Here is a 55,040-nt window from a genome sequence, read left to right on the forward strand (position 1 = left end):
CGCGTCGGTCTACCGCGGCTGGCAGCGGGAGCTCGCCGCCCTCGGCTGGCGGGGCCGGGTGGTGCCGGTGCAGCTGCCGGGCCGCGGACTGCGCCTGCGCGAACGGCCGTACACCTCGATGCGGCAGCTGAGTGAGGCCGTCGCCGGAGCCGTGGCGGACCGCTTTCTGCCCTGCGACTACTCCCTGTTCGGACACAGCATGGGAGCGCTGCTCGCCTACGAGGTGGCCTGTGCGTTGCGCCGCGGGGGCGCGGCCGGGCCCCGGCACCTGTTCGTCTCCGGCAGCCGCGCCCCGCACCTGTACGGGAACCGCGCGGACCACGGTCTGAGCGACGACGAGCTGTTCCGGTTCGTCGCGGACCTCGGCGGCCTCGGCCCCGAACCGTCGGTCGGCGGCGCCTACTTCCGCCAGCGGCTGCCGACGCTCCGCGCGGATCTGCGCGCCTGCGACGGCTACCGCTGGCGGCCGCGCCCTCCCCTGCCGTGCCCGGTGACGGCCTTCTCCGGAGCGGAGGACCGGCTGGCCCCGGAGTCCGACGTGGAGGCCTGGCGCCCCTACACCTCCGGATCGTTCCTGCGCCACCACCTGCCGGGCGGTCACTTCTTCCTCAACGGTCCCGCGCGCTCCGTGCTGCTGCGCGAGGTGCGGGCCGAGCTCGGCAGATCCCCCTCAGGCCCCGGCCCCGGCGACACTGCGCGGCCCGTCACCCCGTCAAGGAACGCAGCATGGACATACTGAGCCTCGCCAAGAACGCCTACAAACGAGTGGGAGACCCACTCACCGACATCCTCACCGTCGCCCGGCTGCTCGGCAATCCGCGGCTGCCGCTGCTGCTCGCCCTGTCCAAGGGCGTCGTCGAGCCCATCTACCGGGTCTCCTTCCTCGCTTCCGCCGCCGGCTCCGGCGTGCTCGCCCGCCTCGCCCACCGCCCCTGCGACGTGGTGTCGCTCGCCGAGTGGCTGGGGGTGCCGCCGCAGGAGAGGGACCGCCTGCGGGCCTGGCTCGACCTGGGCGTCCGGCTCGGCGACCTGAGCACCACGGTCGACGGCTGCTACCAGCTCGGCAGCGTGCCGGCCCGCGCCCTGGCCAGGCCCGGGAACGACGCGACGGCCGCCATGCTGGAGGAGGTCACCCGCTTCCACGTGCCCGCGCTGCTCGACGGCCCCGTCATGCCGCGCGACGGCCGGCGCTTCAGCCTCGGCGACCAGGACGGCGCCGTCATCGCCCGCTCCACCCGGGTCGTGCAGCCCTTCGTGGAGGAGGCCGTCTCCAGGAACCTCGACCGTGCCCTGCCCGTGCGGCTGCTGGAGGTCGGCTGCGGCAGCGGCGTCTACGTACGTCACGCCGCGCGACTCAACCCGCGGCTGACCGCCCTCGCCGTCGACCTGCAGCAGAACGTCGCCGACCAGGCGGCCGCGAACATGGCCGAGTGGGGCCTCGCCGACCGTGTGGAGACCCGGCAGGCCGATCTGCGCACCCTCGAACTGGAGCCCCAGTTCGACCTCGTGACCCTGCACAACAACATCTACTACTTCCCGGTCGCCGAGCGGACCGCGGTACTGCGCCGGGTCCGTTCGCTGCTCGCCCCGAACGGCAAGCTGCTGCTCACGACGAGCTGCCAGGGCGGCAACATCGGCCTGGAGGTGCTGAACCTCTGGTTCGCCAACGCCGACTTCGGCGGCCCGCTTCCCGTCGAGCACGAACTCGTCGAGCAGATGGAGCAGGCCGGCTTCGTCGACGTGGAGGCCACCCGGCTCATCCCGGGCGAGCAGTTCCGGGCCTTCGTGGGCACCAGCGTCCGTCCCGTGCAGCCCTGACCGTCGTCCAGGAGATCTCACCATGACCGTTCACGCGCCCGACACGGATTCCGCGCCCTTGTCCGAGCGGATCGTGCTGCTCGGCTCCGAACCCACCGCCGCCCCCGATGTCCTCGGCGTCCTCGGCGGCAAAGCGGCCCGGCTCGCCGAACTGACGGCCGCCGGCCTTCCGGTGCCGCCTGCCTTCTGCCTCACCACGGAACTGTTCGACGCCTTCCTCGACGAGACGGGCCTGGCCCGCGCGCTGTCCGGCGTGGACAGCCGCACCGCCCGCGAACTGGTCCTCTCCACCCCGGTGCCCGCCCCGATCGCCGAAGCCGTGCTCGCCGCGTACGCCGCCCTGGGGCGGCCCCGGGTGGCGGTGCGCTCCTCCGCGCAGAAGGAGGACTCCACCGTCCAGTCCTTCGCGGGCCAGCACGACACGGTCCTCGACGTGGCGGGCGACGAGGACCTCCTGGACGCGGTCCGGCAGTGCTGGGCGTCCCTGTGGTCCGACCGGGCCGCCGCCTACCGGGAGGAGGGAGCACTGCCGGGCTCCATCGCCGTGGTGGTGCAGGAGATGGTGCACACCGACGTCAGTGGCGTCCTGTTCACTGTCGACCCGGTCAGCGCGCGAGAGCACCGGATCGTGATCGAGGCGTGCGTCGGCCTCGGGGAGGGGCTGGTCGCGGGCCGGGTCTCCAGCGACTACTTCGTCGTGGACGACCGCACCCTGGAGGTCGTCGAGGAGCGGGTGCGTCACAAGGTCACCAAGTGCGCCCCGATCGCCCCCGGCCGTATCGGCGTGACCAAGGTCGAGGGCAGCGCGCGCCACGCACCCTGCCTGACCCATGACCAGCTGGCCGAACTGACGCGCCTGGCCCTGCGGGTGCGCGAGCACTACGGCCACGAGCAGGACATCGAGTGGGGCATGCGCGACGGCGCCTTCCACGTCTTCCAGGCCCGCCCCGTCACCACCCGCAAGGAGGCGGGGCGGGCCGTGCCCGGCACGTACGTCACGCCGCAGCCGGACCCCATCGAGCAGGGCACCCTGTGGTCGCGCATGGACATCGGCGAGATCTTCGTCGGCCTGATGACACCGCTGGGAGTGAGTTTCGCCAAGTACTACCAGCAGCACGTCCACCTGGACTGCACGTCCGCGCTCGGCGTGCGCACCACCGGTGACCCCGATCTGCCCATGGGCTACGTCCAGGGGCATGTCTACCTCAACATCTCCTACAGCGCCTACGTGATGCAGCAGGCGCTGCCCACCCGCGACCAGAGCCGTTTCACCAACCGCTTCGTGAGCGAGGAACTCGACACCACGGGCTACGAGAACCCCTTCGGCAGCTTCCCGTCCGGCACGCAGGACCTCCTGTCGCTCGCCTTCTGGGTGCGCAGCACCGCCACCGAGATGGCCCGGGCACAGCCCCGGTCCAAGGAGATGGTCGCCTCCCGCCTGTACGAGTTCGACCGGGCCCGTGCCCTGGACCTGACCCGGATGACACGCCGAGAACTGCACATGGAACTGAACCGGCGGCTCGGCTACTTCCATGACATGCACGTGGGCTACATGCCGTACTACATCAACGCGTTCGCGTTCTACGGCGTGCTGACCGAGCTGTGCTCGCTCTGGCTGGGCACGGACGGCGCCAACCTCCAGAACCGCGTCAAGACGGACATGTCGAACCTGCGGACCGTCGGATGCGCCAAGGAGATCTGGTCCCTCGCCCAGGCCGCCAAGGAGTCCCCTCAGGTCCTGAAGATCATCGAGCAGGAGCCGCTGGGCACCCTTGAATCCACGCTGCGCGCCGACGAGGAGGGCCGGGCCTACTGGGACCGGCACATGGAGCCCTTCCTGCGTGCCAACGGCACCCGTGGCCCCCAGGAGATGGAGTTGTCCCACCCGCGCTGGGTGGACGACCCGTCGTACCTGTTCCAGATGATCCGCCGTTACGCCGCCGACGGCTTCTCCGCCGACGACCTCATGCAGCGCAGCAGCGGATACCACGACGACTCCCGCGACGTGCTGGACCGTCTGCCGTTCCTGAAGAGGAAGGTGCTGGAGGGCGTCATCTCCCTGTACGAGGGGACGAGCGAACTGCGCGAGGCGACCCGGATGTCCATGATCACGTCGATCTGGCTGGTCCGGAGCGTGGTCTACGAGGTCGGGCGCCGACTGGTGGAGGCCGGCGTGCTGACGTCACTGGACGAGGTCATGTACCTCGACTTCGAGGACGTGCGCGGCTATCTCGCCGGTGACGCCACGGAGACGGCGGCCTTCCCCCGTGCCCGGGTCCAGGAGGCACGCCGCGTGCACGAGTACCACAAGCGGCTCCCGGAACCGCCGCTCACCTTCATCGGCCACCACGACCCCGCGACGGCCGTGCGGCGGGCGCCGGACGGTGCGCGTCTGGAGGGCCTCGGCTCCAGCCCCGGACGCGTGGTGGGCCGGGCCCGGATCGTGGAGGACCTGGTCTGGCAGGCGGACGAGTTCGAGGCCGGGGAGATCCTCGTGACCGGCTTCACGGACGCGACCTGGACCCCGCTGTTCGCCATCGCCGGCGGTGTCGTCACCGACATCGGCTCGATGCTCTCGCACAGCTCGATCGTCGCGCGCGAGTTCAACGTTCCGTCGGTGGTCAACACCAAGCACGCGACTCAGATCATCCACACCGGCGACCTGATCGCCGTCGACGGCGACGCCGGAACGGTCGAGGTCGTCGAACCCGCGGGCCCCTGAGGGCAGTTCGGCACCGGAAGAGAACACACCCGAGACAGGAGAGACGGATGATCCCCGACCTGTGGTACCCGATCGCCATATCCACGGATGTCAACACCAAGAAGCCCACGAGCCTGCGGCGCCTCGGCATGCAGCTGGTGCTGTGGCGGGACATGGACGGCAACGTCGTCGTCCAGGACGCACGGTGCCCGCACAAGGGGGCCGACCTGGGTGACGGCCGTCTGAAGGGCAACGCGGTCGAATGCCCGTACCACGGCTTCCTGTTCAACCCCGAGGGCACGTGCACGCTGACCCCGGCGATGGGCAGGAACGCCCGTATACCCGGGTCGCTCAAGATCCGTTCGTACCCGGTCCAGGAGCGTCATGGCCTGATCTGGATGTGGTGGGGCGACGACCGCCCGGCGGACGAGCGTCCGGACATCATCGCGCCCCGTGAGATCAAGGAGCACGAGGGCCTCTACTCCACGATCTCGTGGGAGAAGCCGGTTCACTACACGCGGTACATCGAGAGCGTCCAGGAGTTCTACCACGTGACCTATGTGCACCGGGATCACTGGCTGAACTACCTGGACTTCAACTTCCTGTACGGGACGCTGCGCAAGTTCGGCCTGGACGGAAAGCAGAACTTTCTCAAGGCCACCATGATCCACAACCATCATGTGGAGACGGACGACGACGGAATGACGTTCCGGTACTCGTTCGACCACGGCCAGGAGGACGACCCGAGCAAGAGCATCCACTACGTCATCACGTTCTCGTTCCCCTGCATGGTGCACGTGCAGACCGAGGCGTTCGAGACGACGTCCTGGTTCATGCCGGTGGACGAGGAACACACCCAGCACATCTTCCGCGTCTACGAGTTCCCGCAGCTGAAGCCGATCCTGCGACTGCCGGCGCTGCGGCGCCTGATGTCCACGCTCCAGGTGTACCTGGAGAAGTTCGTCCAGGACCCGCAGGACTTCAAGATCATGGCGAAGCAGGAGCCCCGGATCAGCGGCGGCGGCGTCAACAAGTTCATCCCGGTGGACGAGATGAACGCCAAGTTCATCAAGACCCGCGCCCGGCTGCTGCGGGAGGCCAGGGAGCGCCGCCAGGAGACGGTCCACGACACCGGCGACGGCATGGTCGGCGGGATGGACATGGCCGAGGACCTGGACTTGCGGGACGCGCCGTCCCCTGCCCCTGCCTCCACCGGCAAACCGCGCGCGTCCGCGAACGGCAACGGCAACGGCAACGGCAACGGCAAGCTCAACGGCAACTCCGCCCCCACCGTGCCCCCGAGCGACGAGGTCGAGACCTGGTCCGGTGCCACGGCAGGGTGAGCCCACCCCACCCGCAACGGGTCGCCGCGGCGTGGCGGTCACGAGCACCGCGCCGCGGCGCCGCCTTCCGCGCACACAGACGAGGGGAACGGCGAGCGTGACAGAAGACGCAGTACCGATCGACGACATGCCGCAGGCGCGCGGCGCGGCCCGGCCCTTCTCGTACGGCTGCGGCGCGGCACGGCTGGGAGCAGCGTTGCAGGAGATTCTCCGCACCGGGCTCGGCCTCGCCGGCGGCGGATCCGGCACGCTGTCCTGGGCGGCATTGAGCTCCGGGTCTGATGCGGGCTCGATTCCCTGAGAGTCAAGGACGCCGGTCCTCACCTGGCCCCAAGAATGATCAAGGGCCGGTTTCGGATACCTCCGAAACCGGCCCTGACCTGCGACTGTCTCCAGTCGGGACGACAGGATTTGAACCTGCGACCCCTTGACCCCCAGTCAAGTGCGCTACCAAGCTGCGCCACGTCCCGGTGCGCTGTCCGCGGGGAACCGCGTGATCGCGCACTGAGAACTTTACCGTACGTCGGCCACTGCCCCGTGGCCGGTGAGCGGCGAGGGACAATCGGGGCATGAGCGGGACAGCGGAGGACGGGACGGCGCCGGAGCGGGACCGGGACGAGGAGGGGCGGGCGCGCAGCGCGCGGCCCCGGGACGGGCTGGGGCGCCCGTTGCCGTACGGGGCGCCGGGTGTGGAGCGGCAGCCCGAAGGAGTGGTGCGGGACCCCGAGCGGACGGTCACCGAGGCGCAGGCGCTGCTGGACGCGGGGAAGCCGTTCCATGCGCACGAGGTCTTCGAGGACGCCTGGAAGTCCGGCCCCGACGAGGAGCGGGCGCTGTGGCGTGGCCTCGCCCAGCTCGCGGTGGGACTCACGCACTCGGCGCGCGGGAACGTCAAGGGCGGGGCACGGCTGCTGCGGCGCGGCGCCGGTGCCGTGGAGGAATGGGGCGCCGGGAGCGGACGGTCGCATCCGCACGGCGTCGATCTCGCCGGGGTGGGCGCCTGGGCCCGACGGCTGGCCGACGTCGTGGAGCGGGAGGGGGCCGCGGTCGACGCGGAGGCGTGGGCGCCGCGATTGCGGGGCTGACCAAGCGGACCCCTGGACTCGGCGCCGTACGGGACGGAGGGCTCAGCGGAGCAGCAGTTGCAGGCCGCCCACGATCGTCGCCGCGATCACCAACTGCTCGAACAGCTTCTGGTTGATGCGGTTCACCGCCCACTTGCCGAGGAACGCGCCGGGGACGACGAACAGGGCGAGCGCGGCGTCCAGCAGCAGCGAGTGCGCGTCGATGAGTCCGAGACCGACGCTGAACGGGACCTTGGAGACGTTGACGATGAGGAAGAAGAACGCCGACGTACCGAGGAAGCCGAGCTTCCGGAAGCCCGCCGAGAGCAGGTACATCGACATCACGGGGCCGCCGGCATTGGCGACCATGGTGGTGAAACCGCCGAGTACGCCGTACGAACGGGCCTTGACACGGCCCGCGCGGGTGGTGATCGCGTCGGGTTCGTCGTCCTTGTCGACCGTACGGCGGCGCCAGATGGTGACGGCCGTCATCAGCAGCAGGATCGCGCCGATGGAGGTGCGGACGACCTGGTCGTCGGCCCAGACCAGGAACAGCGTGCCGAGGAGCACGCCGGCGCCGACCGCCGGGAAGAGCTTCCACAGGGTGGGCCAGTGGGCGTGCCTGCGATAGGTGAGCACCGCGAGGACGTCGCCGACGATCAGGATCGGCAGGAGGACGCCCGTCGAGGCGCGCGCGGGCAGCACGGCGGCGAAGATCGCGAGGCTGACCGTGTTGGCACCGCTCACGGCCGTCTTCGAGAAGCCGACGAGCAGGGCCGCGAAGGCGAGGGCCGCGAACTCGGCCGTGGACAGGTGCCAGAGAGTCATCGTGTTCATGCGGGGACCGATGCTATGCGCACCTATCGGCGCGCGGCAGAACCGTCTCGCCAGTCGGCCCTGCCGCCAGGCTCGGCGCTTTGGCCCCGGACGGCCCATGGACCATCGTCCGACGGGCTGGCAAGATCCCCCGGGTACCTTCACCGACGTAGTTGGAGGAGTCATGGCCGACTCGCGCGAGCACAGCTTCGCCGGTACGCGGGGCGGTGTCACCGCGCGGGAATGGCCGTGCGAGGGCGCGCGGTACGTGGTGCTCCTGGTGCACGGATACGGGGAGCACATCGGCCGGTACGAGCATGTGGCCGACGCCCTGGTGCGGCACGGCGCGGCGGTGTTCGGTCCCGATCACCTGGGGCACGGCAGGTCGGCGGGCGAGCGGGTGCTGATCGAGGACTTCGAGGACGTGGTCTCCGATGTGCACGCCGTGGAGGTGCTGGCGCGGGCCGCGTACCCGGGGCTGCCGGTGGTGCTGATCGGTCACTCCATGGGCGGTCTGATCGGCGCGCGGTACGCCCAGCGCTACGGCTCCGGGCTCGCGGCGCTCGTCCTGTCCGGGCCGCTGATCGGGATCTGGGGGCCCCTTCGGGCGCTGCTCGCGCCGCCCCGGGTGCCCGAGGTGCCGCTCGACCCGAAGCTGCTGTCGCGGGACATGGCGGTCGGCGCCGCGTACGCGAACGATCCGCTGGTGTGGCACGGCCCGTTCAAGCGGCCCACGCTGGAGGCGATCGACCGCACGTTGGAGACGATCTCGAAGGGCGGGCCCATCGGTCCGCTCCCGCTGCTGTGGCTGCACGGCGACGACGACCGGATCGTGCCGCTGCCCGGCAGCCGTACGGGGATCGAGGAGCTGCGCGGGACCGAGTGGACCGAGCGCGTCTACCCGGGCGCCCGGCACGAGGTGTTCAACGAGACGAACCGGAGCGAAGTGCTCGCGGACGTCACGGAGTTCGTGGACGGCGTACTGGGTCGCTGAACCCGCGTTTTCCGTCGTCCGCGCTGGGCACCCGGCCCCGCATGGAGTGGTTGCGGAGAGCGGCCTGCGTGGGAGAGGACCCCGAACTGTTCTTCCCCGTGGGCACCACAGGACCGGCGCTCGACGACGTCGCCGCCGCCAAACGTGTCTGCGGCCGCTGCCCGGTGCGCCGCGAGTGCCTCATGTGGGCGCTCGGCAACGGGCAGACGGCCGGCGTGTGGGGCGGCATGGGCGAGGAGGAACGCACCGACCTGCTCCGCAGAACCGGGAGCGCCGATGCCGCCCGGCACGAGGCTCTCGCCGGTACGAAGCGATGAGGAGTGACGCGTAGATGACGATGGTGAGGAGCACGCTGCCCGAGCCCGCCCGCCGGATCGCGGGCGACGCGCTGCAGGAGAGCCTGGTGGATCTGCTGGGGCTCTCGCTGATCGGGAAGCAGGCCCACTGGAACATCGTGGGGCCGAGGTTCCGTTCGATCCACCTGCAGCTCGACGAGGTGGTGTCCACGGCCCGGTCCTACGCCGATCAGGTCGCCGAACGCGCGGCCGCGCTCGGGGTCTCCCCCGACGGCCGGCCGGAGACGGTCGCGGCACGGTTCGATCTGCAGGGGCCGAAGGAGGGCTGGCTGCGGGACACCGAGGTCGTACGGCTGCTGGTGGGGGCGCTGGAAGAGGCGATCGGGCGGCTGCGGAAGCGGATCGACGCGACCGAGGAGGCCGACAAGGTCACCCAGGACCTGCTGATCTCGCTCACCTACGAGTTGGAGAAGCAGCGCTGGATGTTCGAGGCCGAGAACTGGCCGCGCGAGGACTGACCGTCAGGACGTGCCCCGTCGAGGACCACGGGCCGCCGGAGCCCCCGACCGCCTTGCAGCGGTCGGGGGCTCCGGCGGCCCGGCGTGTCCCGTGCTGTTTCATGGTGTCGCGTGGCTGTTCGTCAGGTGGTGCTCTTCCTGGCCGCCACGGCCGCGAGCAGCCGGTCGCGTGACTCCTCGACCAGGCGACGGGCCCGGCCGACGTCGGCGAGCAGCCTGCCGTCCCGCTTGTGGATCACGCCGTCGACGATGACCGTGTCGACGTTGGAGACGTCCGCGCTGAGCGTCACGGCGGCGGTCGCGTCGTGCACGGGCGCCATGTTGAGGGCGGTGGCGTCGAGGGCGACGACATCGGCGCGCTTGCCGGGGGCGAGGGAGCCGGTGCGGTCCTCGAGCCCGGCCACATGGGCGCCGTTGACCGTGGCGATCTCCAGCATCTGACGTGCCGTCAACATGGTGCTCGGGACAGGCAGGTTGGCCTGCCAGCAGTCGGCGTTGACCCGGGCCCGTTCGGCGCCGAAGGCCGCGCGGATCTGGGTGAACATGTCGCCGGGCACGGTGGTGACGACGTCGATGCTCAGGGACGGCCGCAGCCCGTGTTCGATCGCCTGCATGACCGGCGGCCAGCCGTGTCCCATCTGGGTCTCCACCTGGGCGGCGATGGAGACCGTCCCGCCGCTGTCGGCCACCATCCGCCACTCGTCCTCACCGAGGTGGCAGCAGTGGACGTAGGTGGTGTCGGGGCCGAGCAGGCCCATCTGGTGCAGCCGCCTGACCATGCCGAAGCGTCCGGCCAGGCGGCCCATGGCGACGTGCACGGTGATCGGGATGCCCAGCTCGCGGGCGAGTCCCCACTCCCGCTGGACCACGTCGTCGGTGCAGAAGCCGGGGCCCCGGGTGGCCAGGGCCATGGTGAGGAGACCGCCGTCGGAGGCGAAGTGCTCGGCGCGGACGCGCCGCACGTCGTCGCCGGGCACCGCGATCTTGCTGTCGAACCAGTAGTCGGCGAGGGAGGTGTTGGCGCTGCCGTACGCGTACTGGGCCCGGATGCCGGTCTCCGTCAGCGCCTGGATCGCGGCGTCCGGGTGCTCGGGCGTGTTGTTGATGTGGGACCAGTCGACGAGGGTGGTGATGCCCGCGTTGAGGCACTCCAGGCTGCCCGCCAGGTTGCCCGCGTACACGTCCTCGGGGGTGTAGACGGGCGCGAAGGTGTCGAGGACGTCGACGAAGTAGTCGTCGAGGGTGGCGTCGGGGGCGCAGCCGCGGATCGGCGCCTCCCAGGTGTGGCGGTGGGTGTCGACGAAGCCGGGGATGACGATACGGCCGGTCATGTCGAGCACCTCGGCGTCGACGTCCGCGTCGATGTGCGGCTCGACCGCCGTGATCGTGCCGTCCTCGATGAGGATGTCGCCCCGTGGCAGGTCACCGACGGCCGGGTCCATGGTGACGACATGGCCCGAGCGCAGGAGCATCCGTGGCATCCGTGTGGTCATCGCCGTTCCTCCCAGAGGTGGGTCCCGTCGAAAAATGACGGACTGTCAGTATGCGGCGAAGTCGTGAACCGTGCGCACGACCCTGCCGACGGTGGGGACGACCCGCTCCTGGGAGGTGCCGGCGAACGGCGGCGACACGCACTCCCCCGCCGCCGGGGCCGGCGCTACCCCACCGGTGGCCGGTCCAGGTTCAAGTGGTCGCGGAGGGTCGTGCCCTCGTAGTCCGTACGGAAGACTCCCCGTTCCTGGAGGAGGGGGACGACCTTGTCGGCGAAGGGGTCGAGGCCGGTGGGGGTGATGTGCGGGACGAGGATGAAGCCGTCGGCCGCGTCGGACTGGACGTAGTCATCGATGGTCCGCGCGACAGTCTCCGGCGAGCCGACGAAGCTCTGGCGGTTGCCGGTCTCGATGACGAGGTCACGGATGGACCAGCCGTTGGCGGCGGCGAGCTCCCGCCACTCCCGTGCCGTGGCCAACGGATCGCGGTACATGCGCACTTGGGCCCGTCCCTTGGAGATGTGCGCGTCGCCGGTGTCCGGATCGATGTCGGGGAGGGGGCCGTCGGGGTCGTAGGAGGACAGGTCCCGGTTCCAGACGAACTCCAGATGCTTGATGGCGGTGGCGCCGCTGACCTGGAGGCGGCGTACCTCCTTGGCGAGTTCCGCGGCCTCGGCGTCGGTGTCCCCCAGGACGAAGGTGGCCGCGGGCAGGATCAGCAGCTGGTCGTGGCGGCGGCCGTAGCGGGCGAGGCGGTTCTTGACGTCGGTGTAGAACGCCCGCCCCGCGTCCAGGCTCGCATACCGGCTGAAGATGGCGTCGGCGCTCGACGCGGCGAACTCGCGGCCCTCCTCCGAGTCTCCCGCCTGGAAGATCACCGGCCTGCCCTGCGGTGAGCGCGGGACGTTGAACCGGCCCTCGATGTCGAAGTGCCGGCCCGTGTGAACGAAGGATCCGGCCTTGGCGTCCCGCAGGAAGGCACCCGATTCCTGGTCGGCGACGATCTCGTCCCCGTCCCAGGAGTCGAAGAGTTCGGTCGCCGTGGCCAGGAACTCCTGGGCGCGGGAGTACCGCTCCTCCTGCGGCAGGAAGCCGCCCCGGCGGAAGTTCTCACCGGTGAAGGCGTCCCAGGAGGTGACCACGTTCCACGCGGCGCGACCGTCGGAGAGGTGGTCGAGGCTCGCGAACTGGCGGGCCACCTCGTAGGGCTCGTTGAAGGTGGAGTTGATGGTGCCGGTCAGTCCGAGGCGCTCGGTGACGGCGGCGAGCGCGGCGAGAACGGTGAAGGTGTCGGGGCGGCCGACGACGTCCAGGTCGTAGATCTCCCCGCCCTGTTCGCGCAGCCGCAGTCCTTCCGCGAGGAACAGGAAGTCGAACTTGGCGCGTTCGGCGGTGCGCGCGAAGTGCGCGAAGGAGCTGAACTCTATGTGGCTGCCGGCCTCGGGGTCGCTCCAGACGGTGGTGTTGTTGACGCCGGGGAAGTGGGCGGCGAGGTGGATCTGCTTGAGGGGCTTGTTCGGGTCGGTCGCACTGCTCGGGTTGCTGGGGTTGCTCGGCTTGCTCATGGGATGGGTCTCCGTCCGGCTCAGACCGTCGCGGCGGCGTAGCGGTTGGCGGGGCGGGCCAGGCCCAGCAGGCCCCGCAGGGTGTCGGCCTCGTAGCCGCGGCGGAAGGCGGCGCGGCGCTGGAGTTCGGGGACCAGACCTCGGGTGATCGCCGGGAGGTCATGGCCGAGCACGGCGGGACGCAGCCGGAAGCCGGACAGTCCGGCGCCCGCAAACTCCTGCAACAGATCGGCCAGTTGGGCCGGGCTGCCGGTGAATATCCGGGCGTCGCTCCGGTACGGCTCGCCCGCGAGGGTGTCGAGGCGCTCCCTGCGGGCCGCCGCCTCGGCCGGGTCGTCGTCGAGGAAGACCACGAGGTCGCCGAAGATGTGCAGCGGCTCGTCGGCGCGCCCGGCGGCCCGCTGCTCCGCGCGGATCTCGGCGACGATCGCGCGCGCCTGGCCGGTGTCGTGCGGCGTGACGTAGCCGATGTCGGCCTGGCGGCCCACCAGCCGGTAGGGGACGGTGTCATGGGCGAGCGCGGTCACGACGGGCTGGCCCTGCGGCGGGCGGGGGGTGATGGAGGGCCCCTTGACGTCGAAGTGGCGGCCCTCGAAGTCGATGTAGTGCAGTTTGGCGCGGTCGATGAACCGGCCGGTGGCCACGTCGCGGATCTCGGCGTCGTCCTCCCAGCTGTCCCAGAGCCGGCGCACGACCTCCACGTAGTCGGCTGCCTCGTCGAACAGGCCGGTCACCAGCTCCTGGGTGTCCGGGCTGTCGTAGGCCTCGATGCGCGGGATCGTCCGGCGGCCGAAGTGGGCCGCCTCGTTCGGGCGAGCGGTGATCTGTACGCGGAGGCCGGCGCGGCCGGAGCTGACGTAGTCGAGGGTGGCGATCGCCTTGGAGATGTGGAAGGGCTCGGTGTGGGTCGCCACGACGGTCGGCACGATGCCGATGTGCCGGGTGAGAGGGGCGATCCGGGCGGCGATCAGGACGGCGTCCAGACGGCCGCGGACCTGGTCGGTGCGCTCGTCGGGGTCCAGGAAGTGCGAGGACTGCGGGCCAAGACCGTCCTCGACGGTCACGAAGTCGAGCAGTCCCCGCTCGGCCTCGGCGACCAGGTCGGCCCAGTAGCGGGCGGTGAACAGCTCACGGGGGCGGGCCGTCGGCTCGCGCCAGGAAGCCGGGTGCCATCCGGTGCCGTCGAGGGCGACGGCGAGGTGCAGGGCGGACGGGGGCACGGTCGGGGTGAGAGAGGTGGACGCGGGGGTGGGGGCTGCTGGGGACACGGATGGGTGCCTTCCTAGGAGGTTCGTACGGCTCGCGCGGGACGTGTTCCCGGGCTGCGGACCGTGCGGATCGCCGAGCTGCGGCGCAGGGTGAAGCCGATGGACTCGTAGAGCCGGATCGCCGGGAGGTTGTCCGCGGCGGCGTGCAGGAACGGTGTGTCACCGCGTTCGTGGATGCCCGCGGCGACCGCGCGGACCAGCCGGGTGGCGAGGCCCCGGCCGCGGTGCTCCGGGTCGGTGCAGACCGCGCTGATCTCGGTCCAGCCGGGCGGACGGATCCTTTCACCAGCCATGGCGATCAGCCGTCCCCCTTCCCGGATGCCGAGATAGGTACCCAGTTCGACGGTCCGCTTCAGGAAGGGGCCCGGTCTGGTGCGGGCGACCAGGTCCAGGATCTCGGGGACGTCGTCGAGGCCGAGCCGTACGGCCTCGGGCGCGGGTTCGGCCCGTAGGGCGGTGTCCACCAACTGGACTCCCTGTCCACCGCCGATCACCTCCCAGCCGTCCGGGACCCTGCCGACCGGTTTGACCCGTACGACGGCGCCCGGTCCGACGAGTGTGTGCAGGTCGGCCCAGGCGGCCGGGTCCTCGGGGTCGGCGAGGGCGGCGAAGGCGTAGACGTCGGCCGGGTAGCGGGCGGCGGCGCCGAACCGTTCGGCGAAGGAGGCGTGCGGACCGTCGAGGGAGGCCCAGACAGCGTTGTCGAGGACGGGAAGGTCACTGCCGGGGCCGGGGCCGGGGCCGGCGTCGACGGGAACGGCGCGAGCGGGAACGGCGCGGGTCGGAACGGAGAGCGCGGGGGCGGCCGGTGCGGGCGGGGCTCCGCCCCCGTGGAGTTCGGTCCGGTGTGCCACGGGGGCGGAGTCCTTTCGTCAGCCAACTGGATTGCCTTGCAAGGTCGGTGACCGAGCGTCAGGAGTTGGTCAGCGGCAGACCCGGCGGGTTCACCTCCGACTTCTCCACCGCTTCGTTGGAGAGGTTCCAGGCCTTCAGCCAGTCGGCGTACTGCCCGTTCTCGATCAGGTGGTTGATGGCCTCGGCGAGCGGCTCGGCCAGGCCGCTGTCCTTCTTGGCGGTCGCGGCGATCAGGCCCTGGAGGGTCTCACCGGCGCCGGAGAACTGGCCCGCGATACGGGTCGCCTGGGGCGTGCCGGCGGTCTTGGCCGCGTGGTAGGCGAGGTTGGGGCTGGGGCCGAAGTAGGCGTCGATCTTGCCGCTGCTCAGCGCCAGGTAGATGCTGTTGCTCTCCTGGAAGTACTTGACGGTGAGGGGCTTCTTGCCCTCCTTCGCCAGCTTCGCCTTCCACTCCAGGAGGATCTTCTCCTGGTTGGTGCCGTTGCCGACCGTGACCGTCCTGCCGGCGAGGTTCTCGTAGTCGCCGTCGAAGTTCCAGCCGCTGTCCTTCTTGGTCTCGAAGGCCAGGTCGTCCTTGCGGTAGGAGGCGAACTCGTACTTCTGCTTGCGCTCCTCGGTGTCGGTGATGTTGGAGAAGCCGACGTCGACCTTGCCGCTGTCGATGCCGATGAACAGGTTCTCCCAGGTCGACTGGCGTATCTCGGGTTCGAGACCGAGGACGGCGGCCACGAGTCTGGCGAGGTCGGGCTCGGAGCCGGTGACGGTCTTCTGGTCGCTGCCGATGAAGCCGAGCGGCGGACTGCCGGACGGCAGCGTGCCCGAGCCGATCACCAGCTTGCCGCTCTTCTTGATCGCGGCGGGCAGCTTGGCGCTGATGGACTTCACCTCGGAGACGTTGATCTCCGTCTCCTCGGCGGCACCGTTGGCCAGTTGTCCCACGGTGACCGTGCCGGCGGCGTCGGTCCTGGTGGCGGCCTCGGTGTCACCCCCGCAGGCGGTGAGCCCGGTGGCGAGGGTGGCGGCGGCGGTCGCCGCGGTGATACCGCGCAGCAGGCTGCGCCGGGAGAACCGGGTGTGCGTGGGCATGGCTGTCCTTGTCGTTCGAGAGGGTGGTTGGTGCGGGCGGTGTGGGGGGAAGTGCGGGGGCGCGGGTCACTCGGGGTCAGAGGACCCTGCTGAGGAAGTCCTTGGTCCGTTCGTGCCGCGGCTTGTCCAGGACCTCGGCGGGCGGGCCCTGTTCGACGATCCGGCCGCCGTCGATGAAGACGACCCGGTCGGCGATCTCCCGGGCGAAGCCGATCTCATGGGTGACGATCACCAGCGTGGTGCCGCTCCTCGCCAGGTCCTTGATGACTTCCAGGACCTCGCCGACGAGTTCGGGGTCGAGGGCGGAGGTCGGTTCGTCGAAGAGGATGACGCCAGGCCGCAGGGCGAGGGCGCGGGCGATGGCCACGCGCTGCTGCTGTCCGCCGGACAACTGCCGTGGGTAGGCGTCCGCCTTGTCGGCCAGGCCGACCCGGTCGAGCAGTTCGCGGGCGAGTGCGTCGGCCTGGGTCCTGCCGAGCTTCCCGGTGGCCACCGGGGCGGCCGCCACGTTCTCCAGCACGGTCAGGTGCGGGAAGAGGTTGAAGTTCTGGAAGACGAAGCCGATCCGGGAGCGCTGGGTGAGGATCGCCCGCTCGCTGAGTTCCTTCAGGCGGTCGCCGTGCCGGCGTACGCCGATCAGTTCGCCGTTGACGCTGACATGGCCGATCTCGGGCTTCTCCAGGTGGTTGATGACCCTGAGCAGCGTGGACTTGCCGGAGCCGGACGGGCCGAGGATCACGGTGACCTCGCCGGGGCGGATGGTCAGATCGACGCCGTCGAGAACCCGGTGGGTGCCGTACCACTTGTGCACGTCGTGCACCTCGACGGTGGCGGCGTCCTGGGCGGGCGCCCCGGACGGCGTGGGGAGTGTCCCGGCGGTCATACGGCGGCCTCCTTGCGGATGCGGGCCCGGAGTTCGGTGATCCCGGCCCGCAGTTTCTGGAGCGGGGTCGGCGGCAGGGTGCGGGTGGCGCCCCGGGCGTAGTACCGCTCGACGTAGAACTGGACGACGGAGACGACGCTGGTGAGGATCAGGTACCAGACGGTGGCCACCAGCAGCAGCGGCACGATGTCGCCGGGATAGGTGGAGCCCATGGCCTGGGCGGTGCCGAAGAGGTCGAGCAGGGAGACGTAGAAGACCAGCGAGGTGCTCTTGATGAGGCCGATCAGCTGGTTGACGTAGTTCGGGGTGATCGAGCGCAGCGCCTGCGGGAAGACGATCCTGCGGAACTGGTAGCGCTTGGGCAGTCCGAGCGCGGAGGCCGCTTCGTGCTGGCCCTGGTCGACGGAGAGGATGCCGCCGCGGACGACCTCGGCGGCGTAGGCGGCCTCGTTGAGGCTGAGGCCGATCACGGCGACGGCCATGTCGGTGGCCAGGCGTGACTCGTCGAAGGTGAAGAACGCCGGACCGAAGGGGACGCCGAGGCTGAGAGTCTGGTAGAGGGCGCTGAAGTTGTAGAGGAACAGCAGGACCACGATCAGCGGGATCGAGCGCAGGGCCCAGATGTAGACCCAGCTCACCGAGCGCAGGACCGGGCTGTCGGAGAGCCGGGCCAGGGCCAGGAGGATGCCGCCGAGGAGGCCCAACACCGCGCTGTAGGCGGTGACTTCGAGGGTGATGAGCAGTCCGTCGAGGATGGTCGGACGCAGGAACCAGTACGCGAAGCGGTCCCACTGGTAGAAGGGGTTGGAGATCAGACCGTGGACGAACTGGGCCGCGAGGACCAGCACGATCGCGGTGGCGATCCAGCGGCCGGGTCGGCGCAGGGGCAGCACCCGCTGGGCGGCGAGCTGCTTCGACGGGGTGTCGTCGGCGGGCGGCGGTGCCTCGGTCAGGGACACGGCGGCGCCTGGGGGTTCACTCATCAAGGGCTCCGGAGGAGTGTCGAAACCCCAGGCGACGCAGGCGACTTCGGCCGTACGGCGAGCGGGCGACGCTCGCCGTACAGAGGCACGTAAAGACACACGGATGCGCACGGCACCGGGGCTGGCGGAGAGAGGTCGGCCGCAGACGCGGCGCCTCAGGGGGTCGGGAGACCGTCAGCCTCGACGGGAGCGCGGCGCCGGGAGAGAACCCGGACGCGCGCTAACGTGCGCTACACAGTGCGCTGTTGACCCGGAGCAGATCGACGGCGCGGTCGGCGCAGAGCGGCACGCAACCGTGGCGGCGCCATGCGGCGGGCCTCGGGGTCGCGTCCATGTCCGTCACCATCGTTCTTCCGGCCCTGGGGGCCTCGTGCTCATCGGGTGGCCGTAAGTAACTCAGGCTCGGCAGGCCGCTGTCAATGTCAGTCCAGAACATGGGACGCCTGTCCGTCTGTCGATACGCCCTGGTCCGGGACGTGGGAGGCCCAGTCCAGGATCTGTACGGCCGCGCCGGCCGCCTCCAGGCCCTGACAGTGGGCGTGGTGGCGGCGGGCGATGCCGTCGAGGTCGAGGTGCGGGCCGAAGGCGGGGTGGGCGGTCAGCCGGCGCGCGTACGCCCACAGGTGCGGGTGGTCGGCGACGCGGTGCACGGCGGAGGCGTCCAGGTGCCAGCGGTGCACGGTGTCGAGCCGCACCAGAGCCACCCACAACTCGACGTCGGCGACGGAGAGCTGATCACCGAGTACATACTCCTGCCCGGCCAGCCGGGCGTCCAGGGAGCGCAGGGTGCGCAGCAGGGAGCCGAGCGCGTCACGGCGTTCGAGGTCGTCCGCGTCGGCCCGTCCGGCGCGCTGCGCCGCCCCGTCCATGCCTTGCTCGCAGAGGCGCGTGAGCCCGTCGATCTCGGTCTCCGCGCCCTCCGGGTAGAGCGTGGGGCGGTCGGCGCCGAAGCGACGCGCGAGGTCGCGCATGATGTCGGGGGCATGGGTGCTGACGATGCGTCCGGACCAGTCGTCGCTGAGCACCGGCGCCACGGCCGCTCCGGGGTAGCGGTGGGCGCTCGCCTCGTACAGCGGGCGCAGCGCGGAGTGTTCGCCGTCCGGGCCGTCGGGCACGGCGGGCAGGAGGGTCACGGGACAGACGTCCGCGAGCCCGAGGAGGCTGTGGACGACGGCGATGCGCAGGGCGCCCGGACAGGAGAGCGAGAGATGGAGCCGGTAGCGGCGCGGCACGGCGTAGTGGCCGCTGCGCGCGTCGCAGCCGATCCTGCCCCGGAAGGAGGGCAGGGGCCGCGACGACGGGACGGCGTTCAGGGCGTGGACGGGCATGGCGGACATGTGGCTCCCCGGGGGTTCTGGTGCGTGGCGGCGCGGTGGCGTGTGGTGGTGCGGTGGCGCGACGACGCGAGTAACGGCGGTGACGCGAGTACACGGACGCGCGAGCGCTGTGGCGTGCCACGTCGGCGGCCCGGCTCGGGTCGGTCAGCTCGGGTCGGTCAGCTCGGGGGGCTTCCGGCGCTGCAGACGCGCAGCAGATCGATGTGCAGGCGGGAGGTCAGCAGAAGGGACTGCCGGCGCGTGCGCGGCACACGAGTGACCACCGGCTCCAGGCGCCCCATCATTCCCTACCTGTTCACTAGGAAATACCCCACCTGGAGTGTCGATCCGCACACGCCCCGCGTCAAGAGGCTGTCCGGGAATTGGTCGCGTCGTCCGAGGGGTGGACATCCTGGGGTTTCCTCGGGTCCTCGCGGCGGGCGTGCGGGGCGTGCAGGTCGAGCTCGTAGGCGACCCGGATCAGCGGCACGTGGGTGAACGCCTGCGGGAAGTTGCCCAGTTGGCGGCGGGCACGGGGGTCGTACTCCTCGGCGAGCAGTCCGACGTCGTTGCGCAGTTCCAGCAGCCGTTCGTACAGCGCGCGGGCCTCGTCCTCCCGGCCGATCACCAGCAGGGCGTCCGCGAGCCAGAAGGAGCAGGCGAGGAAGGCGCCCTCGCCGCCGACGAGGCCGTCCGGCGAGTCGGCCACGCCCGCCGAGTAGCGGGCCACCAGCCCGTCGGAGAGGAGTTCGCGCTGCACGGCCTCGACGGTGCCGATCACCCGCGGGTCGTCCGGCGGCAGGAACCCGGTCTGTGGGATCTGCAGCAGCGCGGCGTCGAGCTCCCGGGAGCCGTACGACTGGGTGAAGGTGTTCCGCTCCGGGTCGTAGGCCCGCTCGCAGACCTCACGGTGGATGCGGTCACGGACCTCGCGCCACCTCTCCACCGGACCGGGGCGGCCGTGCGCCTCCGCCAGCCGGACCGCCCGGTCGAAGGCGACCCAGCACATCACCTTGGAGTGCGTGTAGTGGCGGGGGGCGCCGCGCATCTCCCACAGCCCCTGGTCGGGCTCGGTCCAGGCCCGCTCCAGGTGCTCCAGGAACACCGCCTGGAGCGACACCAGATGCCTGCTGGGGCGCAGCCCGCAGCCGATCGACAGATGGATCGCGTCCATCACCTCACCGGGCACGTCGAGCTGGCGCTGCCCGGCGGCGGCGTTGCCGATCCGCACCGGGCGCGACCCCTCGTAGCCCGACAGCCAGTCGGCCTCCCACTCGGTGAGCCGCCGCTCCCCCGCGATGCCGTACATGATCTGCACGTCCTCGGGCCGCCCCGCCACCGCCCGCTCCAGCCAGGCGCGCCAGGCGTCCGCCTCGGCCTTGAAACCGCTGCGCAGCAGGGCCTCCAGCGTCATGCCCGCGTCCCGCAGCCAGCAGAACCGGTAGTCCCAGTTCCGTACGCCGCCGATCTCCTCCGGCAGGGAGGTGGTCGGAGCGGCGACGATGCCGCCGGTCGGCTGGTACGTCAGGGCCTTGAGCGTGATCAGGGAGCGGGCGACGGCGTCACGGTAGGGCCCGTCGTAGGTGAGTCTGCGCAGCCAGCGGCGCCAGTACGACTCGGTGCTGCGCAGTGCCTCGAAGGGGTCCACCGGGTGTGGTGCGGACAGGTGGGAGGGGTGCCAGGTCAGCACGAAGGGGATCCGTTCGCCCGCCGCGACCGGGAACACGGCGGTGTGGGCGGTGCCGTGGCCGACCGGCCGCACGGGGGTGCGCAGCCACACCGACTCCGGTCCGGCGGTGCCCGTCAGCGCGCCGCCGCGGCGGCGCATCCAGGGCAGGACCCGGCCGTAGTCGAAGCGGAGCCGCAGGTCCATCCGCATGTCGACGGTGCCGGAGAGACCTTCGACGATGCGTACGACACTGGGGGCGCCGGTCTTGCGGCACGGCATGAAGTCGGTGACCAGGACCTGGCCGGCGGTCGTCTCCCACTCCGTCTCCAGGATCGCCGTGTCGTCCCGGTAGCGGCGGCGGGCGTAGGGGCCGTTCTCGTCGGCGGGAGCGATGCGCCAGCGTCCGTTGTCCTCGTCGCCGAGCAGGGCGGCGAAGCAGGCGGGCGAGTCGAAGCGGGGGAGGCAGAGCCAGTCGATGCTGCCGTCCTTGCCCACGAGGGCGGCGGTGAGGAGGTCGCCGATCAGGGCGTAGTCCTCGATGCGGCTGGGCTGTCCTGGCATGGGGTCAGTGTCGGGGGACCGAGGGCGCGCGGCATGCGGGGTGGGGCGTTCGAGTTCCCGCGGGTTCCCGTCGTGGCGGACTTGCGCGCGGGAGGAGTGCCGAGGGTCCAGCCAGGTACTCGGCCGGAAGGGTGACCGGGCGTGGGGCGGGCGGTGGGGGGGGTGACCGAGGGTCTTCACCTTCCGGACGGTCGCGGGCCACGCGACGGCAAGGACCGCACCCCCGCACGGCCGGAAGCTGCACACGACCCTGTTCCGAGCACCGCGCACCACGCACGGAGTCCCGCGCACCACGTCCGGAGTACCGCACACCACGGTCGAGCGCCGCGGCACGTACGGAGCACCGGCGGCACGTACGAAGCACCGACGGCTCGACCGCGACATGGGTGGACGTCCACGGAAAGGACCGGCTCTTGAACGCTTCCGCGAAAGCATCGGAGATCTCCCCCACCGAGCGGATCCGTACCCTCGCGGACATCCTCTCCGGCAGGATCACGGCGCGGGAGGCCGCGCGCCGCCACGGCCTGCCCGTGGGGGTCGTACGGCAGTGGCTGCGGGAGATCCCGGTGGCGGCGCCCACGGTCCCGACGGGTCGAACGGACCGAACGGACCGAACAGACCGGGCCGACCGAACGGACCGGCCCGACCGGGCCGACCGGGCTTCCGGTGACGACGCGGCACCGGCCCGAACGGACCGGCGGCCCCTGCCCCGCTGCCGGGTGGTCGTGGACGAGATGGTGCAGGGGCTCGGGCTCTGATCGCCGCTCCGGCCGCTACGCTCCCGGCCGTGGCCCAAGCGATGCTGGGCTTGCACTGCGAGGCCCCGGCCCACCACCGCATCCCGAAACTCCCGGCTGCCCGTACGGATGCCAGGATGCCTCCGGAAGGAGCCGGCGCTCTCCCTGGAGGCGCCGGCATCCCTGTCGGTGTCGGGTCAGCTCGTCACGCGGAAGGTGGCGTCACTGCGCCCGGTCGCGGTGGTGATCGGGTCGAGTCGCAGCTGGTAGGCGTAGTGGCGGATGTAGCGGTCGGGGTGGTTGTACGACTGGAACGACGACCAGGTGGAGTCGGCGAGCCCGGCGACCTGCCGGAAGGTCGCGTCCGCGGCGAACTGGCTGCTGCCGTCGTTGTGGACGAGCTGGAAGTCGTAGTTGAAGTGCCGCAGGAAGTAGCCGGGGTGGTTCACCGACTCGAAGGAGACGGTGCCGGTGCCGGCCAGGCCGGGCCGCAGCCGGAACTGGGAGTCCTCGACGGGGCTGACGTTCGGATCGATGCGCACGTCGAAGTTGGTGTGGTGTACGTAGCGGTCCTGGAAGTTGAACGACTGGAGCCGCTGCGCCGGGGTGTTGGGCCAGCGGGCGAGTACGCGGCTCTCCTCGGCGGCCGTGAGGTTCATGATCCAGCCGTGGCGCTTCTTGGTGCCGCCCATGTTGTAGCTGGTCGACGCCAACTGCTGGTAGGCGGCGGGGTTGGACGGGTCGGTCGTGGTGACCGGCATGTAGCCGCGGTTGGTGGCGTACTGGTCGAGGTAGAGCGCCCACTTGTTGGTGCCGTTGAACTTCATCCACATCGGGCCCTCGACCATCGACCCGGTCAGACCGATGCCGGAGAGGTCACCGAGCCTGGTCCACGTCCCGAGGATGGAGTTGCTGCCCTCCAGGGTGATCTGGCCGTCGCCGGAGGCCCGCACGTAGCGGTAGTTCCCGACACCGGCCGGAACCTCGATGATCTGGGTGTCGATGATCTCCTGGGTGCCGGGGCGGTCGATGTAGGTCTGCGGGGTGCTGATGGTGCGGAAGTCGCTGGTGCGGGCGTAGAAGATGCGGTGCTTCGTCGCACCGTTCTGGGGCACGTTCGTCGCCCAGTACAGGACGTAGTCGTTGGTGGCCGGGTTCCAGATCGCCTCCGGCGCCCACGCGTTGCGGCCGTCGGGGATCGCGCCGGCGACGTTGAGCAGCCACGGCTTCGACCAGGTGACCAGGTCGGTGGACTCCCACACGACGAGGTTGCGGCTGCCGTTGTTGATGGACTGACTCCAGGTCTGCCCACAGGCGATGCACAGGTCGGTCGCGATGATCCAGTACTTGCTGCCGTCGGGGGATCTCACCAGTGCGGGGTCGCGCACGCCCTTCGTACCGACCGTGGAGCGCAGGACCATGCCGCCGCCGTTGAGGTCGTTCCAGTGCACGCCGTCCGTGCTGTGCGAGAGGTACATCTGCTGGTTGGTCGCGCCCTCCCCGGTGAAGTGCACCATCAGGTAGCCGGGGTCGGCTGCGGCTGCCCGGTCGGGTGCGGCCAGGACTTGGCCTGTGAAGAGGAGGCAGGCGGCGACCAGTAGCGCCGGCAGCCGGGAGAGAAGCGTGCGCATGTACGTTTCCTGTCTTTCTGCGGGTGCCTTCTGCGGGTGCCCCCAGCGGGGGTGGTGCGGCGGTGTCGGTAGCGCGCTCTCGGCGTCGGCGGGACGGGCGCGGCCACCGCCCGACACGGAAGGCAGTGCTGTGCCGGCGTGCTGTTCTCGTGGGACTTCTGCTTCTGCGGTCCTTCGGCCGGGGGGACGCCTCGTAGCCGATCCTTCCGAACGACGTCAGTTGTCCGAAAAATCGAACGATGTTCGCAAGATCGGGCAGACGTTAAATGGGGGGAACTGGACGCGTCAATACTTTCGACATAGCGCTCGCCGCGCTGCTGGCGTAGGTCGCGGCCGCCGTCCTGCCCGCCGGCTCGTCCCAGCCGACGACGCGGCACGCAGGCGCCGCCCGCCTGGGTGAGGCCGGCACCCGAGCCGGTGAGGCGGAGAACGGTGTCGCGCAGGTGGCGGTCCGCGACACCTCCGCCGAGAAGTAGCGCCGCAACCATCCTGACCAGGGCCGCAGTGGTGACCGCGGCCGGCCGGGCCGCACTGTCGGTGGCCTCCAGGACGCCGAAGGCGAGGGCGATGGGCGACATGGCGCCGCCCACCAGGGAAATCGACTGCTCACTCATCGGCGGCCGGGACCCGTTGCCGGGGTATACCACCCCACAGTGCCATGTGACATAGTACTGGCGTGACCGAGCGACTGACCTGCGACGTCGTGGTGGTGGGCGCGGGAATGGTGGGCGCGGCCTGCGCCCTGTACGCGTCCCGTGCGGGTCTGGACGTCGTCGTGGTGGACCGCGGCCCGGTGGCCGGCGGCACGACCGGCGCCGGCGAGGGCAACATCCTGGTCTCCGACAAGGAACCCGGCCCCGAGCTCGAACTCGCCCTGCTGTCCAACCGCCTGTGGGCCGAGCTGGCCGCCGAGACGGGTCTGGGAAAGGCGTTCGAGTACGAGGCCAAGGGTGGGGTCGTCGTGGCGTCCGCGCCGGAGGCCCTGGCCGCGCTGGAGCGGTTCGCCGCCGGGCAACGCGCCGCCGGGGTGGCGGCGTTCACCGTCACCGACGGGCAACTGGCCGACCTGGAACCCCACTTGGCGCCCGGCCTCGCGGGCGGCATCCACTACCCCCAGGACGCCCAGGTCATGCCCACCCTGGCCGCCGCCCATCTCGTACGGGCCTCCGGGGCCCGGCTGTTCACCGGCAGAACCGTGACCGGGGTGCTGCGCACGCGGTCCGGTGCCGTGCGCGGCGTGCGGACCGACCGGGGAGACGTCCACGCCCCCGCGGTGGTGAACGCCGCCGGCACCTGGGGCGGCGAACTGGCCGCACTCGCCGGTGTGCGCCTTCCGGTCCTCCCCCGGCGCGGCTTCGTGCTGGTCACCGAACCGCTGCCGCCGATGGTGCGGCACAAGGTGTACGCCGCCGACTACGTGGCCGACGTGGCCAGCGACTCGGCGGCGCTCCAGTCCTCTCCCGTGGTGGAGGGCACGGCCGCCGGCCCCGTGCTGATCGGCGCGAGCCGCGAACGGGTCGGCTTCGACCGGTCGTTCTCGCTCCCCGTCGTACGGGCCCTGGCGGCGGGCGCCACCCGGCTGTTCCCGTTCCTGGAGGAGGTGCGCGCGATGCGGACGTACGTCGGCTTCCGGCCCTATATGCCGGACCATCTGCCCGCGATCGGGCCGGACCCGCGGGTGCCGGGCCTGTTCCACGCCTGCGGGCACGAGGGTGCCGGGATCGGGCTGGCCACCGGGACCGGGCAGCTGATCGCCCAGGCACTCGGGGGCGGGGCGCCCGAGCTGGATCTCGCCCCGTTCCGCCCGGACCGGTTCGCGGAGGACGAGGGGGACGCGGCGTGAACCCACGGGAACTGGCCCGGGCGGAACCGGGGCCCGCCTTCACCGTCACCCTCGACGGGCGTGAGCTGGAGGCACTGCCGGGCCAGACGGTCGCGGCCACGCTCTGGGCCGCCGGCGTGACGTCCTGGCGCACCACGAGGGGCGCGGGGCGACCACGCGGCGTCTTCTGCGGCATCGGTGTCTGCTTCGACTGTCTGGTCACCGTCAACGAGCGCCCCAATCAACGGGCTTGTCTGGTTCCGGTCCGGCCGGGCGACGCGATCCGCACCCAGGAGGGCACCGGCCATGAACACTGAACCGGGGCTGCCCCGGCTGGCGATCGTCGGCGCCGGCCCCGCGGGCCTCGCCGCGGCCCTGGCGGCGGCCGGTCGAGGCGTACGGGTCACCATGGTCGACGCCGGCCGGGCAGCCGGCGGCCAGTTCTACCGGCAGCCCTCGGCCGGGCTCGGCGTCCGGCGCCCGCAGGCCCTGCACCATCAGTGGCGCACCTGGCAGCGGCTGCGCGACGGCCTCGCCCGGGAGATGGCCGCCGGACGCGTCACCCACCTCCCGGACCACCATGTGTGGTGCGTGGAGCGGCGTTCCGAGGGCCCCGGGCGCTTCACCGTGCACGCGCTGCTCGGGCCCGATGGGGAGCGGCCCGTGGAGGTGCGCGCGGACGCCGTCCTGCTCGCGACCGGAAGCTACGAGAAGGTGCTGCCGTTCCCCGGCTGGACCCTGCCGGGCGTGGTCACGGCCGGGGGCGCGCAGGCCATGCTGAAGGGCACGCTCGCGGTGTCGGGCCGTACGGCAGTCGTGGCCGGGACCGGCCCCCTGCTGCTGCCGGTGGCGACCGGGCTCGCGGCGGCGGGGGTCACGGTGGCCGCGCTGGTGGAGTCCGCCGACCCCAAAGCCCTGGCACGACGGGCCGGGGCGCTCGCCGGCCGGGCGGACAAACTCGCCGAAGGGGCCGGGTACGCCGTCGAGTTGCTGCGCCACCGGGTGCGGACCCTCGTCCGGCACACCGTCGTCGAGGCGCACGGCGGTGACCGGTTGGAGGCCGTGACCGTCGCCGCGCTCGACGCCGAGGGCCGGGTCCGGCGCGGGACCGGCCGGCGCGTCCCCTGCGACACGCTCGCCGTCGGGCACGGCCTGCTGCCGCACACCGATCTCGCCGAGGCGCTCGGCTGCCGGATCGAGTCCACCGGACCACGTGTGTGGGTCGACGAGGAGCAGCGCACCGATGTGCCGGGCGTCTGGGCGGCGGGCGAGACCACCGGGATCGGCGGCGCGGCCCTCTCCCTCGCGGAGGGGCACATCGCCGGACGGTCGGCCGCCGACCGCCTCCGGGGGCGGGCGCCGGACCCGGCCGCGTGGGCGGGTGCCGCCAAGTCCCGTGCCGCACTGCGGGAGTTCTTCGCCGTGCTCGACTCCGTGTACGTCCCGCCGGCGCACTGGACGGAGCAGGTCACGGACGACACGGTCGTCTGCCGGTGCGAGGAGGTCGGCGCCGGTGCCGTCCGCGAGGCCGTCGGGGAGCTGGGCGCCGGGGACGTCCGGACGGTGAAGCTGCTCACCCGTGCCGGGATGGGCTGGTGCCAGGGCCGGATGTGCGGACCCGCCGTCGCGGGGATCGCCGGGTGCGAACCGGGCGTCGCCCGAAGGCCGTTCGCCCAGCCGGTGCCGTTGGGCGTACTGGCGCGGGCGGGCGAGAGCGGGGAGGACCCCGACGGCGACGCCCCGCCCTGAGCCCCGCGCGGCACGCGCACGCGCGGCCCCTCACCCGACGCCCCTCGTCGGACCCGACCCGACCAACGCACCATCCCCCCGCCGCACCACCACACCCAGTGATATGTCACACCTCATGGAGAGGGCATCCCACACATGGCCACCACCGAGAACCGACCCTGGCGCGGCGTCCTCGTCGCCACCGCGCTCCCCCTCCGCGACGATCTCTCCGTCGACCACGACGCGTACGCCGAGCACTGCGCCTGGCTCGTCGAGAACGGCTGTGACGGTGTCGTGCCGAACGGCTCGCTCGGCGAGTACCAGGTGCTGACGCCCGAGGAGCGCGCCAAGGTCGTCGAGACGGCCGTGGCCGCGATCGGCGGCACGCGCGTGATGCCGGGTGTCGCCGCGTACGGGTCCGCGGAGTCCCGGCGCTGGGCCGAGCAGGCGCGGGACGCGGGCTGCGCGGCGGTGATGCTGCTGCCGCCGAACGCCTACCGCGCCGACGAGCGGTCCGTGCTCGCGCACTACGCCGAGGTCGCGCAGGCCGGCGTGCCGGTCGTGGCGTACAACAACCCCATCGACACCAAGGTCGACCTCGTCCCCGAACTGCTCGCCAAGCTGCACGGCGAGGGGTACATCAAGGCCGTGAAGGAGTTCTCCGGCGATGTCCGCCGGGCCTACCAGCTCGCCGAACTCGCCCCGGAACTCGATCTGTTGATCGGCGCGGACGACGTCCTGCTGGAGCTGGCGCTGGCCGGCGCCAAGGGCTGGGTGGCCGGCTACCCGAACGCGCTGCCCGCAGCGACGGTGGAGCTGTACCACGCGGCGGTGGACGGCGACCTCGCCACCGCCAAGGACCTCTACGCGCAGTTGCACCCGTTGCTGCGCTGGGACTCCAAGGTCGAGTTCGTGCAGGCGATCAAGCTGTCGATGGACATCGTGGGCCGGCCCGGAGGACGCTGCCGTCCGCCGCGCGTGGAACTGCTGCCGGAGCAGGAGGCCGTGATCCGCGCGGCCACCGAGAAGGCCGTCGCGGCGGGACTCGCGTAACCACAGCAGAACTCGCGTAACCCACAGCAGAAAGGGAGGGCCGGTCATGCGCAGCAAACTCGTCCTGCACGCCGTCGACTCGCACACCGAGGGCATGCCCACCCGGGTGATCACCGGCGGGATCGGCACGATCCCCGGCGCGACCATGAACGAACGCCGCTTGTGGTTCCGTGAACACCGCGACGACGTCAAGCAGTTGCTGATGAACGAGCCGCGCGGGCACGCGGCGATGAGCGGCGCGATCCTCCAGCCGCCGTCCCGCCCGGACTGCGACTGGGGCGTGGTCTACATCGAGGTCTCCGGCTATCTGCCCATGTGCGGTCACGGCACGATCGGCGTGGCGACGGTGCTGGTGGAGACCGGCATGGTCGAGGTCGTCGAACCGGTCACCACCATCCGCCTGGACACCCCGGCGGGCCTCGTCGTGGCCGAGGTGGCGGTGCAGGACGGCGCGGCGCAGGCGGTCACCCTGCGGAACGTGCCGTCGTTCTCCGTCGGCCTCGACCGCAAGGCCACGCTCACCGACGGCCGGACGGTGACCTACGACCTCGCGTACGGCGGCAACTTCTACGCGATCCTGCCGCTGGAGCAGTTCGGGCTGCCCTTCGACCGCGACCGCAAGGACGACATCCTGCGGGCGGGCCTGGACCTGATGGAGGCCATCAACGCCGAGGGGGAGCCCGTGCACCCGGAGGACCCGTCGATCCACGGCGTCCACCACGTCCACCTGTACGCCCCGGGCGCCACCGCCCGGCACTCGCGGCACGCGATGGCCATCCACCCCGGCTGGTTCGACCGCTCCCCCTGTGGCACGGGCACCAGCGCGCGCATGGCGCAGCTCCACGCGCGTGGTGAACTCCCCCTGCACACCGAGTTCGTGAACGAGTCCTTCATCGGCACCCACTTCACCGGCAGACTGCTCGGCGAGACCGAGGTGGCGGGTGTGCCCGCCGTACTGCCAAGCTTCACCGGCCGCGCCTGGATCACCGGCACGGCACAGTATCTGCTCGACCCGACCGACCCGTTCCCGGCCGGGTTCGTCCTCTAGGAGAGGTGCGATGGCCCTGTCAGCCCCTGCCGCCAGCCCCGCCCTGCCGGTGCTCGGCGGCAAGAAGAGCAGCTACCGCGAGCGCGTCGCCGACGCCTTGCGGGCCGCGCTGATCGCCGGTGAGCTGCGGCCGGGCGAGGTGTACTCCGCGCCCGCGCTCGCCGGCCGCTTCGGTGTCTCGGCGACGCCGGTGCGGGAGGCCATGCTGGATCTGGCCAAGGAGGGGCTGGTCGACACCGTGCCCAACAAGGGGTTCCGGGTCACCGCCGTCACCGAGAAGCAGCTCGACGAGTACACCCATGTCCGCTCGCTCATCGAGATCCCGACCACGGCCGGCCTGGCCCGGACCGCCGACCCGGTCTCACTGGAGGCGCTGCGGCCCGCCGCCCGGGAGATCGTGGCCGCCGCGGCCGCCGGGGACCTCATCGCGTACGTCGAGGCCGACACCCGCTTCCATCTCGGTCTGCTCGCCCTCGCGGGCAACGCTCACCTCGTCGAGGTCGTGGGTGACCTGCGCAAACGCGCCCGCCTCTACGGCCTGACCGCACTCGCCGAGTCGGGCCGGCTGCTGTCCTCGGCGCAGGAGCACCTGGAACTGCTGGACGCGCTGCTCGCCCGCGACGAGGAGGCCGTACGCGCGGTGATGACCCGCCACCTCGGTCATGTGCGCGGGCTGTGGGCCGCGCACGACTGATCGTTCGCGCCTGATCGTCCGCGCCGCGCATGCGGGCGGAGCGGCCGGGGCATCTCTGACAGGTGTGATCGGAGCGACGCGCGCTTCGACTGATGTTGAAAGTATGATCGGCCAATGTCTGACATGACCGAAACCACGCCCGGCTGGCTGCCGTCCGACGAGCTCGAGTCGGCGCGCGCCCGGATGCCGATCCTGTACGTCGAGGCCGTGCCCGTGCGCGTCGACGACAGCGGCGAAGTCACCAGCATCGGGCTGCTGCTGCGCATCGGCCCGGACGGGACGGTCAGCCGTAATCTGGTCTCCGGCCGCGTGATGCACCACGAGCGGGTCCGGGACGCGCTCCTGCGTCACCTGGAGAAGGACCTCGGTCCGGTGGCGCTGCCCCGTGTCCCGTCCGCCCTCCAGCCCTTCACGATCGCGGAGTACTTCCCGACGCAGGGCATCACCCCGTTCCACGACCCGCGGCAGCACGCGGTCTCCCTCGCCTACATCGTCCCGGTGGCCGGTGACTGCCGCCCCCGGCAGGACGCGCTCGACCTGGTGTGGTTCAGCCCCCAGGACGCGGCGTCGGCCTCCGTCCAGAGCGAGATGCCGGGCGGCCAGGGCGTCCTCCTGAAGCAGGCCCTGGCGCATGTGGGCTGCCTGTCCTGACACGGATGTCCGCCTTGACGGGGCTTTCCGCCCTGACGCAGCCGTCCTGACCGGACAGGGCGGCACGGAGGGCGGGTGGCGCCGGCCGGGGCTCAGGGTCCCGGTCCGAGGTAGGCGGCGTGCGGGTTCCCGCTGAGCCTCGCCGCGGCGGGTGCCGCCAGTTCGGTCGCCGTGGCGCGGGCGACGGCGGCACGGCCCGCTTCCCCGAGGGCGTCGGCGAGACGGGCCCGGCCGAGCCAGTTGTAGGGACTGTGCGGGCTCAGACCGGTGCGCTCGCCGAGCAGGAGCCGGGCCAGGTCGTCCCGGCGCGCGCGGAGGGCCGCCTCCAGCAGGGTCCGCTGGACCACGTCCCGCTGGGCGTGGCTGCCGCCGAAGGTGTGCAGCCGGCGGCGGATCGGCCACAGGAGGTCCACCACCGTCGCGTGGTCCGCACGGGCGAACGCCACCAGCGCCTCGCACACCGGCAGCCCGATCTCGGCGGTCATCACGCGATTGGTGCGGGGCCGCCCGTCCTCCTGGGCCGCCCGCAGCCAGCGCCGCCGGTCGGCGACGAACTCGTCCGCGGTGTCCAGCCGCCCGGCTCCCGCGAACGCCATGACGGCGTGCACGTCGTTGAAGGCGTAGAACGGCGGGTCCTCACGCGCGGCCCACGCGTCGGCCAGTGACCGCCAACGGGCCTCCTGGTCCACGCCGTCCAGGAGAAACCGCCACAACAGCGAGGCGGCGTCGAGGAGTTCCATGACGAACCCGGACGAGTTCTCGTGGTGCAGCACGGCGTCGTAGATCCGCAGGGCCGTGGCGGTGTCGCCCGCCTCCAGCGCGTAGAGGGCGTAGTGCCACCAGCTGTGCACCGTCAGCAGGCTGCCGCTCGCCCAGTCGTCGAGGCGCGCGTCGAGGAAGTCGAGCCCCTCGGCGAACCGGCCCTGCATCTCGTGCACATGGACGACGGCATGGATGGCCCAGATGTCACGGGGGTTCCGCTCGACGGCGGCACGGGCCACCTCATCGGCCCGGTCGTAGTGGCCCGACTCCTCCAGGCCGAACGCGTACATGCCCAGGAGCGGCCCGCGGTGGGGGTCGTCCGTGTCCCACGCCGGCAGGGCTCCGCCGATCCGGTCCCGCAGCCGGGTGGCGTCTCCCGTGAAGAAGTCGAGCTGGTGGCCCACCGCCAGGGCGAGCGGATCGCGCGGGCACTCCACGACCAGGTCCTCCAGGATCCGACCGGCCAGACCCAGATCGCCGTCGAGCCAGGCGCCCGCCGCGGCCATGTGCATCCGTTCCCGCCGGGGCAGCGCCGCATGGTCCAGCCCGGCGCTGAACTCCCGGAACCCCCGGCCCGCCTCCTCCGCGTCCCGGGACTCGGTGCCCAGCACCCCCAGATACGCCGCGAACGCCTGGGCCAGCGGCGATCCGGGGCACGCGGCCACGGCGTCCGCGACGGCGGTCGGGAACTCCGGCCGGAAGAACAACAGTCCCTCCACGGCCCGGTCCAGGTGCGCCGCTCCCTCGGCATCGCACTCGTGGAGGCGGTTTCCGTACCGGTCGGTCACCATCGCAGCTCATCTCCGGCGCGTGTCGGGTGTCGCGTATCGAGTGTCGTCGGTCGGACCGCGGTCGTCGGCGACGGCGACGGCACAGCCCGGGTCCCCATCCAACCGAGCAGCCCACCGTCCAGTCCACCGCGCACCCCCGACACTCCCCGGATCACCACCGCGCGCCGGACGTCGCGTCCTGTGCACCCCTCCCCCTCCCCTCGCGGCGAGTTGGAACCGTATCCTCCGGTTCTTCGCCCGACACCCACCCCCACCTGCGTCTTTTCGGCAGGGTCGAACGAGCGTGACAGCCGTCGCGCACCACCGGCACCATCGAGTCACACCGGAACGACTCCGCATGCGCGTACTGACGTCTGGAGTGACATCCGTATGAGAAGCAACAGGATCGCGGTGGTCGCCGCCACGGCCGTGCTGCTGGCCGGGGGGATCGACGGGGTCCGGGCCGCGAGTGCCCCGACCACGGCCGCCGACCACTGCGGCGGCTACTGGGACACGAGCTGGCCCCCTCCGGAGATCGGCCAGGGCGACGTCGACACGACGAGCCCGTCCGCGGTCATGCTCGGGCAGTGCTATCTGAACCTCTCCATGTCGGGCGACAACCTGACGGTCGACGGCAGGTTCGGACCCAACACGCGCCTGGCGACCGTACGTTTCCAGCAGTGCGCCGGCATCGACGACGACGGAGCCATCGGCCCGGTCACCTGGCCCCTGCTCCGCTCCTGGGCGAACAGCCCGGGCTATCTCTGCAACCTCGACCTGCCCTGATCCCATTCGCCGGCCACCGCCGCTCCGGAAGGACAGCCATGCATCCGAGGCAGACGTCTCCGACCGAATCCACCGACTCGTCCGACTCCACCAACTCCCCAGCCTCCTTCGGTGCGTTATCCCGGCGCGCCCTGCTGGGGGCCCTCTCCGCCGTCGCCGTGACGGGAGCCGTCTCCCGCCCGGCCGCGGCGGCGGGCTCCCCAGCGGCCGGCTCCCCGTCCGCCGCCTCCCGCTCCGCCGCCTACGTCCTGCTGTCCCGGCAGGCCTGGGGCGCGGACGAAAGCCTGCGCTTCGGCGCGGACGGCAGCGAGACCTGGCCGCCCGACTACCACCCGGTGCAGACCCTGTCCGTGCACCACACCGGCAGCGCGAACGGCGAGGCCAACCCCGCGGCCCGGGTCCGCACGATCTACCGTGACCAGACGGTCGGTCAGGGCTGGGGCGACATCGGCTACCACTACCTCATCGACGCGGCCGGACGGGTCTACGAAGGACGGTGGTCCGGCACCGACGGGGACCCCGCGCACAACGCGGCGGGACGGCTGGTCACCGGCGCCCACATCAGCACGTACAACACGGGGAACGTCGGGATCGCCCTGCTGGGGACTTTCAGCGCCGTCGCGCCCACCTCCGCCGCGCGCGGCGCGCTGGTCCAGCTGCTGGCGGAACTCGCCACGCGGCACTCCATCAACCCCCTTCAGGAGAAGGTGGTCTACGTCAACCCGGTCAACGGCGCCATCTGGGACGGCCCCGCCATCTCCGGCCACCGCGACTGGGCGGCCACCGACTGCCCCGGCGGCGTACTGCACTCCCAGCTACCGGCGATCCGCGCGGACGTGGCGGCCCTGATGGGGTGACACAGCCCGACCGCCCGCCCGCGCGCACGGTCGGCCGGCCGGTCGGTCGGTCGGTCGGTCGGTCGAGGGGATGCTCACCCCACGGTGATCACCGCCTTTCCCCGGGCATGGCCCCGCTCCACGTGACGTACGCCCTCGGCCGTGTCGGCCAGGGGGTACGTCCGGTCGACGACCGGGGTGAGTTCACCGGTCTCGATGAGCGCGGTGACGGCGAGGAGGTCGTCGTGGACCGGTCCGGACGGGGGCGAGGGCAGGATGGGCCGAAGCCGTCGGCGGGAGAACAGGTCGGCCACGCCCAGGCGCAGCATGGAGCCCATCGCCCCGAACACATGGCCGGGCGAGCCTCCGCCGTTGGCCACCAGGGTCCCCGTCGGCGTGAGCGCCCGGCGCAGCCGCCCGAGCGGGTGGTTGCCCACGTTGTCCAGGATCACGTCGTACGGCGTACGTCCGCCGGTGAAGTCCTCCCGGGCGTAGTCGACGGCGTGCGCGGCGCCCAGCGAGCGCACGAGATCGACGTTGCGGGCGCTGCACACCCCGGTCACTTCGGCACCCAGGGCGACGGCGAACTGTACGGCGAACGTACCCACCCCACCGCCCGCCCCGTTGACCAGCACCCGCTGCCCGGCCCGCACCCGCCCCACGGTCCGGATGCCGCGCAGGGCCGTCACCGCCCCCAACGGCACTGCCGCGGCCTGCTCGAACGTGAGGTTCGCGGGCTTGCGCACCAGGAAGTCCGCACGGGTGCACGCGAATTCGGCGAAGGAGCCAGGGCAGAAACCCATGACCTCGTCGCCGGGCCGGAGCCCGCGCACGCCGTCGCCGACCGCCTCGACCACGCCCGCGGCGTCGATCCCGGCCACCCGGCACTTCGGCCGCGTCAGCCCGACGACCCCCGACAACCGGGCCACGTAAGGGTCGCCGCGCAGCATGTGCCAGTCGTACGGGTTGAGCGCGGCGGCGCGCATCCGCACCAGCACCGCGTCGGCTCCGACCTCCGGGCGGTCGATGTCCGCCAGCCGCAGGACGTCAGGCGGGCCGAACCGCTCCTGGACGATCGCCTTCATCTGTCTCCCCCTCACCTCGCCACCACCAGGTGTACGGCGTACACCCCTCCAAAGGCAAAGTAGGTGTACGCCGTACACCCGTCAAGGGGAGCGGTGGTTCAGTAGGGCTCGGGGCAAGTCCCATGGGAACTCGGGGCGTTCGTCGACCGATCAGCGCGCGCCGAGGAGTCGTTCCAGGCCGTCCAGCGTCAGGTCCAGCGCGAACTCGAACTCGAACTGGTCGTCACAGCCCGAGCCGACGACCGAATCGCGGTCGTGGGCGACCGCCGCGGCCAGCGCCGTGATGTGCGGGTAGCGCGCGGCCATCTCCTCGGGTGGCAGGGCGTCCGGGTCGGGCTCGCGGCCGGTGGAGTCCTCGAACAACTCCTGCGAGAAACCCAGCAGGCGGCTGCCCATGACGTGCATCGCGTGATGCGTCAGGTCGATCGGGAAACCTCCGGCCCGGAAGATCCCGATCATCGAGTCCAGATACTCCATGACCGCGGGCGTGGGTGTGGTCCGCGCCTTGATGCGCGACTCGATCACCTCGGGCGCCCACGGGTGGCGCAGCAGCATGCGCCGGGCCGAGAGGACCCGGCCGCGAATGGCGGCCTTCCAGTCGACACCGGCGACCGGCGGGTCGATCTCGGCGACGAGGACGTCGATCATGCCGTCCAGCAACTCGTTCTTGTTCGCCACATGCTTGTACAGCGCCATGGGCACGACGCCGAGCGCCTGGGCGATCTTGCGCATGCTCAGCGCGTCGACCCCGCCCTCGTCGGCCAGGGCGACGGCGGCACCCAGAACGCGCCCTCTGCTCAAGGGCGTTCGCGACTGTGCGGCGGAGCCCGCCGACGTGCTCGTCTCCACGATCCCCTCTCCTACGGGCCAGGTCGCCGCCCGAAGGCCCACCGCCTTCCCTTCGCCGACGGTACAGTGCCCCACCCTCGCCGACGGATGATCGCACCATTGAACCCGGTGGCCGAATCCGCTCACTCTCCGGCAGGATTTTCACCGCCGCTTATCGATGACTTCGGCAACGACGGTCGCAGGGCGTCCCCACACGCCGACAGCTCCCAGCCGACCCGTAGACCCGGTAGACCCGCTGTCCACCTGTCCGCGCTCGACCCGGACCACCGGGGTCCTTCTGCTGGGCCGCCCAGCCTCTCCGACCTGTACGGGGCCCGAGAGCGCGGCCATTCGCCCCCACGCACCCCTCCCCCGCCCCCACATCCCACCCCCTCGGACACGGGCCCGGCGGAGCCTGCGACCACCGCTCGTCATCGGATGCACCGCCTACAACTGATCCGAGCTCAGCGCTGTCAGCCGAACAAAATGATCAGGGGCCGTTTCGGATTGCTCCAAAACGGCCCCTGATCTGCGACTCTCTCGAGTCGGGACGACAGGATTTGAACCTGCGACCCCTTGACCCCCAGTCAAGTGCGCTACCAAGCTGCGCCACGTCCCGGTGCCCGTCTGACCTGGGGTTTCCCCTGGCTGAACGTGCACGGAAACAATACCGCACTCGGGCCGGTGGTCGCGCACGCGTTTTCGCCGCGCGGGAGGGGAGGCACCCTCGCGCCCCGCCCTCCACACCTTGACCTGAAGTTTGGTTGAGGTTGCAGGCTCTTCCCATGACGACGACGTACGGATTCACGGAGCTGCCCGAGCTGATGGGGCTGATGACGGGCGCCGAGAAGCACGGACCGGCGGCCACCTCCACGCTGGACGTGCTGTGGGTGCTCTACGACCGGGTGCTGCGGGTGGGACCGGGTCGGCTGGAGGACCCGGAGCGGGACCGGTTCCTGCTGTCGAAGGGGCACGGGCCGATGGCGTACTACGCGGTACTCGCCGCGAAGGGCTTCGTGCCGGTCGACTGGCTGCCCGGCTTCGGTTCCTACGACTCGCCGCTCGGCCACCACCCGGACCGGGTGCTGGTGCCGGGCGCGGAGATCGGCAGCGGGTCGCTCGGGCACGGCCTGCCGATCGCGGTCGGGACGGCGCTCGGACTGCGTGCCCAGGGACGGCTCGACCCGGCGGTGTGGGTGCTGATCGGGGACGCGGAGCTGGACGAGGGCAGTAATCACGAGGCGATCGCGTACGCCGGTCCCGCCGGGCTCGACCGGCTGCACACCGTCGTGATCGACAACTCCTCCGCCAGTCACGCGCTGCCCGGCGGGATCGCCGCGCGGTTCGAGGCGGCGGGCTGGTCCGCCGAGACCGTGGACGGGCGCGACCACGAGGCGCTGCACGCCGCCTTCACCGCGCCGCACCCGGGGCGGCCCCGGGTCGTGGTGGCCCGTGTCGAGCCGAAGAACGCCTGAACCAAGGCCCGACCACCTGAGCCCAGCCCGACCCACCCCACCCCGCCCTCAACAGTTCCGCAACCACCCTGGAAGGACGCAAGACCTCATGGACACCATGCGTGACCGCCTCGCACCCGTCGTCTCCGGCCTGCTCGACGAGGACCCCCGGGTCGCGGTGGTCCTCCCCGAGATCGGCCGGGACGGCTTCGTGGAAGCCGCGCGCCGCCATCCGGACCGGGTGATCAACGTCGGCATCCGGGAGCAACTGCTGATCGGCGCGGGCGCGGGCCTGGCGCTGGCCGGGATGCGGCCCGTGGTGCACACCTTCGCGAGCTTCCTCGTGGAACGGCCCTTCGAGCAGGTGAAGCTGGATCTGGGGCACCAGGACGTGGGCGCGGTGCTGGTCAGCGCCGCCGCGTCCTACGACTGGCCCGCGGGCGGCTTCACCCACATGGCACCCGGCGACGTGGCCGTCCTGGACACGCTCGACGGGTGGACCGTGCACGTACCGGGGCACCCCGACGAGGCCGAGACACTGATCCGGCACGCGGTCGGCGCGGGCGAGGGCAAGGACGACAAGGTGTACGTACGGCTGTCCGCGCAGTCCAACGGGTCGGCGCTCGCGGTGGACGGACAGCGGTTCCGCACCGTGCGGGAGGGGCGCCGCGGGGTCGTCGTCGCCGTCGGGCCCATGCTCGACGCCGTCCTCGCGGCGACGGAGGGGCTCAATATGACGGTGCTGTACGCGTCGACCGTGCGCCCGTTCGACTCGGCCGCGTTGCGCCGGGCCACCGACGCGGCGGGCACGGACGTCGTCCTCGTCGAGCCCTACCTGGCGGGCACGTCGACGGCTGCCGCCAACGACGCGCTCGCCCATGTGCCGCACCGGGTGCTCGGGCTGGGGGTGGGCCGGCGGGAGCTGCGCCGCTACGGGCAGCTGGATGAGCACGTGGCCGCGCACGGGCTGGACGCGGCCTCGCTGCGGGAGCGGATCACAGGGTTCCTGCGGTAGCGGCACGGGCGGGGCCGGGCACCTCAGTCGGCGGCCGGGAGCCCCAACTCGGGGTGGGCGTCGAGGAGTCGGGTCGGTGCCGACTGGCGCCAGGAGTCGGCGAGGACGTCGCGCAGCTCGGCCTCGTCCTCCAGGGCGGAGAGCCGCACCCTCACCCAGGCGAACCCGGCCTCGTGGTCGGCGATCCAGAACTTGCCGGGCTCGGCGAGGACCAGCTCGTCCCGCTCGACCTTGGGGCACCGCACAGCCATGGACGTCTCGTCCTCCGGCAGCGTCGCGAACATCTTCCCCGCCACCCGGAACGTGGGCATGCTCCAGGCGATCTTCTCCGTACTGTCGGGCAGGGAGAGGGCGACTCGTCGTACGTCTTCAGCATCGGGCATGGAACGCACGGTAGCGGTGACCACTGACACTCACCGAGGTCGCTTGTAGTAGATCGACGTCGGCCGCATCGCCCCGTGCGGGTCCGCCGCCTGGAGAACGCTCCCGCTCACCCGGCCGCCTCCCCCAGCGCATCCAGCACCGGGCGGATCAGCGGGTGCCCCTCCGCGCCCCGGCGCACGGCGGCGAAGACCCGGCGGGTGGGGGCCACGCCGTCGACGGGTCGTACGACCACACCCGTGAGGTCCGTGCCGCGCAGGGCCGAGCGGGGCACCAGAGCGACGCCCGCGTCGGCGGAGGCGAGGGCGACCACGGCGCGGAAGTCGTCGGAGGAGTGTTCGAGACGGGGTTGGAAGCCGGCGTTCTCGCAGGCCAGGACGACGACGTCATGACACGGGTTGCCGGGGTAGGGGCCGATCCAGGGATCCTTGGCGAGTTCGGCCAGCGGCACCTCGGCCGAGTCGGCGAGACGGTGGCCCACGGGCACGACCGCGTCGAACGGCTCGGCGTACAGCGCGACATGCGTCAGACGGGGGTCGTCGGCGGCCGGCGCGCCCCGGTACTCGACGGCCACGGCGATGTCGACCTGCCGGTCCAGGACCATCGGCAGGCTCGCGTCACCCTCGGCGTCCTGGACGCGCAGGCTGATGCCGGGCGCGGACACGGCGAGACGGGCCAGCGCGGGTGCCACGACCTGGGCGATCCCGGTGGCGAAGGAGGCGACGGTGACGGTGCCGGCCTCGCCCGAGCTGTACGCGGCCAGTTCCGCCGCCGCCAGTTCCAGCCGGGCGAGGACCGCGTGGGTGTGGCCGAGCAGGATCTCGCCGGCCGGGGTCAGCCGTACGCCTTTGGCACCCCGTTCGACCAGGCGGTGTCCCGTCTCCTGTTCCAGGGCCGTGAGCTGCTGGGAGACGGCGGAGGGGGTCAGGTACAGCGCGGCGGCAGCCGCCGTCACCGTACGGTGGTCGGCCACCGCACGAAGGATGTGGAGCCGCCGCGCTTCGATCATGGGATCGATTCTCTCAAATGCCCGCTTTCCCCCCGAGCCGCTCCGCTCAGGTCCCCGGCCCCGCCGCCCGAGCCGCTCCGCTCAGGTCCCCACCCCCGCCGGCCTGGCAGCTCTCAGGCCTCCAGCTCCGCCCGTGCCGCCATGAACGCGTCCACCGCCCGGTGCACGTCCGCCGTCGAGTGCGCGGCGGAGAGCTGGACGCGGATGCGGGCCTGGCCCTGCGGGACGACCGGGTAGGAGAAGCCGATCACGTAGACGCCACGTTCCAGGAGCAGCTCGGCCAGGCGGCCCGCCTTCGCCGCGTCGCCGATCATGACGGGGGCGATCGGGTGGTCGCCGGGGAGGATGTCGAAGCCCTCCTCGGTCATGCGGCGGCGGAACAGCGCCGTGTTCTCGGCGAGACGGACGCGCAGGTCGTCGGCCGACTCCAGGAGGTCGAGCACCTTCAGGGAGGCCGCCGCGATCACCGGCGCCAGGGTGTTGGAGAAGAGGTACGGGCGGGAGCGCTGGCGCAGCAGGGCGACGATCTCGGCGCGGGCGGCGACATAGCCGCCGGAGGCGCCGCCGAGGGCCTTGCCGAGGGTGCCGGTGATGATGTCGACGCGGTCCATGACGCCGTGCAGCTCGGGGGTGCCGCGGCCGCCGGGGCCGGTGAAGCCGACGGCGTGGGAGTCGTCGACCATGACCATGGCGTCGTGACGGTCGGCGAGGTCACAGATCTCGCGGAGCGGGGCCACATAGCCGTCCATGGAGAACACGCCGTCGGTGACGATCAGCTTCCGGCGGGCGCCGCCCTCGCCGGCCTCCTTCAACTGCCGTTCCAGGTCGGCCAGATCACGGTTGGCGTAGCGGAAACGGCGGGCCTTGGAGAGCCGGATGCCGTCGATGATCGAGGCGTGGTTCAGGGCATCGGAGATCACCGCGTCCTCGGGGCCGAGCAGGGTCTCGAAGACACCGCCGTTGGCGTCGAAGCAGGAGGAGTAGAGGATCGTGTCCTCCTGGCCGAGGAACGCCGACAGCCGCGCCTCCAGTTCCTTGTGCACCTCCTGGGTGCCGCAGATGAAGCGCACGGAGGCCATGCCGTAGCCCCAGCGGTCGAGTGCCTCGTGGGCGGCGGCGATCACCTCGGGGTGGTCGGCGAGGCCGAGGTAGTTGTTGGCGCAGAAGTTGAGGACCTCGCCGGGGCGACCGCCGGCGGTGACCGCCACGGTCGCCGACTGCGGGGTGCCGATGACCCGTTCGGGCTTGTGCAGCCCGGCGGCACGGATCTCGTCGAGGGTGGTGCGCAGGTCGTCGCGCACGGAGTCGAACATCAGGAGGCTCCTAGGGTGCGATGAAGAGCGAGTGAGGCGCGCGCCGGAGGCGAACCGAGCCAGAATTCAAACAGTCCAGTCGAGGATGACCTTGCCGCCGCTGCCGCTCGCCGCGTCCGCGAACGCCGCCTCGTGGTCGCGGTAGCCGTAGCGGCCGGTGATGACGGGGGCCAGGTCGAGGCCGCCCTCCAGGAGGACCGTCATCGCGTACCAGGTCTCGAACATCTCGCGGCCGTAGATCCCCTTGATGGTGATCATGGAGGTGACGATGCGGGCCCAGTCGACGGCGAACTCCTCGGACGGCAGTCCGAGCATGGCGATCCGGCCGCCGTGCGTCATGTTGGCGATCATGTCGCGCATCGCGGCGGGGTTGCCGGACATCTCCAGACCTATGTCGAAGCCCTCCCGCAGACCGAGGGCCCGCTGGCCGTCGGCGATGGTCGACTCCCGCACGTCGAGCGCGAGGCTGACCCCGATCTTGCGGGCGAGCTCCAGCCGGTCCTCGCTGACGTCGGTGACCACGACATGGCGGGCCCCGGCGTGCCGGGCGACGGCGGCGGCCATCAGCCCGATGGGGCCCGCCCCGGTGATCAGGACGTCCTCGCCGACCAGCGGGAAGGAGAGGGCGGTGTGCACGGCGTTGCCGAACGGGTCGAAGATCGCGGCCACGTCGAGGTCGACGGGGACGCGGTGCACCCAGACGTTGGTCGCGGGCAGGGCCACGTACTCGGCGAACGCGCCGTCGCGTCCGACGCCGAGGCCGACGGTGGCGCGGCACAGATGGCGGCGCCCGGCGAGACAGTTGCGGCACCTGCCGCACACCAGGTGACCCTCGCCGCTGACCCGGTCGCCGACCCGGATGTCGGTGACGGCACCGCCGGTCTCCACGACCTCACCGACGAACTCGTGGCCGGCCACGAGCGGGGTGCGGATGGTCTGCCGGGCCCAGCCGTCCCAGGACCGGATGTGCAGGTCGGTGCCGCAGATCCCGGTCCGCAGGACCTTGATCAGGACGTCACCGGGGCCGATCTCGGGCTCCGGGACGTCGACGAGCCACAGCCCGGGCTCCGCCTTCTCCTTGACCAGCGCCTTCAACGCTACGGCTCCTGTGGGTGCGCCCCGGCGCGGCCCATGACGAACGGACCCGTACCGGGGAGAGGGGTGGAATCGCCGATCAATCTGCCCCACGCCGGCGCCCCCGGTCCATCGAGGTTTTCTTAACCTGCGCCGCAGCTTTCCTTCACACCCGCGCCACGCCGCGCCACTACCGCGAGTGAAAGGATGTGCTCATGACCAATGAGCCACATCTCGACATGGGTCAGAACCCGGACACCGGGCCTCGCTGCGGCGAACCCGGACCGGACAGCTGGACCCTGCTGCTGCAGGGTGGCAGTTTCTGCAGCCTGCCACTCGGCCACTCGGGGAGGCACTACGAGTCAGGAGCGCCCAGGACCTGGATCGCCGACGAATAGTCTCCTCGGCGATCCGCCATGAAGTGCCGCCGGTTTTCCCCGGTCAGGGGAACGCCTCCCGTCCCTCGATCCGGGCGGTGAGTTCCGCGGCCATCGCCTTGATGGTCTCCAGGCCCGCCCTGCCCCAGGAGCGCGGCTGGACGTCCATGACGCAGACCGTGCCGAGGGCGACGCCCGTACGGTCGAGGAGGGGGGCGCCGAGGTAGGAGCGGATGCCGTGGTCGTCGACGACGGGGTTGCCGGCGAACTTCGGGTACTCGCGGACGTCTTCGAGGGCGAGCCCCTTGCGGCGCACCACCACATAGGGGCAGAACCCGTGGTCGCGGGCGAGACGACGATCGACGCCGAGCACCGTGGTGTCCGCCGTGGGCTGCGCCGACACATGCAGGCCGGCGAAGAACTGCCGTTCCTCGTCGATGAAGTTGACCGTCGCGTACGGCACCGCGGCGACCTGCGCGAGCCGGTCCGCGAAGGCGTCGAACTCCGGTTCCGCGTACGCGCCGAGCCCCAGCGTCCGCAGCCGCGCCACGCGCTCGGGGGCGCCCGGGTCGTCGGGGGTGAGCAGCAGCCGTCCGACCGGACGCGGCGGGTCGTACGTCACGTGTGGGCTCCGTGGCTCGGCAGCTGTGCCGGGGTGTGGGCGAGGAGGTGCCGGACGAGGGTGAGCAGGGTCTGGACGCCCGAGCTGGAGATCCGGGCGTCGCAGCAGACGACGGGGATCTCCGGGTCGAGGTCGAGGGCCGCGCGCACCTCGTCGGCGTCGTAGCGGTAGGAGCCGTCGAACTCGTTGATGGCGACGATGAAACCGAGGCCGCGTTGCTCGAAGAAGTCGACGGCGGCGAAGCAGTCCTCCAGGCGGCGCGTGTCGGCGAGGATGACCGCGCCGAGGGCGCCCTCGGAGAGTTCGTCCCACATGAACCAGAACCGTTGCTGTCCGGGGGTGCCGAACAGATAGAGCACATGGCGCGGGTCCAGGGTGATGCGGCCGAAGTCCATCGCGACGGTCGTCTCGACCTTGTTCTCGATGCCGTCGAGATTGTCGGTCGCGGCGCTCACGGTGGTGAGCAGTTCCTCCGTGCTCAGCGGCGCGATCTCGCTCACCGCGCCGACGAAGGTCGTCTTGCCGACCCCGAACCCTCCCGCCACCAGGATTTTGAGTGCGGTGGGGAAGGGGTCAGAGCTGTCGTCGTAGTCCATCGAGCACTGCCTCCAGAAGAGACCGGTCTGTCGGGTTGTGGTGGAAAACCGGGGGCTTGGTGGTGAGGGCTCCGCAGTCGACGAGGTCGGACAGCAGCACCTTGGTGACCGTCGCCGGCAACTTGAGGTGGGCGGCGATCTCGGCGACCGAGACGGGTGCCCGGCACAGGTCGAGTGCGGTCGCGTGCTCGGGGCCCAGATAGCCGAGGGGGGTCGCCCCGGTGGCCATCACCTGTGAGAGGAGATCGAGCGCGGTGGTCGGCCGGGTCCGGCCGTTGATGACGGTGTAGGGGCGCACCAGACGCCCGGCGGCGTCGTCGTACAGGGGTCCGTCGCCGGCCGCGGGCACGGTCAAGGCCTCATCGCGGAGGGTTCGACGGCTTGCCGGGGCTGGGTGACCAGGTACGGGCGGACGCTCTTGACCAGCATCGCCATCTCGTAGCCGAGGACGGCGGCGTCGGCCTCACGTCCGGCGAGCACGGCGAGGCAGGTGCCGGAACCGGCGGTGGAGACGAACAGCAGGGTCGAGTCGAGTTCGACGACGACCTGGCGGACGTCGCCGCCGTCACCGAAGCGGACGCCCGCGCTGCGTCCGAGGGAGTACAGGCCGGAGGCCAGGGCCGCCATGTGGTCGGCGCTGTCCGGGTCGAGGCCGTGGACCGACTTCACCAGCCCGTCGCAGGAGAGCAGTACCGCGCTCGTGGTGTGCGGTACACGCTGGACGAGGCCGCTCATCAGCCAGTCGAGGTCGGATACATGGCCGGTCGGCGCATCGCTCGCCATGGTGGATCGACTCCTTGAGGTGCGTTGGTCTGCGGGAGCGCAGGGGGTGGGGACCGTGATGGGGGTGGTGAGGGGGGCGGTCATCCGGCCGGTGTGCTCCCGTCCTGCCGGGGCGTGAGGTCGTGTGCCGCGTCGAGGGCGGACGGCGGTACGGCTATGGGGGCGCCGCCCCTGGGATGTCCGCCCAGGGGCTGCGCGGCGTCCTTGTGGGGTGCGTCCATGTGGGCCAGCTCCATGTGGAGTGCGTCGGCGCCGCCCGTGCCGCCGTGCGGTGCCGGGACTGGGTAGCCGGTGTTCGAGACTGTGCGCGTCTGTCCCGTGTCGATCCGGGACGCGGCGTCGGGGGCGGGCGGTGAGAAGTCCGCGGGGGACGCGAAGTCGCCCGGGGCGGCGACGTCCGCGCGCGAACCGAAGTCGGGGCGGGAAGCGCTGTCCGCGCGGGAGGTGAAGTCGGCGGGGGAAACGCTGTCCGCTCGGGAACCGAAGTCGGTGGGAGAAGCGATGTCCACCTGCGGCGTGTCCAGGGTGGAGGTGTCCCAGTCGGAGCTCTCCATCTGGCGTGCCTCGGCGAGTCCGATGCCGCGCTGGAAGGCGGCCATCAGCCCGGGGTCGTGGCCGATGTAGTGGTCGGGGTCCTGGCGGGGCGTGGGCGCGGGGCCGCCGCGCAGCTGGGGCACGATGTGCTGCTGGGCGCGGCGGCGGGGCAGCTGGGGCTTGCCCATGGTCCCGCGGACGGCGCCGGCGACCCGGGGGGTCGGGGGTGTGCCGGCGTTGTCCGCGACCGTCCGGCGGTCGTCGGGGCGGATGCCGGGCACGGCCTCGGCCGGGTTGGGCCGGTCCTCGCGGGCGCCGCGCACCGGCAGCGGGGTCGGTCCGGTGCCGCTCCTGCCCGAGCCCTGCCGGGCGCCGCCCCGGCCGGGGCCCTGCTGCCGGGGCACGGTGGCGCGTGCGGGGCTCGGCGCCGCGCGGTGGCCGGGCTCGGGACGTGCGGGCTGCGCGGGGGCCGGGCGGCCGGACCGGTCGTGCGCGTCGGCGGCGCCGGCGGGGCCGCCGACCGGCGGACGGTCGGCGGGGCCGGGTGCGGACGCCCGCTGGGGCGGGGTGGCCGGTGCCTGGTGGGGCCCGCCGGGCCTGCGCGTGCCGGTGCTCTGCTCGGGGACGGCGTGAGTGTGCGGCAGGTCGTCGGGTTCGCCGCCGAGGAGGCCCTGCGGGACGACGAACGCGGCCTGGACGCCGCCGTAGATGTTGCTCTGGAGGCGGACCTGGATGCCGTGGCGGCGGGCCAGCTGGGAGACGACGAAGAGTCCGATACGGCCGTCCTGGAGCAGGCTGGCGACGTTGACCTGGTCGGGGTCGGCGAGCAGGGCGTTCATCTTGTTCTGCTCGGTGACGGGCATGCCGAGACCGCGGTCCTCGACCTCGACGGCGAGACCGGAGGTGACGAGGTTGGCGCGGAGCAGGACCTGGGTGTGCGGGGCGGAGAAGACCGTGGCGTTCTCGACGAGCTCGGCGAGGAGGTGGATCACGTCGGCGACGGCGTGCCCGCGCAGGGTGCCGTCGACGGGGGGCACCAGCTTGACCCGGGAGTACTGCTCGACCTCGGCGATCGCGGAGCGCAGCACCTCGGTCATGGAGACGGGGTTGCTCCACTGGCGGCGGGAGACGGCACCGCCGAGGACGGCGAGGTTCTCGGCATGGCGGCGGATCCGCGTGGCGAGGTGGTCGACGTGGAAGAGGCCCTTGAGCAGGTCCGGGTCCTCGATCTCGTTCTCCAGGTCGTCGAGGATGGAGATCTCGCGCTGGACGAGGGACTGGAGTCGGCGGGCCAGGTTCACGAAGACTTCGAGCTTCTGTTCGCTGCCGGCGTGGCTGGAGAGCTGGGAGGCCTGGACGACGGCGGTGACGGCGCTGTCGTGGGCGCGGGCGAGGTCGGCGGCGAGCGGCTCGAAGTCGTCGGCGCCCGCGGCGGTTCTGATGCGGGGCCCGCGCGCGGGCGGCTGGTCGCCGCGCCGGAGCGCGTCGACCAGGGAGCGCAGGTCGTCCTCGCCCTTGCTGCTGGCCTCACGCAGGGCGCCCAGCCGTTCGCGGACGGACTTGGCGGTGCGCCCGGCGGCCACGGCACCGATCGCGATGCCGGCGAGGGCCACGGCGGCGGCTCCGGCGAGGACCGCCCACAGGGTGAGGCTGGGGCGGGCGCCGCCGGCGCGGAAGGTGAAGAGGACGGCGGCGCAGGCGCTGAGGGCGACCGCGGTGGGGGGCAGGACCGCGAGGCGCACCAGTTGTGGCCGTATGTGGATCTCGGGCAGCGAGGGGACGGCGGCGCGGGTGGCCGATCGCCCGTGCCGCCCGCCCTCACGGCGGTCTGCGCGGGCGGCCGGTGCGCGAAGGTGAGACATCAGCGTCCTCGTACTGGTCCGTCTGGGTGTGGGGGGTGCCGCGTCCGGGCGACTCGGGCGTGCGCCCTCGCGTGTCGGTCGCGAGAGTCGAAGAATTCGGCACAGCGTCGTCCGACGGCAACTCACAGTAGTCGCCGACGCGTCATGTGCGGTGCGCAGTTGACAAAGACCGCCGTAATGCGTCCCGCTCTGGTATGAGGCTTCGTGCGAAAGTCCGATAATTCTTCGGACGCTTGTTCCTGTCGGATTCCTTTTCCGCTCGAATTTCGATCAGATTCGCTCAGAGTGGGTCGCCAAAAGACGCAGAGGGCCGGGGAGCACTGTGCTCCCCGGCCCTCTGCTTCCGTCGAAAAATCACCCTGTCGGGAGAATTCCCGACCGGATTCTCAGCCCTCCGCCACCAGGTCCAGCCGCTCCCCCACCGGGGGCCAGGCGGCCCAGCCGCCGACCGGCTGCTGGGAGACCGCGCGCCACCACGGATCCACCGGCGGGGTGTTCTTCGGCTCGAACGGCTCCCCCGGCCGCGGCGCGGCCATCGTGACCCCCGCGCCGTGGGTGGCCCACATCATGCGCTCGCCCGGCTCGGCCCAGGCGTGCATCGCCAGGTTGAACGTCGCCCAGTGGATCGGCATCATCACCCCGCCGGGCTCGCCGCCCTGCAGGTCGAGGTGGGTCCGCAGCCCCTCGTCGGGGGTCATGTGGATGTCGGGCCAGTACTCCGAATAGGCGCCCACCTGGATCATGGTGAGGTCGAACGGGCCGTGCGCGGCGCCGATGTCCTTGAAGCCCTCGAAGTACCCGGTGTCGCCGCTGTGGTAGATCCGGTGCTCCTCACCGGCGACGACCCAGGAGGCCCAGAGCGTGTGCTGGGTGTTGCGCAGGCCCCTGCCGCAGAAGTGCCGCGCCGGGGTCGCGGTCAGGGTGAGGCCGCCGACCTTCGTGTTCTCGTGCCAGTCCAGCTCGCGGATCCGGTCCGCGGAGACGCCCCAGTGCTCCAGATGGGCGCCGACACCGAGGGGCACGGCGAAGAGCGTGTCCGTGCCCGCCAGTTCCTTGATCGAGGGCATGTCGAGGTGGTCGTAGTGGTCGTGCGAGATGACGACGACGTCGACCGGGCCGAGCGCGGCGAGCGGTACCGGCACGGGGTGCAGCCGCTTGGGCCCGGCGAAGGCGAACGGGGAGCAGCGCTCGCCCCAGACCGGGTCGAAGAGCACCCGGTGGCCGTCGATCTCGGCGAGCACGCTGGAATGTCCCATCCAGGTGGTCCGCAGTCCGCTCGCCGGGGGCCTGGCCAGGTCGGCGAGGGTCGTGGAGTGCACGGGGATCAGCCCCGCCGGGGCCCGCCGCACCCTCTCGTCCTTGCGGAAGTAGCTCTTCGCCATTTCCACGGCGGCACCCCCGGAGGGGCGGACCTGGGCGCCCTCGGGGTTCACGAAGACCCCGTTGGCGAAATGCGGGGATCTACGGATCCGCTCCAGTCGGGCACCGCTCGGATCCGCGCCGAAGGCGGCGGGCCGCGCCGCGCGCAGCCCCGAGCTCAGAGAACGGGATCCGGAACCGGACACGGCACCTCCAGGTGGATTCGCTCAGGCATCCCATTATGGTCCGCCTCTCCGACCGCGCCGGGTCGTACTGTCCCCGCACGATGCAATACTGACCAACTATTCAGTAGATCCTTTTGTTCCCGGGGAGCCCCATGACCATCAGCCCATTCATGTCGCTCACCTGGACCGACCACGTCACAGGCCGGCGGGGCTTTCTGGTCGTGGACCGGCTGGTGCGCGGGGTCTGCAGCGGTGGCCTGCGGATGCGCCCCGGCTGCACGCTGGACGAGGTCGCCGGGCTCGCGCGCGGCATGACCATGAAGGAGGCGCTGCACTACGCCCCCGAGGGCCGGTACGTCCCGCTCGGCGGCGCCAAGGGCGGCATCGACTGCGACCCCCGCGACCCGGAGGCCTACGGCGTCCTGGTGCGCTACCTGCGCGCGATGCGCCCGTACATCGAGAGCTTCTGGACCACGGGCGAGGACCTCGGTCTCGCCCAGGACCTGGTGGACCGCGCGGCCGGGGAGGCGGGCCTGGTGTCGACGGTCCAGGCGGTGTACCCCCTCCTGGACGACGAGGGATCGGCCCGGCGACGCCTCGCGGACGCCTTCGCCGTGCAGGTGGACGGCATCGGCCTCGACGAACTGGTGGGCGGCTGCGGTGTCGCCGAGTCCGTGCTCACCGCCCTGGACCGGGCCGGTACGCCGTACGCCGGGACCCGGGTCGCCGTGCAGGGCCTGGGCACCATGGGCGGCGCCACCGCCCGCTTCCTCGCCCGCGCCGGCCTCACGGTCGTCGCGGTCGCCGACATCAAGGGCACCGTCACCAACCCCGCCGGGCTGGACGTCGAGGCCCTCCTCGCCGCGCGCGACCCGTACGGCACGATCGACCGCGCCGCGCTGCGGCCCGGCGACCGGGAGACCCCCGCCGACGCCTGGGTGGCCACCGAGGCCGACGTGCTCGTCCCCGCGGCCGTCTCCTACGCGATCGACACCACCAACCACCACCTCGTCACCGCCCGGCTGATCGTCGAGGCGGCCAACATGCCCGTGCTCCCCGAGGCCGAGGAGTCGCTCACCTCCCGCGGTGTCACCGTGCTGCCCGACGTCGTGGTCAACTCCGGTACGAACGCCTGGTGGTGGTGGACCCTCTTCGGTGACATCGGCCCCACCGCCGACGAGGCGTTCACGCACACCCGCCGCTCCATGCGCGCCCTCGTCGACCTGATGCTCACCCGGGCCGGGACCGAGGGCATCACGCCCCGCGCCGCCGCCCACGCCATCGCCGCCGACCGCCTGCCGACGATCACGGACCGCTTCGGCTGGCACCGCTGACGTCCCGGCGGGCGCCGGGGTGGCTCGAAGCCTGCGGCGCCGCTCGGGGGCATGGGTAGGGTTGCCACGTGGGCAGGGTGCGGTTGAGCGTGGCCGAGCGGCGTACGGAGCTGCTCCGGGCCGCCATCGAACAGATCGAGGAGCGGGGCGTCGCGGCGGTACGGATCGCCGACGTGGCCGCCGTCCTCGGGGTGAGCAACGCCCTGGTCCTCTACCACTTCTCCACCAAGGAACGCCTGGTGGCCGAGGCCTTCCGCCACGCCGCCGAGGACGACCTGGCCCACCTCCGCAAACTCCTGGGCCGCCGCACCACGGCCCTGCGCCGCCTCAGGGCGGCCGTCCGCTGGTACGCCCCCACCGGCCAGGCCAAGGGCTGGCGGCTGTGGATCGAGGGGTGGGCCGCGTCCCTGCGCGACCCCGCTCTGCGCGAGGTCACCCGCGACCTGGACCGCCAGTGGAAGGCGGCTCTCACCGAGGTCATCGAGGCGGGTGTGGCCGCCGAGGAGTTCCACTGCCCGGACCCCCCGGCGTCCGCCCTCCGCCTCACCGCCCTGCTGGACGGCCTGGCGGTGCAGATGACGGCCTACGACGGAGCGGTCTCCCGCACCAGGGCCCAGGAATGGGCCGACCGGGCCCTGGCCCACGAACTGGGCCTGGACCCCGACTCATTGACGACGGCAACCCGCTGAACACGGCGAACACCCGCGCCCCCAAAGGGGCGCGGGGAACCGCGCGAGCAACCACAACGGACAAGACGCCGACCACGAAGCAACCCGCCCACGGCGAAAGGCGCATCGCAGGCCGCAGGCCACGGCTCGGTCCTCAAGTCACGGCGGCCCTCAAGCTGCGGACCCGGTTCTCAAGCCACGGTCTCGATCCGCAACCTGATGTCGTCCGGCGACAGTTGCCCCTTCGCCGACACGTGGTCCCCGGAGGACTCGCCCCGCAGCCGCCGGCCGATCCACGGCACCAGATACTCCCGCGCCCACTGGATGTTGTCCCGCCGCATCTCCAGCGTCCCGCGCGGCGGCAACGGCGGCCACGGCTGATCGGGATCCGCCGGGACCTCGACCCCCAGCACCTGCCCGGCCCGCAGAGCGACCCGCGTGTGCCCCTCCGGGGAGAGATGCAGCCGGTCCAGGTCCCAGGCCCGCCGGTCCTGTACCGTCTTCAGCGACCACAGGTCCAGCACGGGGCACCCGTACCGGTCGGCGATGGCCCGGACATGCAGGTTGTACGTGGCGATCTTGCCCCGCAGATGCTTCAGCACCGGCACGTCACGGGTGTCGAACCCGGTCGTCACCATGACCGTGCCGACGGCCGAGGTGAGCCTCACGACCGCCCGTTCGAACCGCTCCGCGACCTCGTCGGGATCGGTGCCCGGCCGGATGATGTCGTTGCCGCCCGCGCAGAAGGAGATCAGATCGGGGGCGAGCTCCAACGCCCTCGGCACCTGGTCCTCCACGATCTGGTCGAGGAGCTTCCCCCGCACGGCCAGGTTGGTGTAGTCGAAGTCGCCCTCGGGCAACCGGTCCGCGAGAAGCACCGCGAACCGGTCGGCCCAGCCGACGAACCGCCCGTCGGGCCCGGGATCGCCGACGCCCTCGGTGAAGCTGTCCCCCAGCGCCACGTACGACCCGATCATTGCTCTGCTGCCCTTCGAATCGTCTGCCACATCGGGCCATGATTCACCTTCGGATGTGACCTACGCGACCGTAGTAAGGGCTTGACGGACGGTGAGATAGACCACGTGTCAAGTGTTGGTCAACCCGGAATACCCGGGCCCCGTCGGTGGAGCCTCCACACACGGAAGTCCTCGAACCTGTGACGCCGAAGGCCGGACCCCGGTCATGGGGTCCGGCCTTCGGCGGGTGCGGCGGCGTGGATCAGATGCTGACGCCCTTCGAGCGGAGGTACGCCAGCGGGTCGATGTCCGAGCCGTAGTTGGGGCTGGTGCGCATCTCGAAGTGGAGGTGCGGTCCGGTGACGTTGCCGGTCGCGCCCGAGAGGCCGATCTGCTGGCCGCCGCTCACCGACTGGCCGGCGGAGACGGAGATCGAGGACAGGTGGGCGTACTGGGCGTAGTAGCCGTCGGCGAGCTTGATGACGACCTGGTTGCCGTACGCGCCGCCCCAGCCGGCCGAGACGACGGTGCCCGCGCCCACGGCCTTGAGGCTGGTCCCGGTCGGGGCCACGAAGTCGACGCCCGTGTGGTAGCCGCTGGACCACATGCTGCCGGCGGTCTTGTACGCGGTACCGACGGTCGCGCTGAGGATGGGCCGGCTGAAGCCGGAGGCGTTGGACGACGACTGGCCGCTGCCCGTGGAGGTCGACGCCTGGGTGTCCTTCGACTCCTGCTTCGCCGTACCCGAGGACTTCGAGGACTTCGAGGACTCTGCGGGCTTCGAGGACTCTGCGGGCTTCGAGGACTGCGACAGCTGCGGCTTGGACGACGAGCGCGACGTCTCGCTCGACGCGGCCCGCTCACCGATGGTCAGCTTCAGCCCCGGGTGGATGAGCGAGGGGTCGGAGCCGACCGCCTCACGGTTGTCCGAGTACAGCCGCTTCCAGCCGCCCTCGACGTCCTGCTCGTCCGCGATCTTCGCGAGGTAGTCGCCGACCTTGACCGAGTAGGTCTTGGGAGCCGCCTTCTTGGTGGTGGCCCTCTCCGCCTGCGCGGCCTTCTCGGCCTGCTCGATCCGTGCGCCCGCCTCGGCGGCGGCCTTCTCGGCGGCGATCGTGGTCGCCTTCTCGGAAACACCGGAGACGGTGGTGCTCGGGGTCGCGGCGTGGGCGCCTGCGGCTCCGATCAACGGCAGCGCGAGCGCCGCGCCACCGGTCCCGGCGGCGGCGATCGAGCGGGTGAAGCGCTGGGACTTCGGACGGCGGTGCTTACCCTTCGCGGGCATGACGAATTCCTCTCCGGCGCCTGCGAGGTGAGCTGTCGGGTGCGGACTGGAGATGTCCGGCCGTGCTTGCGCACGGCTTTACCCCTAGCCGTTCCGGAGACCGGAACAGGCGGTGATTCCTGTGGGTCCCCCGCTCCTGCCGTGGATCGGGTCGGTACGAGGCTCCGGTCGGCGGCAGGATTGGGCGTCCGTCCGGATTGACGCCGAACGTAAGCGACTTGTGCCCACAGAGACAACTATTGGGACTTCCTGTGCGTCTTCCTACCTGATCCTTACTTCAATTCACCATCACGCTCCGTAAAAGACCGGTCTAGCCCGTATTCCAACCTCCCTGGAAATCAGCGCGAATTACGTGGACATGACGGCGACGGAACGTCACGAATATGACGCTGCTCACGCACCTACGGCCCAGTAGGCTTTATTCCAGGGCTTGTTGGAATTACGGCATCATTTCGGACAGATAGCTCAAGTGCGACGCAGGCGGATAACCTTCGCATCGAAGTCGCCGCGCAACCCCGTCGGCAATCCGTGGTGCGCCAGCACGGCACCTCGGTACGTTTCGCCCGTTTCGCGGCACTCGTACGTCGCCGCCGGGTCCAGCCCGCGCAGCCGGAGAGGGGCGAGCGGCTCTCCGTAGTGCTGGGCCTGGAGCAGCGCGAGGACGACCACCTCGTCACCGTGGACGTACTCCACGGCGCTCAGCCCTCCCCTCGGCGGCCGCAGCCGGTACAGGTCGCCCCGCTGCACGACCGGCCGGATCTCCTTGTACAGCTCCACCCACTCCCGGGCCTCGGCCAGCTCCTCCTCGCTCCACTCGGTGAGGTCGCCGCCCACGCCGAGCACACCCGCCATCGCGCTGACGAACCGGAACCGCAGCGAGCTGACCCGCCCGTTGAGCTGGTTGTTCGGGCTGTCGGTGACCCACGCGGCCATGCTCCGGGCCGGATGGATCTGGCTGAAGCCGTGCTGGATGGCGAGCCGGTCGAGCGGGTCGGTGTTGTCGGAGGTCCACACCTGGTCCGTCCGCGACATGACCCCGAGGTCGATCCGGCCGCCGCCACCCGAGCACGACTCGAACGCGACCCCCGGATGCGCGGCCCGCAGTCGGTCCAGCAGGGCGTAGAAGGCGTGCACGTGCTCCACCCACAGCTTTTGCGGATAGGGCTCGCCGGGCCAGCCGGCGTCGGTGAAGCAGCGGTTGAAGTCCCACTTCACATAGTCGATCGGGGCGCTGGACAGGAGGGTGTCGAGCCGTTCCCAGAGGTATTCCTGGACGTCCTCGCGCGCGAGATTGAGTACGAGTTGATTGCGCAGTTCCGTCCGCTTTCGCCCCGGTTGGAACTGTGCCCATTCGGGGTGCGCCCGGTACAGCTCACTGTCCGGGTTGACCATTTCCGGCTCGACCCAGATGCCGAACTGCATCCCGAGGGCGTGCACCTGCTCGGCGAGCGGCTTGAGGCCCTTCGGGAAACGATCCGGATTGGGGGTCCAGTCGCCGAGGCCGGCCCGGTCGCTGGTCCGCGCCCCGAACCAGCCGTCGTCCACGACGAACAACTCGACCCCGATCGCGGCGGCCCGCCGTGCGAGCGCCCCCTGCTGTTCCTCGGAGATGTCGAACTCCGTGGCCTCCCAGGAATTGAAGAGCACCGGCCGGTCCCGGTCCGCGTCCGGGATGACATACGCCCGCTGGTACGCGTGCCAGGCGCGGCTCGCCCCGCCGTAGCCGCCGTCGCTCCACAGGCCGGCGAAGACGGGCGTGGTGAACGTCCCGCCCGTCTCCAGCAGCAGCAGTCCGGACTCGTCGTGGCCGGCGCCGCCGGTGATCTGCACACGGGCGTCCGGGAGCTGGGCCACCGCGATCCGCCAGGAACCCGACCAGCCCAGGGCGCAGCCGTAGACCTCGCCGCGCTCCTCGCTGGCGTCGGTGTCCAGGGCGACCCAGGGCAGGTGCTGGTGTCCGGTGTGTCCGCGCCGGCTGCCGATGACCTTCTCGCCGTAGGTGAGGTCGGCGCGCACGAGCCGGGACTCGGCCGCCCACCGCCCGTGCAGCTGGGAGAGGCGCCAGGTGTCCTCCTCGCGCCGAGGCAGCGTCCAGGTCGCCGAGTCGGCCCGCAGCAGCTCCGCAGCAGGGCCCTCGTTGACGAGGGTCACCCAGCGCTCGACCACGTCGTCGCGCATCCGGTAGTGCAGGGTGATCCGCAGTCCGTCGTCGGTGAAGCGCAGCCGCAGCTCGTCGCCGTCGGCCTCGTACTCCTGGAAGGTCCACTCGGTGCCGCGCCGCTTGTCCGTGCGCACGGAGAGCGCGGGGCGGGTGAAGCGAGGTCCGCCCTCGACGGGGTACTCCTCGTGTCCGTCGACCGGGGCCTCGAAGGGCCAGTACGGCAACCGCTGCCGTGCGGCCAACTCCTCGGCGTCCGCGAGGGCGATCCGGGGACCCCAGTGCAGGTGCAGCAACTCGTCGTTCTCGGTGAGCCGCAGGGCATAGCTGCTCCCAGGTCCGCTGAGAAGCCAGGTCCGGCCGTCAGTTCCGATGTCCAACATCAAGTCCCCACAGATTCGAACAGGTGCGATCGGGT

General features: G+C 71.5%; 51 protein-coding genes, 2 tRNA genes and 1 riboswitch (1 of these 54 only partly in view). Of the genes, 24 read left to right on the top strand and 29 right to left on the bottom strand.

The features are described 5' to 3' along the window. From ACZ9QC_RS04525 to ACZ9QC_RS04545, 5 genes are all read left to right on the top strand, one after another. A protein-coding gene (locus ACZ9QC_RS04525; protein WP_472918935.1) for a thioesterase II family protein crosses the window boundary here: on the top strand, positions 1-739 show its 3' portion. Its footprint begins 155 nt before the window's first position; only the last 739 of its 894 coding nucleotides appear in the window; its start codon lies off the left edge, out of view; its stop codon occupies positions 737-739. Beyond that, complete coding sequence (locus tag ACZ9QC_RS04530; protein WP_472918936.1) at positions 727-1,818, top strand: SAM-dependent methyltransferase; 1,092 nt, start codon at positions 727-729, stop codon at positions 1,816-1,818. Before ACZ9QC_RS04525 ends, ACZ9QC_RS04530 begins: the two co-directional genes overlap by 13 nt. Positions 1,819-1,840: 22 nt before the next feature. Continuing rightward, positions 1,841-4,540, top strand: a complete 2,700-nt coding sequence (gene redH, locus ACZ9QC_RS04535) for an undecylprodigiosin ligase RedH (RefSeq protein WP_472918937.1) — start codon at positions 1,841-1,843, stop codon at positions 4,538-4,540. A 47-nt stretch (positions 4,541-4,587) separates the two neighbouring features. Then, the gene (locus ACZ9QC_RS04540; protein ID WP_472918938.1) at positions 4,588-5,862 is read left to right on the top strand and encodes a Rieske 2Fe-2S domain-containing protein; all 1,275 of its coding nucleotides are present in this window, start codon (positions 4,588-4,590) and stop codon (positions 5,860-5,862) included. 97 nt (positions 5,863-5,959) lie between these two features. Next, on the top strand, positions 5,960-6,163 hold the full coding sequence (locus ACZ9QC_RS04545) for a hypothetical protein (RefSeq protein WP_472918939.1): 204 nt from the start codon (positions 5,960-5,962) through the stop codon (positions 6,161-6,163). Positions 6,164-6,258: 95 nt separating this feature from the next. On the opposite strand, the gene ACZ9QC_RS04550 is transcribed toward ACZ9QC_RS04545, so the two are convergent. Next, positions 6,259-6,332: transfer RNA gene (locus ACZ9QC_RS04550), tRNA-Pro, on the bottom strand. Between the two features lie 99 nt (positions 6,333-6,431). On the opposite strand from ACZ9QC_RS04550, the gene ACZ9QC_RS04555 reads away from it, so the two are divergent. Further along, a complete protein-coding gene (locus ACZ9QC_RS04555) occupies positions 6,432-6,947 on the top strand; it encodes a DUF309 domain-containing protein (RefSeq protein ID WP_472918940.1) in 516 nt (171 codons plus the stop codon). 42 nt (positions 6,948-6,989) lie between these two features. On the opposite strand, the gene ACZ9QC_RS04560 is transcribed toward ACZ9QC_RS04555, so the two are convergent. Further along, on the bottom strand, positions 6,990-7,763 hold the full coding sequence (locus ACZ9QC_RS04560; RefSeq protein WP_184902108.1) for a sulfite exporter TauE/SafE family protein: 774 nt from the start codon (positions 7,761-7,763) through the stop codon (positions 6,990-6,992). Between the two features lie 163 nt (positions 7,764-7,926). Here ACZ9QC_RS04560 and ACZ9QC_RS04565 point away from each other — a divergent pair, with 163 nt between their 5' ends. The 3 genes from ACZ9QC_RS04565 to ACZ9QC_RS04575 are packed head-to-tail and all read left to right on the top strand — an operon-like array spanning position 7,927 to position 9,550. Then, the gene (locus tag ACZ9QC_RS04565; RefSeq protein ID WP_472918941.1) at positions 7,927-8,736 is read left to right on the top strand and encodes an alpha/beta hydrolase; all 810 of its coding nucleotides are present in this window, start codon (positions 7,927-7,929) and stop codon (positions 8,734-8,736) included. 41 nt (positions 8,737-8,777) lie between these two features. Further along, a complete protein-coding gene (locus tag ACZ9QC_RS04570) occupies positions 8,778-9,053 on the top strand; it encodes a WhiB family transcriptional regulator (protein WP_319241575.1) in 276 nt (91 codons plus the stop codon). Positions 9,054-9,067: 14 nt separating this feature from the next. Continuing rightward, positions 9,068-9,550 carry a Dps family protein gene (locus ACZ9QC_RS04575; RefSeq protein WP_215454001.1) on the top strand — a complete coding sequence of 161 codons (483 nt, stop codon included), beginning with the start codon at positions 9,068-9,070 and terminating at the stop codon, positions 9,548-9,550. 122 nt (positions 9,551-9,672) lie between these two features. Here ACZ9QC_RS04575 and ACZ9QC_RS04580 read toward each other — a convergent pair whose 3' ends face one another. The 9 genes from ACZ9QC_RS04580 to ACZ9QC_RS04620 form a co-directional block, all read right to left on the bottom strand. Further along, positions 9,673-11,043, bottom strand: a complete 1,371-nt coding sequence (locus ACZ9QC_RS04580; RefSeq protein WP_472918942.1) for an amidohydrolase family protein — start codon at positions 11,041-11,043, stop codon at positions 9,673-9,675. Positions 11,044-11,207: 164 nt separating this feature from the next. Next, positions 11,208-12,605 (bottom strand): NtaA/DmoA family FMN-dependent monooxygenase, encoded by a 1,398-nt coding sequence (locus tag ACZ9QC_RS04585; protein WP_472918943.1) that lies wholly within the window; start codon positions 12,603-12,605, stop codon positions 11,208-11,210. Positions 12,606-12,625: 20 nt separating this feature from the next. Continuing rightward, positions 12,626-13,873: an LLM class flavin-dependent oxidoreductase gene (locus tag ACZ9QC_RS04590; RefSeq protein WP_472918944.1), complete on the bottom strand. Its 1,248-nt coding sequence runs from the start codon at positions 13,871-13,873 to the stop codon at positions 12,626-12,628. Between the two features lie 14 nt (positions 13,874-13,887). Continuing rightward, on the bottom strand, positions 13,888-14,727 hold the full coding sequence (locus ACZ9QC_RS04595) for a GNAT family N-acetyltransferase (RefSeq protein ID WP_472918945.1): 840 nt from the start codon (positions 14,725-14,727) through the stop codon (positions 13,888-13,890). A 58-nt stretch (positions 14,728-14,785) separates the two neighbouring features. Continuing rightward, a complete protein-coding gene (locus tag ACZ9QC_RS04600; RefSeq protein ID WP_472918946.1) occupies positions 14,786-15,814 on the bottom strand; it encodes an ABC transporter substrate-binding protein in 1,029 nt (342 codons plus the stop codon). 76 nt (positions 15,815-15,890) lie between these two features. Then, positions 15,891-16,697: an amino acid ABC transporter ATP-binding protein gene (locus ACZ9QC_RS04605; protein WP_472918947.1), complete on the bottom strand. Its 807-nt coding sequence runs from the start codon at positions 16,695-16,697 to the stop codon at positions 15,891-15,893. Next, positions 16,694-17,680 carry an amino acid ABC transporter permease gene (locus tag ACZ9QC_RS04610; RefSeq protein ID WP_472918948.1) on the bottom strand — a complete coding sequence of 329 codons (987 nt, stop codon included), beginning with the start codon at positions 17,678-17,680 and terminating at the stop codon, positions 16,694-16,696. Before ACZ9QC_RS04610 ends, ACZ9QC_RS04605 begins: the two co-directional genes overlap by 4 nt. 422 nt (positions 17,681-18,102) lie before the next feature. Next, positions 18,103-19,017 (bottom strand): glutathione S-transferase C-terminal domain-containing protein, encoded by a 915-nt coding sequence (locus tag ACZ9QC_RS04615; protein ID WP_472918949.1) that lies wholly within the window; start codon positions 19,015-19,017, stop codon positions 18,103-18,105. A 343-nt stretch (positions 19,018-19,360) separates the two neighbouring features. Then, positions 19,361-21,226 carry a glycoside hydrolase family 15 protein gene (locus ACZ9QC_RS04620; RefSeq protein WP_472918950.1) on the bottom strand — a complete coding sequence of 622 codons (1,866 nt, stop codon included), beginning with the start codon at positions 21,224-21,226 and terminating at the stop codon, positions 19,361-19,363. Between the two features lie 413 nt (positions 21,227-21,639). Between ACZ9QC_RS04620 and ACZ9QC_RS04625 the strand changes: the two genes are divergently transcribed. Continuing rightward, positions 21,640-21,984: a hypothetical protein gene (locus ACZ9QC_RS04625; protein ID WP_472918951.1), complete on the top strand. Its 345-nt coding sequence runs from the start codon at positions 21,640-21,642 to the stop codon at positions 21,982-21,984. 176 nt (positions 21,985-22,160) lie between these two features. On the opposite strand, the gene ACZ9QC_RS04630 is transcribed toward ACZ9QC_RS04625, so the two are convergent. Continuing rightward, complete coding sequence (locus ACZ9QC_RS04630; RefSeq protein WP_472918952.1) at positions 22,161-23,594, bottom strand: glycoside hydrolase family 43 protein; 1,434 nt, start codon at positions 23,592-23,594, stop codon at positions 22,161-22,163. Between the two features lie 676 nt (positions 23,595-24,270). On the opposite strand from ACZ9QC_RS04630, the gene ACZ9QC_RS04635 reads away from it, so the two are divergent. The 7 genes from ACZ9QC_RS04635 (at position 24,271) to ACZ9QC_RS04665 (ending at position 30,590) form a co-directional block, all read left to right on the top strand. Then, the gene (locus ACZ9QC_RS04635; RefSeq protein ID WP_472918953.1) at positions 24,271-25,437 is read left to right on the top strand and encodes an NAD(P)/FAD-dependent oxidoreductase; all 1,167 of its coding nucleotides are present in this window, start codon (positions 24,271-24,273) and stop codon (positions 25,435-25,437) included. Next, positions 25,434-25,733 carry a (2Fe-2S)-binding protein gene (locus tag ACZ9QC_RS04640; protein ID WP_472918954.1) on the top strand — a complete coding sequence of 100 codons (300 nt, stop codon included), beginning with the start codon at positions 25,434-25,436 and terminating at the stop codon, positions 25,731-25,733. Before ACZ9QC_RS04635 ends, ACZ9QC_RS04640 begins: the two co-directional genes overlap by 4 nt. Further along, positions 25,723-27,165, top strand: a complete 1,443-nt coding sequence (locus ACZ9QC_RS04645; protein ID WP_472918955.1) for an FAD/NAD(P)-dependent oxidoreductase — start codon at positions 25,723-25,725, stop codon at positions 27,163-27,165. The genes ACZ9QC_RS04640 and ACZ9QC_RS04645 overlap by 11 nt, the downstream gene beginning before the upstream one ends. 135 nt (positions 27,166-27,300) lie before the next feature. Further along, a complete protein-coding gene (locus ACZ9QC_RS04650) occupies positions 27,301-28,197 on the top strand; it encodes a dihydrodipicolinate synthase family protein (RefSeq protein ID WP_472918956.1) in 897 nt (298 codons plus the stop codon). Positions 28,198-28,243: 46 nt separating this feature from the next. Then, a complete protein-coding gene (locus ACZ9QC_RS04655) occupies positions 28,244-29,245 on the top strand; it encodes a proline racemase family protein (protein WP_472918957.1) in 1,002 nt (333 codons plus the stop codon). 10 nt (positions 29,246-29,255) lie between these two features. Beyond that, on the top strand, positions 29,256-29,939 hold the full coding sequence (locus tag ACZ9QC_RS04660; protein ID WP_472918958.1) for a GntR family transcriptional regulator: 684 nt from the start codon (positions 29,256-29,258) through the stop codon (positions 29,937-29,939). Positions 29,940-30,062: 123 nt separating this feature from the next. Next, complete coding sequence (locus ACZ9QC_RS04665) at positions 30,063-30,590, top strand: NUDIX hydrolase family protein (protein WP_184902079.1); 528 nt, start codon at positions 30,063-30,065, stop codon at positions 30,588-30,590. A gap of 92 nt (positions 30,591-30,682) precedes the next feature. Here the strand turns inward: ACZ9QC_RS04665 and ACZ9QC_RS04670 are convergent, their stop codons facing one another. Then, positions 30,683-32,143 (bottom strand): tetratricopeptide repeat protein, encoded by a 1,461-nt coding sequence (locus ACZ9QC_RS04670; RefSeq protein WP_472918959.1) that lies wholly within the window; start codon positions 32,141-32,143, stop codon positions 30,683-30,685. A gap of 369 nt (positions 32,144-32,512) precedes the next feature. Between ACZ9QC_RS04670 and ACZ9QC_RS04675 the strand changes: the two genes are divergently transcribed. Continuing rightward, complete coding sequence (locus ACZ9QC_RS04675; RefSeq protein WP_472918960.1) at positions 32,513-32,908, top strand: peptidoglycan-binding domain-containing protein; 396 nt, start codon at positions 32,513-32,515, stop codon at positions 32,906-32,908. 38 nt (positions 32,909-32,946) lie between these two features. After that, on the top strand, positions 32,947-33,765 hold the full coding sequence (locus ACZ9QC_RS04680) for a peptidoglycan recognition protein family protein (protein WP_472918961.1): 819 nt from the start codon (positions 32,947-32,949) through the stop codon (positions 33,763-33,765). Positions 33,766-33,839: 74 nt separating this feature from the next. On the opposite strand, the gene ACZ9QC_RS04685 is transcribed toward ACZ9QC_RS04680, so the two are convergent. From ACZ9QC_RS04685 to ACZ9QC_RS04695, 3 genes are all read right to left on the bottom strand, one after another. Further along, positions 33,840-34,829, bottom strand: coding sequence for an NAD(P)-dependent alcohol dehydrogenase (locus tag ACZ9QC_RS04685; protein WP_472918962.1), 990 nt, complete (start codon positions 34,827-34,829; stop codon positions 33,840-33,842). Between the two features lie 150 nt (positions 34,830-34,979). Beyond that, a complete protein-coding gene (locus ACZ9QC_RS04690; protein ID WP_472918963.1) occupies positions 34,980-35,678 on the bottom strand; it encodes a TetR/AcrR family transcriptional regulator C-terminal domain-containing protein in 699 nt (232 codons plus the stop codon). Between the two features lie 524 nt (positions 35,679-36,202). Next, positions 36,203-36,276: transfer RNA gene (locus ACZ9QC_RS04695), tRNA-Pro, on the bottom strand. 166 nt (positions 36,277-36,442) lie between these two features. Between ACZ9QC_RS04695 and ACZ9QC_RS04700 the strand changes: the two genes are divergently transcribed. Beyond that, entirely contained in the window at positions 36,443-37,132 is a 690-nt protein-coding gene (locus ACZ9QC_RS04700) for a transketolase (RefSeq protein ID WP_472918964.1), read from the top strand. An 88-nt stretch (positions 37,133-37,220) separates the two neighbouring features. Continuing rightward, complete coding sequence (locus tag ACZ9QC_RS04705) at positions 37,221-38,126, top strand: transketolase family protein (protein ID WP_472918965.1); 906 nt, start codon at positions 37,221-37,223, stop codon at positions 38,124-38,126. Positions 38,127-38,149: 23 nt separating this feature from the next. Here ACZ9QC_RS04705 and ACZ9QC_RS04710 read toward each other — a convergent pair whose 3' ends face one another. The 4 genes from ACZ9QC_RS04710 to tdh all read right to left on the bottom strand — a co-directional run bounded on the left by ACZ9QC_RS04710 (position 38,150) and on the right by tdh (position 41,924). Further along, entirely contained in the window at positions 38,150-38,509 is a 360-nt protein-coding gene (locus ACZ9QC_RS04710; protein ID WP_184902064.1) for an MmcQ/YjbR family DNA-binding protein, read from the bottom strand. 107 nt (positions 38,510-38,616) lie between these two features. After that, positions 38,617-39,516: a LysR family transcriptional regulator gene (locus tag ACZ9QC_RS04715; protein ID WP_472918966.1), complete on the bottom strand. Its 900-nt coding sequence runs from the start codon at positions 39,514-39,516 to the stop codon at positions 38,617-38,619. 113 nt (positions 39,517-39,629) lie between these two features. After that, complete coding sequence (locus ACZ9QC_RS04720) at positions 39,630-40,829, bottom strand: glycine C-acetyltransferase (protein ID WP_472918967.1); 1,200 nt, start codon at positions 40,827-40,829, stop codon at positions 39,630-39,632. Between the two features lie 66 nt (positions 40,830-40,895). Continuing rightward, positions 40,896-41,924, bottom strand: a complete 1,029-nt coding sequence (tdh, locus tag ACZ9QC_RS04725) for an L-threonine 3-dehydrogenase (RefSeq protein WP_472918968.1) — start codon at positions 41,922-41,924, stop codon at positions 40,896-40,898. A gap of 194 nt (positions 41,925-42,118) precedes the next feature. Between tdh and ACZ9QC_RS04730 the strand changes: the two genes are divergently transcribed. Then, entirely contained in the window at positions 42,119-42,301 is a 183-nt protein-coding gene (locus tag ACZ9QC_RS04730) for a hypothetical protein (protein ID WP_472918969.1), read from the top strand. A gap of 43 nt (positions 42,302-42,344) precedes the next feature. On the opposite strand, the gene ACZ9QC_RS04735 is transcribed toward ACZ9QC_RS04730, so the two are convergent. From ACZ9QC_RS04735 to ACZ9QC_RS04760, 6 genes are all read right to left on the bottom strand, one after another. Beyond that, complete coding sequence (locus tag ACZ9QC_RS04735) at positions 42,345-42,902, bottom strand: GAF domain-containing protein (protein WP_472918970.1); 558 nt, start codon at positions 42,900-42,902, stop codon at positions 42,345-42,347. Continuing rightward, positions 42,899-43,498: a GTP-binding protein gene (locus ACZ9QC_RS04740; RefSeq protein ID WP_045556838.1), complete on the bottom strand. Its 600-nt coding sequence runs from the start codon at positions 43,496-43,498 to the stop codon at positions 42,899-42,901. Before ACZ9QC_RS04740 ends, ACZ9QC_RS04735 begins: the two co-directional genes overlap by 4 nt. Further along, positions 43,476-43,847, bottom strand: a complete 372-nt coding sequence (locus tag ACZ9QC_RS04745) for a DUF742 domain-containing protein (protein ID WP_239760658.1) — start codon at positions 43,845-43,847, stop codon at positions 43,476-43,478. The genes ACZ9QC_RS04740 and ACZ9QC_RS04745 overlap by 23 nt, the downstream gene beginning before the upstream one ends. A 2-nt stretch (positions 43,848-43,849) precedes the next feature. Continuing rightward, the gene (locus ACZ9QC_RS04750) at positions 43,850-44,281 is read right to left on the bottom strand and encodes a roadblock/LC7 domain-containing protein (RefSeq protein WP_217180025.1); all 432 of its coding nucleotides are present in this window, start codon (positions 44,279-44,281) and stop codon (positions 43,850-43,852) included. 80 nt (positions 44,282-44,361) lie between these two features. Next, complete coding sequence (locus tag ACZ9QC_RS04755) at positions 44,362-46,677, bottom strand: sensor histidine kinase (RefSeq protein ID WP_472918971.1); 2,316 nt, start codon at positions 46,675-46,677, stop codon at positions 44,362-44,364. A gap of 386 nt (positions 46,678-47,063) precedes the next feature. Then, a complete protein-coding gene (locus tag ACZ9QC_RS04760; RefSeq protein WP_472918972.1) occupies positions 47,064-48,242 on the bottom strand; it encodes an MBL fold metallo-hydrolase in 1,179 nt (392 codons plus the stop codon). A gap of 131 nt (positions 48,243-48,373) precedes the next feature. On the opposite strand from ACZ9QC_RS04760, the gene ACZ9QC_RS04765 reads away from it, so the two are divergent. Both ACZ9QC_RS04765 and ACZ9QC_RS04770 read left to right on the top strand, forming a co-directional pair. Next, complete coding sequence (locus tag ACZ9QC_RS04765; RefSeq protein ID WP_472918973.1) at positions 48,374-49,555, top strand: Glu/Leu/Phe/Val dehydrogenase dimerization domain-containing protein; 1,182 nt, start codon at positions 48,374-48,376, stop codon at positions 49,553-49,555. Between the two features lie 68 nt (positions 49,556-49,623). Further along, a complete protein-coding gene (locus tag ACZ9QC_RS04770; RefSeq protein WP_472918974.1) occupies positions 49,624-50,244 on the top strand; it encodes a TetR/AcrR family transcriptional regulator in 621 nt (206 codons plus the stop codon). 170 nt (positions 50,245-50,414) lie between these two features. On the opposite strand, the gene ACZ9QC_RS04775 is transcribed toward ACZ9QC_RS04770, so the two are convergent. From ACZ9QC_RS04775 to ACZ9QC_RS04785, 3 genes are all read right to left on the bottom strand, one after another. Beyond that, positions 50,415-51,200 carry an SGNH/GDSL hydrolase family protein gene (locus tag ACZ9QC_RS04775; protein WP_184903979.1) on the bottom strand — a complete coding sequence of 262 codons (786 nt, stop codon included), beginning with the start codon at positions 51,198-51,200 and terminating at the stop codon, positions 50,415-50,417. Positions 51,201-51,441: 241 nt separating this feature from the next. Then, positions 51,442-52,464: a M23 family metallopeptidase gene (locus ACZ9QC_RS04780; protein WP_472918975.1), complete on the bottom strand. Its 1,023-nt coding sequence runs from the start codon at positions 52,462-52,464 to the stop codon at positions 51,442-51,444. Between the two features lie 4 nt (positions 52,465-52,468). Beyond that, positions 52,469-52,627, bottom strand: a riboswitch (cyclic di-AMP (ydaO/yuaA leader). Positions 52,628-52,929: 302 nt separating this feature from the next. Beyond that, positions 52,930-55,005 carry an alpha-galactosidase gene (locus ACZ9QC_RS04785; protein ID WP_472918976.1) on the bottom strand — a complete coding sequence of 692 codons (2,076 nt, stop codon included), beginning with the start codon at positions 55,003-55,005 and terminating at the stop codon, positions 52,930-52,932. Positions 55,006-55,040 lie beyond the last annotated feature (35 nt).

The sequence above is a fragment of the Streptomyces sp. HUAS MS02 genome, from assembly GCF_055702265.1.

What these genes read in the sequence shown, in the direction of transcription:
- ACZ9QC_RS04705 (WP_472918965.1), top strand. Translation starts at nt 37,221, where the DNA reads ATGGACACCATGCGTGACCGCCTCGCACCCGTCGTCTCCGGCCTGCTC.
- ACZ9QC_RS04585 (WP_472918943.1), bottom strand. Translation starts at nt 12,605, where the DNA reads ATGAGCAAGCCGAGCAACCCCAGCAACCCGAGCAGTGCGACCGACCCG.
- ACZ9QC_RS04720 (WP_472918967.1), bottom strand. Translation starts at nt 40,829, where the DNA reads ATGTTCGACTCCGTGCGCGACGACCTGCGCACCACCCTCGACGAGATC.
- ACZ9QC_RS04670 (WP_472918959.1), bottom strand. Translation starts at nt 32,143, where the DNA reads ATGGTGACCGACCGGTACGGAAACCGCCTCCACGAGTGCGATGCCGAG.
- ACZ9QC_RS04665 (WP_184902079.1), top strand. Translation starts at nt 30,063, where the DNA reads ATGACCGAAACCACGCCCGGCTGGCTGCCGTCCGACGAGCTCGAGTCG.
- ACZ9QC_RS04765 (WP_472918973.1), top strand. Translation starts at nt 48,374, where the DNA reads ATGACCATCAGCCCATTCATGTCGCTCACCTGGACCGACCACGTCACA.
- ACZ9QC_RS04575 (WP_215454001.1), top strand. Translation starts at nt 9,068, where the DNA reads ATGACGATGGTGAGGAGCACGCTGCCCGAGCCCGCCCGCCGGATCGCG.
- ACZ9QC_RS04605 (WP_472918947.1), bottom strand. Translation starts at nt 16,697, where the DNA reads ATGACCGCCGGGACACTCCCCACGCCGTCCGGGGCGCCCGCCCAGGAC.
- ACZ9QC_RS04715 (WP_472918966.1), bottom strand. Translation starts at nt 39,516, where the DNA reads ATGATCGAAGCGCGGCGGCTCCACATCCTTCGTGCGGTGGCCGACCAC.
- ACZ9QC_RS04630 (WP_472918952.1), bottom strand. Translation starts at nt 23,594, where the DNA reads ATGCGCACGCTTCTCTCCCGGCTGCCGGCGCTACTGGTCGCCGCCTGC.
- ACZ9QC_RS04565 (WP_472918941.1), top strand. Translation starts at nt 7,927, where the DNA reads ATGGCCGACTCGCGCGAGCACAGCTTCGCCGGTACGCGGGGCGGTGTC.
- ACZ9QC_RS04780 (WP_472918975.1), bottom strand. Translation starts at nt 52,464, where the DNA reads ATGCCCGCGAAGGGTAAGCACCGCCGTCCGAAGTCCCAGCGCTTCACC.
- ACZ9QC_RS04775 (WP_184903979.1), bottom strand. Translation starts at nt 51,200, where the DNA reads ATGATCGGGTCGTACGTGGCGCTGGGGGACAGCTTCACCGAGGGCGTC.
- ACZ9QC_RS04785 (WP_472918976.1), bottom strand. Translation starts at nt 55,005, where the DNA reads ATGTTGGACATCGGAACTGACGGCCGGACCTGGCTTCTCAGCGGACCT.
- ACZ9QC_RS04615 (WP_472918949.1), bottom strand. Translation starts at nt 19,017, where the DNA reads ATGTCCGCCATGCCCGTCCACGCCCTGAACGCCGTCCCGTCGTCGCGG.
- ACZ9QC_RS04655 (WP_472918957.1), top strand. Translation starts at nt 28,244, where the DNA reads ATGCGCAGCAAACTCGTCCTGCACGCCGTCGACTCGCACACCGAGGGC.
- ACZ9QC_RS04540 (WP_472918938.1), top strand. Translation starts at nt 4,588, where the DNA reads ATGATCCCCGACCTGTGGTACCCGATCGCCATATCCACGGATGTCAAC.
- ACZ9QC_RS04610 (WP_472918948.1), bottom strand. Translation starts at nt 17,680, where the DNA reads ATGAGTGAACCCCCAGGCGCCGCCGTGTCCCTGACCGAGGCACCGCCG.
- ACZ9QC_RS04740 (WP_045556838.1), bottom strand. Translation starts at nt 43,498, where the DNA reads ATGGACTACGACGACAGCTCTGACCCCTTCCCCACCGCACTCAAAATC.
- ACZ9QC_RS04660 (WP_472918958.1), top strand. Translation starts at nt 29,256, where the DNA reads ATGGCCCTGTCAGCCCCTGCCGCCAGCCCCGCCCTGCCGGTGCTCGGC.
- ACZ9QC_RS04750 (WP_217180025.1), bottom strand. Translation starts at nt 44,281, where the DNA reads ATGGCGAGCGATGCGCCGACCGGCCATGTATCCGACCTCGACTGGCTG.
- ACZ9QC_RS04680 (WP_472918961.1), top strand. Translation starts at nt 32,947, where the DNA reads ATGCATCCGAGGCAGACGTCTCCGACCGAATCCACCGACTCGTCCGAC.
- ACZ9QC_RS04620 (WP_472918950.1), bottom strand. Translation starts at nt 21,226, where the DNA reads ATGCCAGGACAGCCCAGCCGCATCGAGGACTACGCCCTGATCGGCGAC.
- ACZ9QC_RS04730 (WP_472918969.1), top strand. Translation starts at nt 42,119, where the DNA reads ATGACCAATGAGCCACATCTCGACATGGGTCAGAACCCGGACACCGGG.
- ACZ9QC_RS04530 (WP_472918936.1), top strand. Translation starts at nt 727, where the DNA reads ATGGACATACTGAGCCTCGCCAAGAACGCCTACAAACGAGTGGGAGAC.
- ACZ9QC_RS04600 (WP_472918946.1), bottom strand. Translation starts at nt 15,814, where the DNA reads ATGCCCACGCACACCCGGTTCTCCCGGCGCAGCCTGCTGCGCGGTATC.
- ACZ9QC_RS04685 (WP_472918962.1), bottom strand. Translation starts at nt 34,829, where the DNA reads ATGAAGGCGATCGTCCAGGAGCGGTTCGGCCCGCCTGACGTCCTGCGG.
- redH (WP_472918937.1), top strand. Translation starts at nt 1,841, where the DNA reads ATGACCGTTCACGCGCCCGACACGGATTCCGCGCCCTTGTCCGAGCGG.
- ACZ9QC_RS04645 (WP_472918955.1), top strand. Translation starts at nt 25,723, where the DNA reads ATGAACACTGAACCGGGGCTGCCCCGGCTGGCGATCGTCGGCGCCGGC.
- ACZ9QC_RS04710 (WP_184902064.1), bottom strand. Translation starts at nt 38,509, where the DNA reads ATGCCCGATGCTGAAGACGTACGACGAGTCGCCCTCTCCCTGCCCGAC.
- ACZ9QC_RS04555 (WP_472918940.1), top strand. Translation starts at nt 6,432, where the DNA reads ATGAGCGGGACAGCGGAGGACGGGACGGCGCCGGAGCGGGACCGGGAC.
- ACZ9QC_RS04580 (WP_472918942.1), bottom strand. Translation starts at nt 11,043, where the DNA reads ATGACCACACGGATGCCACGGATGCTCCTGCGCTCGGGCCATGTCGTC.
- ACZ9QC_RS04570 (WP_319241575.1), top strand. Translation starts at nt 8,778, where the DNA reads ATGGAGTGGTTGCGGAGAGCGGCCTGCGTGGGAGAGGACCCCGAACTG.
- ACZ9QC_RS04650 (WP_472918956.1), top strand. Translation starts at nt 27,301, where the DNA reads ATGGCCACCACCGAGAACCGACCCTGGCGCGGCGTCCTCGTCGCCACC.
- ACZ9QC_RS04675 (WP_472918960.1), top strand. Translation starts at nt 32,513, where the DNA reads ATGAGAAGCAACAGGATCGCGGTGGTCGCCGCCACGGCCGTGCTGCTG.
- ACZ9QC_RS04755 (WP_472918971.1), bottom strand. Translation starts at nt 46,677, where the DNA reads ATGTCTCACCTTCGCGCACCGGCCGCCCGCGCAGACCGCCGTGAGGGC.
- ACZ9QC_RS04560 (WP_184902108.1), bottom strand. Translation starts at nt 7,763, where the DNA reads ATGAACACGATGACTCTCTGGCACCTGTCCACGGCCGAGTTCGCGGCC.
- ACZ9QC_RS04700 (WP_472918964.1), top strand. Translation starts at nt 36,443, where the DNA reads ATGACGACGACGTACGGATTCACGGAGCTGCCCGAGCTGATGGGGCTG.